The organism is Actinomadura mexicana (assembly GCF_900188105.1).
GTDB lineage: Bacteria > Actinomycetota > Actinomycetes > Streptosporangiales > Streptosporangiaceae > Spirillospora > Spirillospora mexicana.
On sequence record NZ_FZNP01000029.1, the window covers coordinates 1 to 51,982 of the forward strand.

Below are 51,982 nucleotides of genomic sequence, written 5' to 3' on the forward strand. Positions count from 1 at the left end.
AGGACTCTCGACAAGCCCTATCCTCCCAGCTCGGGGGCACTTTTCTTGTCTAAACGGTCACTCTCGACCCGCCGCCCGGTGAAAGCCCGAGGCTAGGGCTGGGAGCGGATTACCTTCGGCAGATGCAGAACCTCCCAGATCCGGTTCCCGCGCTTCTCGACGGCCCAGGCGTCGAGGTGACGGACGCTCGTGAACTCCTCCTCGGGTACTTGGGGTGGTACCGCGAGGCATTGATGCGCAAGCTCTCTGGGCTGTCCAACGACGAGCTCCGCGAGCCGGTCGACCCGTTGGGGTGGTCGCCGCTCGGGTTGGTGCAACATCTCGGTTGGGTTGAACGCCGGTGGATGCGCTGGGGATTCGCCGCCGAAGACGTTCTCGCCTACCCGCCCGGGGGCGACGAGGCCGAATGGGCCGTCCCTTCTGACCGGTCCACCGCACAGGTCATGGCCGCTTACCGTCTGGAGGTCGCCCAGGCACGCACCCTGGTGGAGGGTGCTTCGCTGAACGACAAGGCCCGCCTGGGCGGTCGTTTCCGAACGTCCGATGAAGCCCCCTCACTTGGCAGGATCCTCTTCCACCTGCTCCAGGAGTACGCGCGTCACGTCGGGCACCTCGATGTCGCCCGCGAGTTGCTGGACGGGACGACCGGCGAGTAGCACGGCCACGCGTCAGCACCAGATCGTTGACGAGGGGTGTTTCACGCGCATCGTCTGCGCCGGCCGTGCTCGGGTCAGTCGGTCAGGTGGTCGGCGAGGATCTTCAGGTGGGTGTCGCGGGCCTCGGTGTGGCAGCGGCGGCCCTCATCGGTGATCTCCACGAAGACGCCGCGGCGGTCGGCCTCGCAGAGTCCGCGCTGGACGTAGCCGTGCTTCTCCAGGCGGGCGACCGTCCGGGACAGGGCGCTCTGGCTGAGGTACATGGCCGCGGCGATGTCCTGCATGCGACGCTTCTCACAACCTTGATCCACGAGGCGGTCGAGTGTCTCGTACTCGCTCATGCTCAGGCCGTGGACGTCCTGCATGGCGCGGTCCAACGCGCATGCGACCGTGTTGTAGCAGGTCGCCAGCTTGCGCCAGCGGTCGACCAGGACAGACTCCGCCTCCATGCCGCGCATCTTACCATGCGCACGCATCAGATGCACAAGCATTAAATTCGACCGAAGTTTGTGCGTGGACATTTGATGCATGTGCATGTACTGTCCCTCGACGTGACTATAACCGAGACCTCACTCGACTCCGCTGTCCGCGCGCCGGGCGCCGTGGGCGCGCCGGCCGAACAGGCATGGACCCCCCGGCTCTGGGGAGTCCTCGCCGTCCTTTGCGCCGTGTTGTTCCTCGACGGACTCGACGTCTCGATGGTGGGCGTCGCGCTGCCGTCGATCGGCGCTGAGCTGGGCCTTTCGACCACGTCACTGCAGTGGATCGTCAACGGCTACGTCCTCGGCTACGGCGGGCTCCTCCTGCTCGGCGGTCGCACCGCCGACCTCCTCGGCCGGCGCCGCGTGTTCCTCGCCGCTCTCGCCGTGTTCGCCGTGGCGTCGCTGGTGGGCGGTCTCGTCGACGACGGCACGCTGCTGATCGCCACCCGGTTCGTGAAGGGGCTGGCCGCCGCGTTCACCGCGCCGACCGCGCTGTCCATCCTGACCACCACCTTCCACGAGGGGCCGGCGCGCAACCGGGCGCTGTCGGTGTTCTCCGTTTTCGGGGCGAGCGGCTACTCGTCCGGGTTGATCCTCGGCGGGCTGCTGACGAGCTTCGGGTGGCGCTGGACGTTCCTGACGCCCGTGCCGCTCGCCGTCATCGCCCTTGTGGCCGGCCTCGCGCTGATCCCGCGGGACCGGTCGGCGGCCGAGGGAGGGCACGACCTTATCGGCGCCGTGACGCTCACCGGTGGCATGCTGCTCGCGGTCTACACCGTGGTCTCGGCGCCGGAGCGCGGCTGGCTGGACCCGGTCACACTGGGCTCCGTCGTTGTCGCGGCGGCTCTGCTGATCGCGTTCTTCGTCGCCGAGAACAAGGTGCGCCACCCGCTGATCCGGCTCGGCATCCTGCGCATCGGTTCGATCGTCCGGGCCAACCTCAGCATCGTCGCGCTGTTCGGCTCGTACCTGAGCTTCCAGTTCATGATGACGCTCTACCTGCAGGACGTGCTGCGCTGGTCACCGCTGAAGATGGCCATGGCCCTGCTGCCGGCCGGGCTCCTCGTGGCCTTCGGCTCACCGTTCGTCGGGCGCCTGATCGACCGGTACGGGACGCCTCGCCTGATCATCAGCTCGATGACCTCCCTGAGCCTCGGTTACGCCTGGTTCCTCGCCACGGCCGGGAACGCTCCGCACTACGTGTTCACGATCCTGCCCACGATGCTGCTGCTGGGCGGCGGGTTCGCGTTCGGCTTCAGCTCGATCATGGCGCAGGCCACGGACGGGATCGACGACTCCGAGCAGGGGCTGGCCTCCGGCCTCGTCCAGACCTCGGGCCAGGTCGGCGCCGCCCTGGTCCTGGCCGTGGTGACCGCCCTGGTCGCGGGCGGGACGGCGGCCGGCGGCGACGGCTTCGCCGAGTTCCACGCCGGGGTCAACCTGGTCAGTGGCGTCGCCGTGATCGGACTGGCCCTGAACCTGATCCCGCTGCTTCGGCGCTACCGCCCGAAGCACACCTGACCGCCCCCCGCCAACGTGGGCCGGACCGCGCCTCTCACCGCGCGGCCCGGCCCACGCCTGTACCTAGCGCCTCTCGCCAGCGCCCCCGACCGCAGTCGGACAACGCTTCTTCCTGGCGACTCTCGCCCGAGTGGGGCGGTCCGCGTCTCCTGCCGTGCGGTCGGGCGCACGCCTTTACCTTGCCTTTCTGCAGGAGGCGCCGTCGCCGCCTGTCATGCCACCGGCGCCCGATGCTGCCGCGCCGACGGGCTTTGACTGCTGTGCCGGATGTGCCGTGGCGGGGGCGGCCTTCTTTGAGGGCACCCCCGCCTCTGGGTTAGCTGGGGCGCTTCCAGAAGGGGCGGCGGGGCGGGGATTCGCCGGTGAAGTCGGCGAGGACCTGGAGCGCGTGGGTCCACTGGTCGTTGACGGTGGGCTGGTCGGCGGTGGGGCGCAGGCGGTGCAGGTCGTCGCGAAGGTCGGCGAGGGCTCTGGTGTCCAGGGAGAGGGTCTGCATTCGCTGGACGATCGACTCAAGGATGGGGAGGAGTTCGCTCAGCAGGTGCTGGACGCGCTCTTCCTTCGTGTCGGGGACCTGGCGGAGGCGGCCCAGGACGTTGGCCAGTTCCTGCCGGAACCCGGTGAGGGGCGAGGGCGCCGGACCGGCCGCCCGTCGGGCGCGGCCGGCGGAGCGGCCGGCAGGGCGGCTGAAGCCCGGGGGCGGCGAGCCGTAACCGGGAGGGGCGCTTTGCGCCATGGGGGGCGGGCCGGTAGGAGCGACCGGCATGGGCGCGGGGGGCATGGGGGCGGCGCCTACCGGCGGGGCGGCGGCCTCCATGTCGGCGGAGAAGGCGGCCGGGGCCATCCGCGGGGCGGCCATCGGTGCGGCTCCCGCCCAGCCTCGGGGCATCTCCACTGGTTGGACGGCCTGGTGCGGCGCCCCGCCCTCGGTCGCGACCCGGCTGTCCACCGCCACGAACGCGGTGAAGCGGCACAGGACGCCGAAGCGGAGGGAGGCGGAGATGATGCGCTGTTCCAGGTCGGCGGGGCCGCCGATCGCGTACTGGTCCTCCAGGTCGCGCAGGTGTGCGCGGGCCCAGACGGATCGGGCGGCCGGGTTCTCGGCGACGATGCCGGTGGCCTGCTGCTCCCAGGCGGTGCCGTCGGCTGCCGTCCCCCGCACGGACAGGGTGCCGGAGGGCGCGCCTCGGAACCGGCCTGCGATCTGGAGCGGCACACCGGGGAACAGGGCGCCGAGCCGGGTGGGCGCCACGGTGCCGGGGACGATCTCCAGCCCCTCGGCGTGCAGGTCCAGGCCGCTGGCCAGCGGGGCGGCGATCCGGTGGTGGATGTGCTCCATCGCCTCGTCGAGGCGGTCTTCGGACTCCACCAGTTCGCAGCGGCCCTGGCCGATCGCGGCGAGGCGGTTCAGGAAGCCGGCGTTGACGGCCTGGTCGATGCCGACCGTGTGCACGCGGACGCCGTGCAGCCGCGGTTCGAGGTGGGCGAGGAGCTGGTCCTCGTTGCCGACCTGGCCGTCGGTGATGAGGACGAGGACCCGGTCGCGGGAGGGGTCGGCGAGCAGGCGGCAGCCCTCGTCGAGCGGGGTGAGCATCTCGGTGCCGCCCCGCGCGCCCAGCGCCGCGAGGTGCTCGACGGCGCGGAACCGGTTGCGGTCGGTGCCGTCGACCAGCCCGGAGCCGAGCCCGCCCGGGCGCTCGATGACGGTGTCGAAGGACAGGACGGCGAACCGGTCCTCGGCGCGGAAGGTGTCGACGATGCGCGCGGCGGCGCGGCGGGCGGCGACCATCTTCCAGCCGTGCATGCTGCCGGAACGGTCGAGGACGAGCACCACGTCGCGGGGGCGGGGCCTCGCTTCCCCGGAGGGCAGGACGGTGAGGCTGAACGTCCCTTCCTCGCCGGACTCGTCCGGGACGAGGGAGAGGGCCGCGCTCTCGCGGGGGGCGAAGTCGAGGCGGAGGACGAAGTCGCGGTCGAGCCGCTCGCCCGGTTGCAGGCGCACGGTCGTCCGCTCGCCGTCGCCCTCCTCGGCGACCACGTGCAGCGCAGACCGGATCTGGGTGAGCGGAAGCCCGGACGGATCGACGTCGACCTTGAGGGTCAGGCGAACCGGGTGGGGGAAGCCGGGCAGCAGGACGGGAGGGCTGATCCGGGACGCGTCCGGCACGGCGTCGGTGTCGTCGGCCACCCCGGAGCCTGCGCGCTCGCCGTCGAGCGGGGCACCGGGGATGTAGCGGGGTGCGACGACGAGAGGGAAACGGAACGTCGCGCTGGACTCCGACTCGTGCGGCAGCGGCTGGTCGAGGGAGAGCCTGATCGTGACTCGCTCGCCCGGCAGGATGTTGCCCACCCGCATGGTGAACACGTCCGGGCGGTCTTCTTCCGCGATGGCCGCGCGTTGACCCGCGGCGATGGCGGCGTCGTAGTCCTGCCGCGCCTGCCCGCGCTCTTTCAGCTTCCCTTCGATGACCCTGTCCGCGGCCTCCATGCGCAGTGCGGTGACGGCGGCGCGGTCGGGCAGGGGGAAGATGTAGGTGGCCTCGAGCGGCACGTCGAACGGGTTGCGGAAGCCTTGGACGATCTCGATGCCGGCGGCGAGGCCGGTGATGGACGCCTGCACGTCCACGGAGTCGAGCGGCAGGTTTCCCCTGTCGGTGCTGAGCGCGCCGAGCCCGCGGTCGGGTACCGGTGGCGCGGTCTCGGGTAGCGGCAGGATGCGCACGGTCACTGAATCCTCCGGGGTGGGTCGGCGGGCTGGAAGTCGGGGCTTTCGGCGGGGTTCCGCACCGGGGCGAGCAGGCCGCGACGGCGCAGTTCGTCGAGCAGCGGGCGAGCGGCCGCCTCGATGGCGGCGAGGTCGTCGCCGTTCAGGTCCGGAACCTCAAGGAGCACGGTGAGGCCGGGCGCGAGGCGGACGCCTTGGACGATCGCGGGGCGAAGTTCGCCATAGCCGCTGAGGTCGATGTCCCGGCGGAAGGACACATCGGGTCGCGTACTCCAGAAGTTCCCTCTGTCACCGCCCTCCGCCCCTTCGGCGGCCGTGCCCTGGCTCTGTGGCCCCGCAGGGGAGTCGCCGAGGGGGGCCCGATCAGCTTCCCGAGTGGCGGGGGCGTTCGAGCCGGGGTGCATGGCCGTTCGGCCAAGTGAAGCGCTGGGGGCCGGCGGGTAGGTCGAACGGGTGTCCGGCGGGTGGGGGATGGCGGCGATGCGGGCGAGGTCGGCGTCGGTCGCGGCGGCGAGCTCGACCTGGATCTCGGCGATGGAGCGGCCCGATGCCTGGCGGCGCTTCACCGCGACAAGCTGGAGGAGGTGGCGGGGCCCGTACAGGGCGGTACGGCCGCGGCGGCCGAGGGGCGGGTCGATCAGGCCGATCGTGGTGTACCAGCGGATCAGCCGCTCGTTGGGCAGGTCTCGCACCCGGCCGCTGGCCTGCGCGGACGTGTCCGCCGCGAGAACCGCGGCGGCACGGTCCGCCAGTTCGGCGATCGTCCAGGTGTCGTCGTCCATGGCCCGATGATGACACTGTAACGATGACAGTGTCAACTTCGCTCAGGTGAGGCATGACGCACGACGTGCCTCTTGGCGCTACGTGAGCATGCGGCTCGCGGGCGACTCGGAATCGGCCTCCTGTCCCGGTGTCGACCCCGTTTCCGGACGTGCCGCGTTGGCGCCCAGCGCTGGGCTGTCTGCGGCGACGGCGGTCGTGCCCACGACGAGGCGGGGTTGAGTGGTCGACGGCAGGACGCCGCCGCCGACCTGCCGTTGGCGGTCGCCGACTCCGAGTGCTGTATTGGACGTAGGACCCGCCTGCATGGAGACGAACCCGTCGCCGAATTGCCCTCTGAAGCGTCGTGGTGGCTGATTTTACCGTCCGGGTAACTGTTCGGTTAGGCCTTTATGGCCGTCGCCGGAAGGGTGGCCTGGCCGACCATAAAATGGTCATTCCGGGTTGGAAGACCGAAATGTCCTTCAATCACTACATGTGATCGCATGATCGCTCATCGGGGCAATGTCCTGGTCACGCGAACCCGACGAACCTTGCAGTATCGCGTCGAAGCACTGAAAAGTCTATTAAGTGTGACACGCTCCCATAAAACCTAATTAGGGGGTAAGGATGGTGTTCGGTATCGGAGTGTGATCCCCCGAATATACTGGTAATGAACGCTTGCAGCCTTTACCTTTTCTGGCATGAGCGACCATCTCCTGGTCGAGACGCTGCGCGAGCGCGACCCTGGCGCCCCGCCCGCGGTCTACGACGCCCATGCCGAGGGGCTCTACGCGTACTGCTGGTTTCAGCTGCGGGGACGCGACGCGGCACAGGTCGCCCTGCGGGACACCTTCATCGTGGCCGAGGCGCACATCGGCAAGCTGCGCGAACCCGAGCGGTTCGGGCCATGGCTCTACGCCATCGCCCGGCTGGAGTGCGGCCGGCGCATGCCACCCAGGCACAGGGCGCCGGACATGCCGGTCGCCAGCCACGACCAGGAGGACGTCGACCAGCGCATCACCGCGTGGCAGGCGGTGCTGGCGCTGCCGCCCCTCTCCCGGGAGATGCTGGAGTTGCACGTCAGGCGCCAGTTGTCGGTTTCCGACCTTGCCACTGTGTTCGGGGTGTCGCCAGGGGACGTGCAGGCGGCGCTCGACGGCGCGTACGGCGAACTCGAAGCGGCGTTGACCGCGGAGGTACTCGCGAACGAGGGGCCCTACGGTTGTGCTGAGCGTGCTCTCCTCCTGCGCGAGCGGCGTGGTGATCCCACCGACGACATCAGCAAGCGGCTGATGGAGCACGCGCGGAAGTGTTCCGCCTGTGGAGCTCTCCGTCCCCGAACCGTGTCGGCCGACACGGTCTACGGGCTGCTACCGGATGCGTTACCCGCGCCAGAGATGCGGCTCAGGGTGATGAGTTGCTTCCTGGATCCGGAACTTGTCGGCTACAGGCTCTTCGTGGCCACTCGCGTCACCGAGTTCAGGTCCGATGGATTCCCCGTCCAGACCGCCTTCGGACGTCCCGGGCGGGCGGCCCGCCAAGGCCGGCGCTGGCGGTTCCGACGCACCCGTAAGGCGTCCAAGGACGAGGAGGGGGCGGCCAAGCTCTACGCACAGGTCGGCCGCGCCTCCGCCGTGCTCCTGGTCGTGGCGCTCCTGTTCGCGTCCGGTGTTGCTTCCATGTACGTCGTCGGTACCCAGCGTGAGGACAGGGACGAGCACGCCGGCCCGCGTCCGACGGCAATACCCGGCATCTCCCAGAGACCCTGAGCTGGGCTGCAGCCGCCTGCGCGTCCACATGTGTCCGGCGCCGGTCCGGCGTCCAGCGCGCGCTGACACCCCCGCTTCGTTACGGACCTCCATCGCGTGGCGTTTGTACCTGCCATTTCCCGAGTCCACTACGCTTCGTAGCTGATCATTTGCGCTAGGCAGGATCACGGGCGGGGAGGACGTGATCATGGCACCTGGCGCATCTGAGCTACGTCGCCGTCGCGTGACCCTGCCTCCCGCCAGAGGCAGGGCGCTGCGGTTGGTCGCTCTCACCTCCGGCGTCGCCATCGGCATGAGCGTGCTGGTGCCGGGCGCGTCCGCCCGTCCGTCCGACCCTCCCGGCCCTAACGCGAAGGACGTCGAACGCAGCGAACGCGACGTCAGGGAGCGAGCGGCCGAGGTCGGGCGGACGAAGGCCATGCTCGCCCAGGCGGACGGCGAACTCGACAGGCTCGCCATCGCCGCAGAGGCCGCCGTGGAGCGCTACAACGGCGAACTGGTGCAACTGCGGCACGCGCAAGAGGCGTACAGGGACATCCAGGGGAGGCTTGCCGAAGCGAATCGGAGAGTGGAGGAGGCCAGAGCCGAACTGGCGTCCTTCGCCGCGCAGGTCTACCAGGACAACACCGGTTACGACCCGATGTCCGCGGCCGTCGCGGGTGAAGGCGGGCCTCAGGGCTTCATGGACCGCGCCGGCATGGTCAAGATGCTCGCCGAACGGCGAACCGCCATGTTCCGCCGCGTCGAAGCCTCCCGGACGGTCGCGGACGTGTTCCGCCGCCAGTCGAAGACCGCGCTGGACGAGCAAGGCGCAGCGACGAGGCGCGCCGATGAGGCCAAACGGCTCGCACAGGACGCCGTGGCCACCCAACAGACGGCCGTCCAGCACATTGAGGCAGACAAGCGCCGTCTAGAACGCAAGCTTGGCAAAGCCCAGGCGAGGTCTGCGGAGGTCAAGCGCGCGCGGGAACGTGCGTTGGAGAAGGCGCAGACGCGCAAGTTCCGTGAGGACTTCCCCGTTCCGAAGGAGGTGCCGCCCGAGGCGCGCGGTGCCATCGCGGTCGAGGCGGCGCTCAAGTGGCTCGGCACGCCCTACTCCTGGGGAGGAGGCGACATGGACGGGCCTACGTACGGCATTGCTCAGGGCGCCGGGACCGTCGGCTTCGACTGCTCGGGCCTGACCATGTACGCGTGGAACAAGGCGGGGGTGCAGCTCGACCACTGGACGGGCACCCAGTGGACGTCCGGACCGCACATTCCCATCAGCAAGCTCCGTCCAGGTGACCTTGTCTTCTTCGCGACCAATCGGTCCGATCCCGCCACGATCCACCACGTCGGGCTCTACCTCAGCAACGGCCGCATGGTGGAAGCGCCCTACACCGGCGCACAGGTACGCATCGCGAGCATCCACCGGCACGATCTTGCCGGTGCCACGCGGCCCGCAGGCTGAAGGAAGCCCCCGAAGAATGCGAGAACCCTTCTGTAGAAGTCCTACAGAAGGGTTCTCGCGAGCGTCGCGTGGGCGGGGGAGCGGGTCGGCGCCGTCTGCGACTCCGCACGGCCCGGCCGGCCGCACGGGCCGGGAACGGTTCAGTGGCCGCCCTGGTCGGAGGCGCGCTTGAAGGAACGCTCGATCTCCTGCTCGGCCTCCACGCGTCCCACCCAGCTGGCGCCTTCGACGGACTTGCCGGGCTCCAGGTCTTTGTAGACCTCGAAGAAGTGCTGGATCTCCAGCCGGTCGAACTCGGCGACGTGGTGGATGTCGCGCAGGTGCTCCATGCGGGGGTCCGTGGCGGGGACGCACAGGACCTTGTCGTCGCCGCCGGCCTCGTCGGTCATGCGGAACATGCCCACGGCGCGGCAGCGGATGAGGCAACCGGGGAACGTCGGCTCCTGGAGCAGAACCAGGGCGTCCAGGGGGTCGCCGTCCTCGCCGAGGGTGTCCTCGACGAACCCGTAGTCGGCCGGATACTGCGTGGAGGTGAAGAGCATGCGGTCGAGCCGGATGCGGCCGCTCTCGTGGTCCACCTCGTACTTGTTCCGCTGGCCCTTCGGGATCTCGATCGTGACGTCGAAATTCAAGATGTCCTCCGCTCCCTGCGCGCTCGCAGTGAATAGTCTTTCGGGAGCCTGTGGGCGAGGCCGGCACCACAGGTGAGTGTTCCCCTGTATAAGGATGTCGCACGTTGGTGAGTGCTGAGTGGGAGAGGGGCGGTCGCGTGCCTGGACGGGGCCGGGCCCTCGCAGTCCTGTCGCTGTGCCTCCTTAACGTTTTCGCCGTCGCCGCGGGCCTGGCAGTGGTGAAGCTCACACCCGACCGCCGCCTGTCGCCGCAACCGCCCAGCGTGGCGGCGCGCGACCTGGTGCGGATCGCACCCTCGGCCGCGGCGATCCCCGCCGCCGAGCCCGGGTCCGGCCGTCCGCCCGACCCGTCCGCCCTGGCGGGGCGGCTCTCCGCACTGATCGGCGGACCGCAGGCGAAGATCAACGCGGTGGTCGTCGACGCGGAGACCCGGCGGCCGCTGTACGAGCTGCGTGCCGGGCAGCCCGCCACCCCGGCCTCGACGACGAAGCTGGCGACGTCGGTGGCGGCGCTGGCCTCGGCCGGCCCGGCCCACCGGATCACCACCCGGGTCGTGCGGGGCACAGGCGACGGGATCATTCTGGTCGGAGGCGGGGATCCTACCCTGACGGCGCTTCCGTCGCGTCCGGGGGCCGGCCACCCGCCCTATGCGTCGCTTGCCGACTTGGCCCGCCAGACGGCCGCGGCCTTGAAGGCTTCTGGTGCGAGCCAGGTGCGCGTGGACTACGACGTGTCCGCTTATCAGGGGCCTCGTAAGGCCGCCAGCTGGAAACCCAACTATCTGCCCGACGGCGAGCTGGCGCCAGTCAGCGCCTTGACCGTCGACGAGGGACGTGTGGCGCCATCCGACCCGTCCAGGAAGACACGGGTTTCGGACCCGCCATCTGCCGCGACGAGGCAGTTCGCGCGTCTGCTGTCCAAGAACGGGGTCACGGCCAAGGCCGGGCGTTCGACGGTCGCGCAGAAGGAGGCCGTGCAACTCGGTGCCGTCCAGTCGCCGCCGCTGTCCGCGCTCGTTGAGCATCTGCTGACCGACAGCGACAACGACGTGGCCGAGGCGGTGGCACGCCAGGTCGCCATCAAGCTGGGGCGTCCCGCGACCTTCGCGGACGCCGCGCAGGCCGTCCGGCAGGTTCTCGCTGGGCTGGGCGTGGCCGAGGGTGTCTCGGTCAACGACGGCAGCGGGTTGTCGCCTCTCAACCGCATCTCGCCTATCGCGCTTGCCCGGATCGTCTCGCTCGCCGCAGGCGGGGACCATCCGAACCTCCGCCCGGTCATCAGCGGCCTTCCGATCGCGGGGTTCTCCGGAACCTTGAGCCCGCCCCGCTACACCGTGGCGGCCAGCCAGGCCGGCGCGGGGACGGTGCGCGCCAAGACCGGCACCCTGGCGGGAGTCAGCACCCTGGCCGGACTCGCCTACGACGCGGACGGGCGTCTGCTCGCCTTCGCGTTCATGGCCGGGGACGGCAAGGGGCCGGTCGACCCCGGCAAACTCGACCAGCTCGCCGCAGCCGTGGCCACCTGCGGATGCGGCTGATCTGAGGCCGCACACCCGAGCCGCGGCGCGGGTGTGGGGGCGGCCGTACGGGAGATAACCAGAACGGTTGTTCGTTGAACGACCATCTAGGGCGCTCCGGCGCCGCGTTCCGAACGTACGGTGGTGACATGAGCGCCTCAATGATCGACTGGAACCTGGCGGTCCAGGCCGGCACCCGGCTCGTCAGGCCGGGGCCGCAGGTCACGCATGCCGAGGCCCGTGAGGTCGTGCAGGAGCTGCGCGCCCTGTCGAAGATCGCCCATGGGCACGTGCGGGACTTCACCGGCATGGCGTCCGAGCTCGACCCGGACCCGGCGACGATCGTGGACAGGCCCGGCTGGATCCGTGCCAACGTGGACGGTTTCCGGGTTGTGCTGGAGCCGCTCATGGAGCAGATGTCGGAGAAGGGCAACGGCGGCCCCCTCGGCGGGGCGGGCAACGTCGTCGTCCAGGCGGTCGGTTCCCGCGTCACCGGCATGCAGGTGGGCGCGATCCTGGCGTACATGGCGAGCCGGGTTCTGGGCCAGTACGAGCTGTTCCTGCCGCCTGACCCGTCCGGACGTGCGCCGACGGGGCGGCTGACTCTGGTCGCGCCCAACATCGTCCATGTGGAGCAGGAGCTCGGTGTGGAGTCGCGCGACTTCCGCCTCTGGGTCTGCTTGCACGAGGAGACGCACCGCGCCCAGTTCACCGGCGTCCCATGGCTGCGCGAGTACGTCCAGGACCAGATGACCAAGTTCCTCCTCGCGTCCGACCTCGATCCCGGCATGATGCTGGACCGCATCCGGGACGCGGCCGAGGCCGTCGCCGACGCCGTTCGCGGCGGCGACTCCAACCTCATCGACGCGATCCAGACGCCGGAGCAGCGGGAGATCCTCGACCGCCTCACCGCCGTGATGACGCTGGTCGAAGGGCACGGCGACTACGTCATGGACGCGGTGGGCCCCGAGGTCGTGCCGTCCGTCCAGCAGATCCGGTCGCGTTTCCAGGGGCGGCGCTCGGGCGGTTCCAAGCTCGACAAGACGATCCGGCGCCTGCTCGGCATCGACCTGAAGATGAAGCAGTACGCGGAAGGGTCGCGGTTCGTGCGGAGGGTCGTCACCGAGGTCGGCATGAGCGGCTTCAACCAGGTCTGGCAGTCGCCGGAGACGCTCCCGACCCACGACGAGATCAAGGAGCCCACCTTGTGGATGAGCAGGGTCGTCGGCGCGCGCGCCATTGACGCCCCGCCGGAGGCGAACGAGGCCTGACCCACAGTGCGGCCCCTACAGGGCGCTTGAGGCCGTACCCGCCTTGGGCGTGCGGCGCCGTGTGATGGTAGACGTTTGCCATGGGCCCTGATCCGGCTGTGGCGGCGGTACGTCTTGCGGTGCGCAGGGTGCTCGCCGACCTGCCCGAGGGGGCGATGGCGGTGGCCGCGTGCAGCGGGGGAGCCGATTCGCTGGCGCTCGCCGGGGCGTTGGCTTTCGAAGCGCCCAGGGCCGGCCGTCCGGCCGGAGGCATCACCATCGACCATGGACTGCAGGACGGCTCGGACAAGCGCGCCGAGGCGGTGGTCCGAACCATGGTCGGCCTTGGTCTCGACCCAGCGGGATCTATCGCGGTCACTGTCGACGGACCCGGCGGCCCAGAGAACGCGGCCCGCGACGCCCGATACGCAGCCCTCGACGGTGCCGCCCATCGATCGGGCGCCACAGCCGTCCTGCTTGGTCACACGCAAGACGACCAGGCCGAAACCGTCCTGCTTGGGCTGGCGCGTGGTTCCGGGGCCCGCTCGTTGGCCGGCATGCCCGCCAGATTCAGGCGCTCCAACGTCTTGTACCTGAGGCCGTTGCTTGAGCTTGATCGCGCCACTACGCGCCGCGCCTGCAAGGCCATGGGGCTGGACCCTTGGGACGACCCCCACAACATCGACTCCGCCTACGCGCGCGTACGCGTCCGGCACGAAGCCCTCCCCGCCTTGGAGAAGGCGCTCGGACCCGGGGTGGCCGAAGCGCTGGCACGGACGGCCAGGATGCTGCGCGACGACGCCGACGCCCTCGACGAGATGGCTGCCCGCGCCTACTCGGATCTGGAGACCTCCGAAGACGGCTACAACGCGGCCGTCCGCCTGGAAGGGCTCGAAGGGCTGCCCAGAGCCGTCCGTACGAGGGTCCTGCGGATGGCGGCGGTCAGGGCCGGCAGCCCACCGGGTACGCTCGCGGCGGTCCATATCGATGCAGTGGATCGGCTGGTCACGGCCTGGCACGGCCAGCGGCACGTGGATCTGCCCGGGGGGCTGCGCGCCTTCCGGAGGTCTGGGAAGCTGCTGTTCGGCCCGGTTTGACGTCGCGGCGTGTGCGGATCGTCACGTGTCGCGTCCGCCGCGCACGGCCCGAACGGCGCGCGGCGGTGTCCGTCCGACGTCCGTCCCACCGGACGGGCGAGGTCTGAGCTATGAGGTGGGGTTGTGGACGAGAAGGACCTGGGCAAAGACCTGGCGAAGGTGCTGATCCCCGAGGACGACCTGCAAGCGAAGGTGCGCGAGCTCGCCGGGCAGATCGACGCCGACTACGCGGGCAGGGACCTGCTGCTCGTCGGGGTCCTCAAGGGCGCCGTCATGATCATGGCGGACCTGGCGCGGTCGCTGCACTCGCCCGCCTCCATGGACTGGATGGCCGTGTCGTCCTACGGCTCGGGCACCAAGTCGTCCGGCGTCGTCCGCATTCTGAAGGACCTCGACACCGACATCCTCGACCGGCACGTCCTGATCGTGGAGGACATCGTCGACTCGGGCCTGACGCTGTCGTGGCTGGTGAGCAACCTGCTCTCCCGCAACCCGGCCTCACTGGAGATCTGCGCGCTGCTGCGCAAGCCGGACGCCGTGAAGACCGAGATCGACGTGAAGTACATCGGCTTCGACATCCCCAACGAGTTCGTCATCGGCTACGGGCTCGACTATGCGGAGCGTTACCGGAACCTGCCCTTCGTCGGGACCCTGGCCCCGCACGTGTACGGCGGGGACGGATCCTGAGCCTCCGGGAGGGGGCCGCGGGACGGCGGGGAGTGCCCGATCGCCCCGGACGTGCCCACACTGGTCGGAGGCTCATCAACACCCCCAGGGAACAAGTGACCGTGACGAATCGTTGCAAAGGTCGTTGACGGGTATTAGCAAGGGATGCGGGAGAACAGCGTCGGCTGCGGCTCCTGCGCCTGCGGTGTACCGTCGGTGTCCCGGACCTAGGGTTCGGGAAGCCATATGAGGGAAGCCGCCACGGTGGGACCGGAGCCCCGGGCGACGGGCCTTCCCGTTGGTCGCATTGTTGGTCGCAGTGGCGTCCGTCCCCTGGGACGGGCGAGGATCGCACACAGACGTTGGTCAGGAGGGACGGGCCCCTACGGGGTAACCGGATAAATGGACGTGAAGCGCTATTTTCGCGGGCCGCTGCTGTGGATCCTGCTGTTCGGCCTCTTGGTCGCCCTCGTCATGTGGGGCGTCAACCCCGGCCGTTCGTTCGAGAAGGTTGACACCTCCAAGGTCGTCCAGGAGATCAACGCGGGCCAGGTGAAGTCCGCGAAGATCATTGACAAGGACCAGCGGATCGAGCTGACGCTCACCAACGGCAAGCAGCAGCAGGCCTCCTGGGTCGAGGGCCAGGGACTGCAACTGCAGCAGCAACTGCAGAACCAGGCCAACGCCGGCAAGCTGCCCGGCGGCTACAACGTTGATGTCCCGAAGCAGAGCTTCTTCCTGAATCTGCTGTTCAGCCTGTTGCCCATCGTGGTCATCGTGCTGATCTTCCTGTTCATCATGAACCAGATGCAGGGCGGCGGCTCGCGGGTGATGAACTTCGGCAAGTCCAAGGCCAAGCTCATCACCAAGGACACCCCGAAGACCACCTTCGCCGACGTGGCCGGGGCCGACGAGGCCCTGGAGGAACTGGAAGAGATCAAGGACTTCCTGCAGAACCCGGCGAAGTTCCAGTCCATCGGCGCCAAGATCCCCAAGGGCGTGCTGCTGTACGGCCCGCCCGGCACCGGCAAGACGCTGCTGGCGCGCGCCGTCGCCGGCGAGGCCGGCGTGCCGTTCTACTCGATCTCCGGCTCCGACTTCGTCGAGATGTTCGTCGGCGTGGGTGCGTCCCGGGTCCGCGACCTGTTCGAGCAGGCCAAGACCAACGCCCCCTCGATCATCTTCATCGACGAGATCGACGCCGTCGGCCGGCACCGCGGCGCCGGCCTCGGCGGCGGCCACGACGAGCGCGAGCAGACCCTCAACCAGCTGCTGGTCGAGATGGACGGTTTCGACGTCAAGGGCGGCGTGATCCTGATCGCCGCGACGAACCGTCCCGACATCCTCGACCCGGCGCTGCTGCGTCCCGGCCGCTTCGACCGCCAGGTCACCGTGGACCGTCCCGACCTGGAGGGCCGCAAGGGCATCCTGCGCGTGCACGGGCGCGGCAAGCCGTTCGCGCAGGACGTCGACCTCGACGTGATCGCGCGCCGCACCCCGGGCTTCACCGGCGCCGACCTGGCCAACGTGATCAACGAGGCGGCGCTGCTCACCGCGCGCTTCGATCGCAAGCTGATCGACATGGACACCCTTGAGGAGTCCATCGACCGCGTCATGGCCGGACCGGAGCGCAAGACGCGGGTGATGTCGGAGAAGGAAAAGAAGATCATCGCCTACCATGAGGGCGGGCACGCCCTGGTGGCCCACGCGCTGCCGAACTCCGACCCGGTGCACAAGGTGACGATCCTTCCGCGCGGGCGGGCCCTGGGTTACACCATGACCCTCCCGATGGAGGACAAGTTCCTCACGACCCGTTCGGAGATGACCGACCAGCTCGCCATGCTGCTGGGCGGGCGCACCGCCGAGGAACTGGTCTTCCACGAGCCGACGACCGGCGCGGCCAACGACATCGAGAAGGCCAGCTCCATCGCCCGCAACATGGTGACCGAGTACGGCATGAGCGAGCGCCTCGGCGCGCGCAAGTTCGGCTCCGGGCAGGGCGAGGTCTTCCTCGGCCGCGACATGGGCCACGAGCGCGACTACTCCGAGGACATCGCCTCCGCGATCGACGACGAGGTCCGGCGCTACATCGAGGGCGCGCACGACACCGCGTGGGAGATCCTCGTCGAGTACCGGGACGTCCTGGACGAGCTCGTCGTCAACCTGATGGAGAAGGAGACGCTGTCCAAGAACCAGGTGCTGGAGATCTTCGCGCCGATCCAGAAGCGGCCGCACCAGAACTCCTACACCGGCTATGGCAAGCGCCTCCCGTCCGACCGTCCGCCGGTGCTCTCGCCCAAGGAACTGGCCCTGCTCGGCCCGCAGGACGTCACCGACCTGACCAAGAACAACGGCCAGAGCGGCGTGACCTCTGAGGCCGTCGACCCGGCCCCGGGCGAGAGCTGACGACCTTGGCGATCCCGTACGACGAGGCGCCGATCGAGAACGACCCGCCGGGCGAGACACTGCACGGCGGGCGTTTCGACCACGCGCGCATCGAGAAGGCCGTCCGCGAAATCCTGATCGGCATCGGGGAAGACCCGGAGCGCGACGGGTTGCGCGACACCCCCGCCAGGGTGGCGCGCGCGTACGCCGAGCAGTTCGCGGGCCTGCGCCAGCAGCCCGAGGACGCGCTGACCACGGTGTTCGACGCCGACCATGAGGAAATGGTCCTGGTGAAGGACATCGAGGTGTACTCCGTGTGCGAGCACCACCTGGTGCCCTTCCACGGGGTCGCGCACGTGGGCTACACGCCCAACAAGAAGGGTCAGATCACCGGTCTGTCGAAGCTGGCCCGGCTGGTGGACGTGTACGCCCGGCGGCCGCAGGTGCAGGAGCGCCTCACCAGCCAGGTGGCCGACGCGATGATGAGGGTGCTGGAGCCCCGCGGCGCCATCGTGGTGATCGAGGCCGAGCATCTGTGCATGACGATGCGCGGGGTGCGGAAGCCGGGCGCGAAGACGGTGACGTCGGCGGTGCGCGGCGACTTCAGGGATCATGCCGAGACGCGTTCCGAGGCGATGAGCCTGATTCTCGGCCGCTGACAGCCCCCCGGGGCTCCCCCGACCCGCCCGAACGTCTGAACGGGCCTCAGCGTCAAGCTGAGGCCCGTTCTGCTGCTCCAGAAGAGGATGCGGCGGCCGGATGGGACGGCTGAAGCGCCGCTGCGGTGGGTCGATTCCAAGGCATAGGGTTGGGTGACATGACCAGTGCCGCCGTTCCCGGGCTGCCCGAGCCAGGGCGCTGCCTCGTCATGGGCGTGGTCAACGTGACCCCCGACTCCTTCTCCGACGGCGGTGCCTGGTTCGACCCGGAGAAGGCGATCCGCCACGGGCTCGATCTCGTGGGCGAGGGCGCCGACATCGTGGACGTGGGCGGCGAGTCGACGCGCCCCGGCGCGCAGCGCGTCTCCCAGGAAGAGGAACTGCGCCGCGTGGTTCCCGTCATCGAGGCGCTCGTGGCCGAGCACGTTCCCGTGAGCGTCGACACCATGCGCGCCGAGGTCGCCGAGGCCGCGGTCGGCGCGGGCGCGCGGCTGGTGAACGACGTGAGCGGCGGCCTGGCCGACCCGGACATGCCGCGCGTGGTGGCCGCCGCGGGCGTCCCCTACGTGGTGATGCACTGGCGCGGCCACAGCCATGACATGTACAACCGCGCCATCTACACGGACGTGGTCCGTGAGGTGCGCGACGAACTTCTGCACAGGGTCGACGCCGTGCTGGGGGAGGGCGTCGACCCGTCGATGATCGTGCTCGACCCTGGGCTGGGCTTCGCCAAGAACCCGGAGACGGGGCACAACTGGTCGCTGCTTGCCCATCTGGACGCGTTCACCGGTCTCGGCCACCCTGTCCTGGTGGGAGCGTCCCGCAAAGGGTTTCTGACGCGGCTCCTTGCGGAACCGGACGGTACGCGCCGTCCGTTCGGCGAATGCGATGACGCGACCGTGGCCATCACGTCTCTCGTTGCGGCCGCCGGGGCATGGTGCGTAAGGGTGCACAGGGTCCGGCCCAACGCGGACGCGGTACGAGTGGCGGCCGCGATGCACGCGGCGCGTCCGGTCGACCAGGACGGCATTGCCCAGGACAGCGGCACCAGGAAGCGCAGCACCCAGGACAGCAGCACCCAGGACAGCAGCACCCAGAACAGCAGTACCCAGGACAGCAAAGACGACGGGAGTCCCCGCCTATGAGCCGTGCCGTGAACCGCGCCGACGTGGACGAGGTCCATGCCGAGTTCTATGCCGCGTTCGAGGCCGGCGACTTCGACCGCATGTCGGCGGTGTGGGCGGACGGCCCGTACGCCGAGGGGGTCTCCTGCGTCCACCCCGGCTGGACGATGCTGCGGGGACGTGAGGCGGTCCTGCGCTCGTGGGCGCTCATCATGGCCAACACGTCCTACATCCAGTTCGTGCTCACCGACGTGGAGACGGACGTGTACGGCGACCACGCCGTGGTGACGTGTAAGGAGAACATCCTGACCGCCGATGAGGACACCGAAGCAGGGTTCCTCGCCGGCGGAAGCATCGTGGCGACGAACGTGTTCGTACGGGCGGGCGGGGAGTGGCGGCTTCTGCTTCACCACGGCTCGCCCGTCCTCAACGTCGTGGATGCAGAGGAAGAATGACTCTCGACCGCATCGAGTTGCGCGGGCTTCGGGCGCGGGGCCGCCACGGATGCCTGCCCGCCGAGCGCGACCTGGGCCAGGAGTTCGTCGTGGACGCGGTCCTCGGCCTCGACACGCGCCCCGCCGCGGAAGGCGACGACCTCTCGCGTACCGTCGACTACGGAGCGCTCGCAGGCCGGCTGGTCGACGCCGTGGAGGGGGAGCCCCTGAACCTCATCGAAACGCTGGCCGATCGGCTGGCGAAGATATGTCTGGAAGATCGGACGGTGTCCGAGGTCGAGATCACCGTCCACAAGCCGAGCGCCCCGATCCCGCATCCCTTCGCGGACGTCGCCGTGAAGATCACGAGGAGTCGCCCATGACAGCGTCCGACCGCATGCCCGACCGCACCGCCACCGGGGGGCACATGCTGGTCCAGCATCGTGTCGTGTTCTCGATCGGCAGCAACCTCGGGGACCGCCTGGACAACATCCAGGAGGCGGTCGACGCCCTGTTCGACGCGCCGGGGCTGAGCTTCGTGGCGTTCTCCCCGGTGTACGAGACGACCCCCTACGCGCCGCCCGGGGAGAGCATCCCCGAGCAGGGCGAATTCCTGAACATCGTGCTCATCGCCGACACGCGACTGCCACCGGAGAACCTGCTGGAGCGGGTCCTGAACATCGAGAACTCGATGCGCCGCGAGCGCTTGGTCCGCTGGGGCCCCCGCACCCTCGACATCGACATCGTGACTTTCGGGGACATCACGTCCGACGACCCCGATCTGACGCTCCCGCACCCGCGCGCGCACGAGCGCGCGTTCGTTCTCGTCCCATGGTCCGACATCGAGCCGGACGTGCTGCTGCCCGGGCACGGCCGCGTGGGAGACCTGGCCGAGGCCAAGCAGGCGGAGGGCGGCCCGTCGGCCTGCCGCCGGCGTGACGACCTGGCTCTGCAGCAGCCTGCATGAAGCCCTCCCGCCCGCTGTTCCTCGTCGCCCTCGTGGTCGTCATAGGGGTGATCACCTGGGCGGTGCTGCGTTCCGCCTACCTGTCGTTGCCCCCGCTGCCGTGGACGGCGGTGCCGACGCTGCTCCTGCTCGCCCTCGGTGAGGCGTTCACCGGGCTGAACGTGTTGCGCCGCCTTCGCCGCAAGCCCTCCAAGGACCGCGCGACGGACGCCCGCAAGTCGAGGCAGAAGCCGCTGGATCCCCTGGCGGTGGCGCGCCTGGCGGCCCTGGGGAAGGCCAGCGCGCATTCCGCGGCGGTCATCGCGGGCGTGTTCGGCGGGTTCGCCGTCAGCCTCGCCTCCTCGCTCGACAAGTCGACCCCCCGGCACGACTTCTTCGTGAGCGGCGGCACGTTCCTCGCGGCGGTCGTGCTCGTGGCGGCGGCTTGCTTCCTGGAGTACGCGTGCCGGGTGCCGAAGGGAACGGACGAGGAGCACCGCGACCACCCCGGCGCGTCCCGCGCCTGAGGTGCCGCCGCCGCGGCGGGCCGGGACCGGCGTCGGGCTGCTCGCCGGCTCAGGTTGCTCGCCCCTGTCGCGCTGCTTGTCCTCATTGCATTGCTTGTTGTCGTCGCGCTACTTGTCGATGTCGCCGACGACGAAGAACATTGAGCCGAGGATGGCGATCATGTCGGCGACCAGGTTGCCGGGCAGCAGCTCCGCGAGCACCTGGACGTTGTTGTAGGACGCGGAACGCAGCTTCATCCGCCAGGGGGTCTTCTCGCCGCGCGACACCAGGTAGTAGCCGTTGATGCCCAGCGGGTTCTCCGTCCAGGCGTAGGTGTGCCCCTCGGGGACCTTCAGGACCTTCGGCAGCCGCTGGTTTATCGGGCCTGGCGGAAGCTCGCCGAGGCGGTCCAGGCAGGCGTCCGCGAGGTCGAGGGACGCGTGCACCTGGTCGAGCAGGCACTCGAAGCGGGCCAGGCAGTCGCCCTCCGACCGGGTGACCACGCGGACGTCCAGCTCGCCGTAGGCGAGGTAGGGCTCGTCTCGGCGCAGGTCGAAATCCACGCCGGACGCACGCGCGACGGGCCCGGACACCCCGTACTGCAGGATCTGCTCCCGGGTGAGGACGCCGACCCCCCGGGTGCGGGCCCGGAAGATCTCGTTGCCCATGATGAGGTCGTCGATGTCGCCCATGCGGGCACGGACCTCGGAGACCGCCGCCCGCGCGCGCGCCGTCCAACCGGCGGGAAGCTCGTCCTTCAGCCCGCCGACACGGTTGAACATGTAGTGCATGCGTCCACCGGAGATCTCCTCCATGACCCGCTGCAGGACCTCGCGCTCGCGGAAGGCGTAGAAGATCGGGGTGATGGCGCCCACTTCCAGCGGGTAGGAGCCGAGGAACATCAGGTGGTTGAGGACCCGGTTCAGCTCTGCCAGCAGCGTCCTCATCCAAACCGCGCGTACGGGGACCTCCATGCCGAGCATGCGTTCGACGGCGAGAACGACGCCGAGTTCGCTGGAGAACGCCGACAGCCAGTCGTGCCGGTTCGCCAGAACGATGATCTGCCGGAAGTCACGGACCTCGAACAGCTTCTCCGCTCCCCGGTGCATGTAGCCGACGATGGGCTCGGCGGCCGAGATGCGTTCGCCGTCCAAGGTGAGCTTCAGCCGGAGCACACCGTGCGTGGACGGGTGCTGGGGGCCGATGTTCAGGGTCATGTCCTCGGTGGCGAGCTCCTTGGCGCCCGCACCGATCCCGACGATCCGTTCGGTGGTCATGGTCGCGCCTCCGCCACTCCGATCACCGCTTCATGGTCCCATGGCGAGCGGTAGTCGTTATCCGGTTGACTAGAGGGCAATGAACGCGAGCCACGGCGAACCGCCATTCGATCCCGCCGCGCATCCTGGACAGCAGGGCGCGGTACGTCCGCCCGCGCCGTCCGGTCCGGGCCACGGCGGTCAGCCTCCTGGTCAGGGACAGGTAGGGGCACCCTACCCGCCGCGCCAGGGACCGCCCGTCTACCAGGCGGATCAGGCCTTCGCGCCTGGGGCCGGCCTCCACTGGTCGCCCATTTCCCAACGCCACGCCTGGCACAGGCTTCTCACCGCAGTCCTGTGGGCGCTTCCCGTGGGTGGTGTGGGCGCTTTCATCGTCTGGAGGAACGGCACCGTGGTCGCGGCCTCCCTTTGGGTCGCCGCCGTAGTGCTGGGGGTCGTCCTCACCTGGGTGGTCGCGCAACTGGACCGCAGGGCCTACGGGTATGTCGAGCGTGGCGACGACCTCATCGTGACCCATGGCGTCCTCGTCCGGCGGCTCATCGTGGTTCCGTACGGGCGGATGCAGTTCGTGGACGTCACTGCGGGGCTTCTGGAGCGGTGGATGGGTGTCGCCACCGTCCGGATGCACACCGCCGCCGCGGCGACGGACGCGACGATTCCGGGACTGCCGACTGCGGAGGCCGCGCTTCTGCGCGACCGTCTCGCGCAGAAGGGCGAAGAACGGGGCATGGGCCTATGAGCGGCCCTTACGGCCCGTATGGCCCGCCTGGACGCCCAGGCCCGCCGGGGCCACCCGGGCCGTCCGGACCACCCGGACCACCCGGACCGCTTGGGCAGCCGGGCCCTTACGGTCGCCCTGCGGGACCGTCGTATCCGCCCCGTCCCGGGTATGGCCCGCCCCGTCCGCCGTATGCGTATGGACCGCCGCAGCCGCAACGTCCGCCGATCCGATTTTCGGAGGGCACGCACAGGCTTCACTGGGCGACGGCCCCACTGCGCGCGTTCGTCTTCCTCATCATCTACTTCGTCCTACTCGGCTTCCCACTGCTGCTGACGCAGACGGACAGCGGCATCACCTTGGCGCTCACGCCTGAAGTAATCCTGCGGTTCATCCTCGTGACCATCCCCATGGGACTGGTCGCAGTAGGGACCGGCCTGTGGGCCTGGCTCGCACTGCGTTTCCGTGTCGACAACGACGACCTCGTCGTCGAGACCGGCATCCTGCGTAAGAACGCGCGCCGCATCCCGCTTTCGCGTATCCAGGCGATAGACGTCGTGCGTCCCCTGGTGACGCGGGTGTTCGCGCTTTCTGAAGTACGGGTGGAGTTGGCAGGGGGCGAGCAGAGCGAGATCGCCCTCCGCTACCTGGGACGGCAGTCGGCGCAGCAGTTGCGCGCCGAACTCCTCGCGCGCGCCGCTGGGCTCCCGGGCCAGACCCCGGAAGCGCCCGAACGGCACCTGTGGCGCGTCCCCCTCGGCTCCCTGCTCGGGTCGCTCGTCGTGCGGCTGCCCGTCCTGGGGACGGTGCTGCTCTTCCTCGCGTCCCTCATCTTTCTCGTGATGTACGCCGAGGGCGGCATCCTGGCCGTCACGATCCCGGTCCTGCTCGGCCTCATCCGAGCCGTGATCGCGCCGCTGGTCATGTACGCCAATTTCACGGTCGCGATGTCACCGGACGGGATCCGCCTGCGCTACGGCCTGCTGGAGACCCGGATGCAGACGCTGCCGCCGGGCCGCGTCCAGGCCGTCAGCATCGTCGAACCGTTGATCTGGCGCAGTCTGGGCTGGGCCCGCGTCGACGTCACCGTGGCCGGATATGCGGGCGAGCGCCAAGCGCTCTCGTCGACCCTGCTCCCCGTCGCGCCCCGCCACGTCGCCATGCACCTCGTCTCGCAGGTCTTCCCGGGGACGCAGGTGGACGCCGTCGCCCTGGTCCCCGCGTCCTCCAAGACCGTGTCGATAGAGCACGCGGAAGGCGCCGGCACCGACGACGTGGTCTTCGTGGCCCGGCACGGATGGCCCTGCCGCCGCACGGACGTGATCGCCCACGCGCGCGCGCAGAGCGTCAGGCTGACCGTGAACCCCTTCCAGCGCCTGCTGGGCCTGGCCACCGTGCACGTGGACGCGCCTCCCGGGCCGGTCCAGGTGGCCGCGGCGGACCGCGAGCTGGGCGAGGCCCGAGCGATCGTCGAGTCCACAGCGCGCCGGGCCCTCGCCGCCCGCCGCGCCGGTGGCGGCGACCCCACCCACTGGGCCCGCTGACGAGTTATCCACAGAATCGCGTTCTACTTCCGCGCCCCTCGGCGTCCCCCGACGATGGAACACGTCGGCCCGCCCGAGGGGGGAGGGCGGGCCGACCCGCCGAGGAGGGAGCGTGGTCACGTGGAAGAAGACGCCCGCATCGTCCCGCAGCCGGGGCCGCGAACGGTCACTCGGCGGGGACCTGCTGGACAGGAGCGCATCGCCAAGGCTCACGGCGACGCCAAGGGGCCCGTCGCCCCCTCGACCCCACTCCAAATAACCGCAAAGGGCACATATCGTCGGGACATGAGCGACCTGGCCTACGATCCCTGGTCCACCGCATTCGTGGCGGACCCGTATCCGGTGTTCGAGCGGCTCCGCGCCGAGCGACCGGTGTTCTTCCACGAGCCCACCGGCCAGTGGGTGATCAGCCGGTACGGGGACGTCGACGCGCTGCTGCGCGACCGGCGCCTCGGGCGGTCCTACCTCCACCTCGCGAGCCACGAGGAGTTCGGGCAGGAGCCGGAGCCCGACTTCCTCAGACCCTTCTGGGGCCTGATCCGCGCCGGAATGCTCGACGTGGAACCGCCCACCCACACGCGGTTGCGGCGTCTCGTTTCCAAGGCGTTCACGGCGCGCATGGTGGAGGGCCTGCGTCCGATGATCCGGCGCCTCGCCGAAGAGCTCGCGTCGGGGCTCGCGGACAGGGGCGGCGGCGACCTGCTCGCCGAGATCGCCGAGCCGCTGCCGGTGAACGTGATCGCCGAGATGCTGGGCGTCCCCGTCGAGGACCGGCGCCTCCTGCGCCCCTGGTCGGCCGACATCTGCGGCATGTACGAGCTGAACCCGCCCGAGGACGTCCAGCGGACCGCCGTCCGCGCGGCCGTGGAGTTCTCCGACTACCTGCGGGATCTGGCCCGCGCCCGGCGGGCCGAGCCGGGTGACGACCTCATCACCGCGCTGGCCCATGTCGTGGACGAGGGCGACCGGCTCACCGAGGACGAGCTGATCGGCACCTGCGTCCTGCTCCTCAACGCGGGCCACGAGGCCACGGTGAACGCGACGGGCAACGGCTGGTGGACGCTGTTCCGCAACCCCGGCCAGCTGGAACGTCTCCGCTCCGACCCGTCGCTCGTGCACACCGCGGTCGAAGAGCTGCTGCGCTACGACACCCCGGCGCCCATGTTCGAACGCTGGGTGCTGGAGGACGTCAGGGTCGCCGGGGTCGACATTCCCCGTGGCGCCGAGGTCGCCCTCCAGTTCGCGTCCGCCAACCGTGACCCGGAGGTGTTCGCCGATCCGAACCGGCTCGATCTGGGCCGCGACCCGAACCCCCACATCACCTTCGGCCTCGGCATCCACTACTGCCTGGGCGCGCCCCTGGCCCGCATCGAGCTCACCGAGTCGTTCGGCGCGCTCCTGCGCGCAGCCCCCGCCCTTCACCTCACCGCCGAACCAGAGTGGAAGCCCGGCTACGTCCTACGCGGCCTAACCGCCCTCCAGGTAGAGCGCTGACCGGCCCCCGTCGGCGTGGGTGGACAGCGATGCCGCGCATACGGCCGGCCCCCCACATCGGCGGGCGACTACGAGCAGGGCCACCACCCCGTTCGCGGGATCTACCGGGTGACCTTCGACCGGTCGAAGAACGCGTCGGCCGCCGGCTGGGGAGGGCTGCCTCGCCGAGATCATCGCCGTCCCCGGAGACCCGTCCGAGGACACCACCGTCGCCCAGCACGTGCGTGTCATGAAGGACGGCCGCGTCTACAAGAACCTCTGAACGCAGAACCTCTGAACGCAGAACCTGTGAATGCCCGCGCGACGAAGCGCACGTGCCGGGAGCGTGATGCTCGTCGACTCGCGGCCGGGGCGCGTCAGAACACCGTGCCCACGTCCTTGGCGATCAGATCGTCGGTCGCCCGCTCCGCGACCGCGGCGATCGTCATCGAGGGGTTGCAGGCGGCGGCGGTGCCGGGCAGCAGGGCGCCGTCGAGCACGTAGAGGCCGCGATGGCCCCTGACCCGGCCGGCGAGGTCGCACACGGTGCCCATGGAGGCGCCGCCGAGCGGATGCCAGGTGGAGGGGTAGGCGCCGGTCGTGTCCGTGAGCACCGACCCCGGGCCGGTGATCCTGGTGACGCGCTCGTTGATCCGCTTGTAGAGCGTGTCGTCGGCGCCCTTCGGCCACTGCAGCACGGCGTCGTCCTTGGCGGAGTCATAGGCGAACCGGCCGCGCCCCTTGCTCACCCCGTATCCGACGATCATGGTGGACCGGATGTCGGGGAGGGGCGGGAGGGACGCCTGGATCACCGTGTTCGCCGTCTCGGGGTCCTGCCATTCGAGGCTGCCGTAGACGACCGGGCCGCCCTGGGGAGCGCCGAAGTCGTCCTCGAAATCGGTCCAGATGTAGATGCGGTCGCCGTTGGAGCCCCAGCCGGTGCCGAGGCCGTCGGGCATGTCGGGGATCTGGCCCTTCGCCGAGGCGCGCATGAGGAGCCGGGTGGTGCCGGCGGTCCCGGCCGCCATGACGAGCGCCCCGGCGGTGATGATCTTCTTCTCCAGGACGGTCCCGTCGGTGGCGATCCGGTCGACGCGGACCTGCCAGCGGCCGTCCCTCGCCAGCGCGACGTCGGTGACGTTGTGCTGCGTCGCGACGGTCACGCGCCCGGTGGCCTGGGCGGCGGCGATGTAGGTGACGTCCACCGAGTGCTTGCCGCCGTTGTTCACCCCCAGGGAGCAGTCGCCGTTGGTGTAGGACGGCTTCATCTCGCCCTTCAGCTCGCGCAGCGCGAACGTCCAGTCGATCGGCATCGGGATCTTCGACGCCTTGTAGCCGGCGCGTTCGACGTGGCGGGCGAAGATGCGAGAGGGGTTGTAGGTCCTGCTGCCGATCAGCTCGTCCGGTGCGGTCTCGATCCGCAGCATCCGCGCGACGCGGCGGTAGTGGATCCGGTCCATCCGGGCGTAGTCGAGCTGCTCGGGCAGGGTGGCGTTGAAGACGTTCTCCGCGGGCTGGAGGGTCATGCCCTGGTAGACCAGCGACCCGCCGCCGACGCCGGCGGCCACGATCATGTCCATCCCGTTGCCGGGCACCTGCTCCAGCAGCCCGGTGTAGTGCGGGAACGGGTCCGCCGGGATCCCGAAGATGGTCGGGGTCGATCCGAGCCAGAACATCCGCTTGTCCGGTGACGTGGCGTGCGGGAACGTCTCGGCGTTCGGGCCGGTGGGCCACCAGACGCCGCGCTCCAGCACCAGGCACTCCACGCCCGCCTGCGCAAACCGGAGGGCCGCCACGCCGCCGCCGAAGCCGGAGCCGATGATGACGGCGCGGTGCTCCTCGCGCGTCACCGGCGCGCGGCGAGATACGGTGGCCCGGGCCGAGGGCGCTCCGGCGGCGGCGAGTCCGGCGGTGGCGGCGGCGCCCGCCAGCAGGGCACGACGGCTCATCTCGGGCATGATCACTCCGTTCGGTCGAGCGAAGGGCGGGGGGCGGCCGGCCTCCCGTGGCGTACGCTCCTTCGTCGGCCGGGGAAGGGGGACCGCGTCGGCGGGCGGCATCGTCGCCGTGGGCCGGCTGCTGGGAAACGTGCGGCGCCGCCTTAGCGAAACGCCACCGTTCTCTTAACGGTGTGCCCATGGTAGGAGCGGGGGCGCGCCGTGGTTACTAACGGAACTGAGTGATTCGCCGGAGAGAACGTGAGCTCGGATGCCAACCGCGAGGTGAAGCGGCGCAGCCGTATCTCGCCCGACCGTGCGGCCGGACTGTTCGCGCTCGTGCTCGACCGGTTGCGCGAGGTCGGGTACGAAGCCCTCAGCGTGGAGTCGGTCGCCGCCCAGGCGCGGATGAGCAAGGCCACCATCTACCGGCAGTGGGGCGGCAAGCCCGAGCTGGTCATCGCGGCGGTGCGCTCGCTCGGCCCGCTGGACGTCGACGGCATCGACGCCGGGAACCTGCGCGACGACCTGAAGGCGTACATCGCCCAGTACCACCTCATGACCGCGATGGACCGCGAGATGAACCGGGCGGTGGCCCATGCGATCCACCGCGACGCCCGCCTGATGGAGGCCGTCCGCCAGGCCCTCGTCGAACCCGGCCTCGCCGCACTGGACGCCATCCTGGCGCGGGCCGTCGGCCGCGGTGAGGTCGCCGCCGACTGCCCGGCCCTTCCTTACGTCAAGTACATGCTGATAGGGACGCTGGCGAGCGAGGTGCACCTCGGCGACACCATCGACCTCGACTTCCTGCGCGGCTACGTCGACCATGTGGTCGCGCCCGCTCTCGGCCTGCCGCCCGCGCGCTGAAGGCGGGCCGGTCCGGGCCATCGGGGGCCGAGATGCGGCGCTCGGCCGGTCCTGCGTTTGCGTGGGGCGTTGGTTGGTGTGGGGAGTGAGCGCGGGGCGCGCGGTTCCCGGCCTGCCTTTTCTGCTCCGCCTTGGGGCGCCGAGGCGCCGGGCGGGCTGCCGCCGTAGCCGTTGGTCCTGGTGCGTCTTCTCTGCTCTCTCCGCCAACGCCGCTGGCGGAGAGCTAGTGAAGGTTCAGGTTCCGGTGGTCTTGCAGGAGGGCGGGGATGGGGATGTTGGTGGTTTGGGTGAGCCAGCCGAAGCCGCCCAGGCCGGCGGGGTCGGTCAGTTCGGCGTCCTCGCCTGCGTGGCAGAGGGCGGCTACGTAGGCGCGGGGGTCTTGGTGGGCCAGGTCGAGAGGTGGGCGGGTTCCCGAGAGGCCCAGGGCGCGCAGGGCCTCGCGCTGGGTCGTCAGGAGGCTGGACGTCGCGCCGGCGCGACGTCCGGCGACCAGGCAGGCGTCGAGCGCGACATGGGCGGTGACGTCGCATGATCCGTCCGGGACGGCGGGGACGGTCGCGCCGTCGCGGTAGCCGGTCAGCGACCCGTAGACGGGGCGCGACTCGCGGGAGTGCGAGTAGTCGACGGCGAGCGCGAGGCCGGCGGACAGGCGGCCGATCACGGAGGCCCACGCGGCGCAGCGCGGATGCCCGATCTCGGCGCGGTCGCCCGGTTCGGCCAGCGGCCACCACTCCTCCAGCCAGCCGCGGTCTTCGTCGGACGGCGGCGGCCCCGGTCGCTCGGTGCCGCTGAACGGGTCGACCAGCACGGTCCGGATGCCCTCGGGTGTGCGTTCCACCACGTCCAGCGGCACGTTGTCGAGCCACTCGTTCGCGACGGCGAGGCCGGTGATGCGGCCGGGCAGGTCGGGGCGCCAGACGATCCGGGACGGGACGTCGGCGGGACGCGGCGCGAGTTCCACCGCCGTCGGGACGAGCCGGGCGTCCAGGTCGGGCGGCACGCGGGCCAGGATGTTGCCCAGCAGGCGGCCGGATCCGGCGCCGATGTCGACCACGTCCAGCCGGTCGGGGTGGCCGAGCAGGGCGTCGACCTCGACCAGCAGGCGGCCGATGGCGGCGGCGAACCGCGGCGAGGCGTGCACCGAGGTGCGGAAGTGCTCGGCGGGGCGTTCGCGCCGGTAGAAGCCGTCCTCCCCGTAAAGGGCCCGCTCCATGGCGGTGCGCCACGTCAGCCATCCGGAAACCAGCGACTCCACGAGAGCGACGTTACCGTGAGTGGCGGGTCCGGACGGGCCATCCCTGCGGCGGACGAGGGGTCCGACCTTCGGCTGATCCCGGAGTGACCTGCTGGTACGTACGCTGTCGAGCATGGTGGCGAGCGCATGGGAGTGGCTGCGGGGCAAGAAGCCGCTCGTCGACGCCTTCTTCGCGCTGCCGGTCCTGTTCTTCTCGGTGCCGTCGCTGCTGGTGGGGCCGAGCGGGATCGGCGCCGGGCCCTACGTGCTGCTGACCGTCGCGCTGACCGGACCGCTGGTGCTGCGCCGGACGTTCCCCCGGACGGTCTTCGCCGTCGTCGCGCTGGTCTCCTTCGTCCAGTGCGTCATGGGGCAGATCCCGGTGCCGGCGAACGTGGCGGTCCTGATGGGGCTCTACACGGTCACGGCCGGGTGCGCGTTCCGCTGGGGGCTCGCGGCGGCGCTGATCGGCGAGGTGGGCTCGGTCATGGTGACCTACCGCTACCCGACCGGCGCCGACGACCGGAAGTTCTCGTTCGTGATGATGACGGTGCTGGTGGCGGGCGTGTACGTCCTCGGACTGCACATGCGCACGCGCCGGGCTTACCTGCGTTCGGTGGAGGAGCGGGCCGAGCGGCTGGAGCGCGAGCGCGACAACGAGGTCAAGGTGGCGATGGCGGCCGAGCGCGCCCGCATCGCCCGCGAGCTGCACGACGTGGTGGCCCACAACGTCAGCGTGATCATCGTGCAGGCGGACGGCGCGTCCTACGCCATCGACACCGACGTGGGACGGGCCCGGCAGGCGCTCGACACGATCTCCTCGACGGGGCGGCTGGCGCTGGCGGAGATGCGGCGGCTCCTCGGCGTGCTGCGCGAGAACGACGACGCCGGCGAGTACGCGCCGCAGCCGGGGGTGGCGCAACTGGACGAGCTGGTCGAACAGGTCCGCGCGGCCGGGCTGGCGGTGGAGTTCGAGGTGGACGGGACCCCCGCGGCCATGTCGGAGGGGCGCCAGCTCACGGTCTACCGCATCATCCAGGAGGCGCTGACCAACGCGCTCAAGCATGGTGGCCCGCGGGTGAGCGTGTCGGTACGGATGTGCTACTCCGGCGACGCGCTGGAGATCCGGGTGGTCGACGACGGCCGCGGTGCGGCCGCGCTCGACGACGGCCGCGGCCACGGGCTGGCGGGGATGCGCGAACGCGTCGCCGTGTACGGCGGCACGGTCGCCGTCGGCCCGCGCACCGGCGGCGGTTTCGAGGTGGCCGCGATCCTCCCGGTTCGCGAGGAGGTCGCCGCGTGACCGGTCGCGGCGGGCGGGATCAGGGCGTGCGGCGCCCGTCGCCGGACGTGCGGGGAGCCGCGGACTGGGAGGTGGCATGACGGACGTGGCGGCGCCCATCCGGGTGGTGCTCGTGGACGATCAGGAGCTGGTGCGGGCCGGGTTCAGGATGGTGCTGGACGCGCAGCCCGACATCGAGGTCGCCGGCGAGGCCGGGGACGGGCTGCAGGCGCTGGAGCTTCTGCGGAACACGCGGGCGGACGTGGTGCTGATGGACGTCCGGATGCCGCGGATGGACGGGATCGAGGCGACGCGGCAGGTGGTGGCGCGGTCCGGGCCGAAGGTCGTCATCCTGACCACGTTCGACCTGGACGAGTACGCGTTCGCCGCGATCAGAGCGGGCGCGGGCGGGTTCATGCTGAAGGACGCGGGGCCGGCGCAGCTCATCGAGGCGATCAAGGCGGTGCACTCGGGGGACGCGGTGGTGGCGCCGAGCACGACCAGGCGGCTGCTGGACCGGTTCGCGGTGCATCTGCCGGACGCCGAGGAGAAGGCGGTGGGGGCGCTGGAGAGCCTGACCGACCGGGAGAACGAGGTGCTGCTGCTCGTCGCGCGCGGAATGTCGAACGCGGAGATCGCCGGACGGCTCTACGTCTCGGAGGCCACGGTGAAGACCCACATGGGGCGGATCCTGATGAAACTCGGCCTGCGCGACCGGGTGCAGGCGGTCGTGTTCGCCTACGAGACGGGTCTGGTGAAAAGCGGTCAAACCGGCCCATCCGCGTAACGCCTTGAGCCTTCCGTGATCATCATTTGGCGCCATCCTGGGACGCCCGTTCGACCTTCCTTGAAGTGACCGGGTAGCTACCGTACGCGACGCCGTCTTAGCGGGCGACGTCGGCAATGTCACCTCGGGCACTGCTAAGCCCACGTACGGGAGGACTCTCGTGATCAAGAAGCTCGCCGCCACCGGCATCCTCGGCTTCGCCATGGCCGGCTCCGCCCTCGCAGTGGCGCCCGCATACGCCGCTACCTACGGTGGCGGGTGGGACGACCACGGCAAGGGCCACCACGGCAAGGGCCACCATGACAAGGACCACCACGGCAAGGGTCACCATGGCAAGGGCCACGACGAGAACTGGTTCAGCCACAACAAGACCAGCGACAACTTCGGGATCCTGAACGGGACCCAGGTGATCGCGCCGATCTCGGTCCCCGTGGACGTCTGCGGCAACGCCATCGCCGTCCTCGGCGGTGCGAGCGCCCACTGCAAGGGCGGCTCGTCCGTCAACTACGGGCACTGACACGGCACCGGACGGGTCTGCGGCCCGTCCGCCGAGGCGCCGGAGACCGACGCTGTCTCCGGCGCCTTCGCGTGCCCGCGCCCCGACCGGGCGGGGGCGGCGGGTGGGGGGACGGCCGTCTACGACTCAGGTCGTACGCGGGCTGGCCGGATAGCCGAGAGAGTGAGGCGGAGCGTGGCCGCCGGGTCGATGGCAGGGACGGCGCGGATTCCTAGCGTGGAGCGCGTCCATCCACGACCCGAAGGAGTCACCGTGACCAGCACGTTCGCCGAGCCGCCCGGGGGATCCCCCGCCGCCGGGGCACCGCCGGCCGTCACCGCCGAGGGCGTGTCCAAGGTGTACGGGTCCGGTGACGCGGCCGTCCACGCGCTCCGCGGGGTCGACGTCGGGTTCGCCAGGGGCGCGTTCACCGCGATCATGGGGCCGTCCGGATCGGGGAAGTCGACGCTGATGCACTGCCTGGCCGGGCTCGACACCGTCACCGGCGGGCGGATCGTCCTCGGCGACGCCGAGATCACCGGGATGGGCGACCGGCAGTTGACGATGCTGCGCCGCGACCGCGTCGGGTTCGTGTTCCAGGCGTTCAACCTGCTGCCGACGCTCACCGCCGAGCAGAACGTCCTGCTGCCCATGGAGCTGGCCGGGCGCAGGCCCGATCGGGCCTGGTTCGCGCGGGTCGTCGACACCCTGGGCCTGCGGGACCGGCTCGGGCACCGGCCGAGCGAGCTGTCGGGCGGCCAGCAGCAGCGGGTGGCGTGCGCCCGCGCGATCGTCGCCCGGCCCGAGGTGATCTTCGCGGACGAGCCGACCGGCAACCTCGACTCCCGCGCGGGCGCCGAGGTCCTGGGGTTCCTGCGCTCCTCGGTCCGCGAGATGGGGCAGACGATCGTGATGGTCACCCACGACCCGGTGGCCGCCTCGTACGCCGACCGGGTGGTGTTCCTGCGGGACGGGGAGATCGTGTCGGAGATCTTCCAGCCGACCCCGGACGCCGTCCTGGACCGGTTGAAGGGCCTGGGGGCGTGATGCTGCGGACGACTCTCGCGGGCCTGCGCGCCCACAAGCTGCGGCTGCTGCTCACGGCGGTGGCCATCACCCTCGGCGTCGGGTTCATCTCGGGGACGTTCGTCCTGACGGACACGCTGGACAAGGGCGTCTCCAGGACGTTCGCCAAGTCGGCCGACAAGGTCGACTACGCGGTGCTGCCCAAGAGCGACGACTCCGGCAAGGGCGTCCCCCCGGCACTGCTCAGCAGGGTCAAGGCGCTCCCCGGCGTCACGGACGTCCAGGGCGCCGTGAAGGGTGACGCCGCCCTGGTGGGCAAGGACGGCAAGGCGGTCGGTGACTTCCCGACGGTCGGGATGTCCGTGCCGTCCGGACGCCTGCTGCGCTACGACGTCGACAAGGGCCGTCCCCCGTCGGGCGCGGGGGAGACCGTCCTCGACACGCAGCTCGCCGAGCGGGAGGGCTACTCCGTCGGGAACGCGGTGACGGTCCTCGACCACGGGAGCCGGCCGCACCGGTTCACGGTCGTCGGACTGGTCGACTTCGGCATCGACCAGGAGGCGAGCTTCCGGGGCGCCGTGGGCTTCGACCCGGCGACCGCGATGCGGATGACCGGCGAGAAGACCTACCGCGAGCTCGACATAGCGGGCGGCTCCGGGGACGCGGTCAAGGCCGCCGCGCGCGGCGCCTACCGCGTGTACACGGGCGAGGAGCTCGGCGCGCGGCTGGCCAGGGCGGCGGGTGCCGACACCAAGATCATTCGGACCGGTCTGCTGATCTTCGGGCTGGTCGCCCTGCTGGTGTCCGCCCTGGTCATCTACAACACGTTCTCGATCCTGATCGCTCAGCGGATGCGGGAGATGGCGCTGCTGCGCTGCGTCGGCGCGACGCGCCGGCAGGTGTTCGGAGGCGTGGTGGTGGAGTCCGCCGTCGTCGGCCTGGTCGGCTCCCTGCTCGGCCTCGTCGCCGGGGTCGGCCTCGGCGAGGGCGCGCTGGTCGTGGTCAGCAGGCTGAACGAGCGCGTGGCCGTCGCCGGGCCGTCCCTGGCGGTGCGGACGGTCGTGGCCGGCCTGGCGGTCGGCATCATGGTGACGGTCCTGTCCGCGCTGCTGCCCGCCCGCGCGGCCACCCGGGTCTCGCCGGTCGCCGCGCTGCGCGCCGACCTGGAGCCGGGCACCGGACGGTTCAGGCTCGGCCTGGTGCGCACCGTCCTCGCCGTCCTGCTGGGCGCCGCGGGCCTGGCCATCGGCGGTCTCGGCTCGCTCGGCATGGAGAAGGGCGAGGCCGCGATGTACGCGGTCGCGTTCGCAGGCGGCGTGTTCTTCCTCGGCGTGATCGCGGCGATGCCGGCGCTCGTCCGTCCGCTCGGACGGGTCGCGGGCGCGCTCCCGGCACGGCTCGGCGGCGTCCCGGGGCGGCTGGCCGTGGCGAACGCGCAGCGCGCGCCCCGCCGCACCGCGACCACGACGATCGCGCTGACCGTCGGCGTCGGGCTGATGAGCCTGTTCGCGGTGGTCGCGGCGAGCGGCAAGGCGACGGCCGCGCACCAGCTGGAGGAGCAGTTCCCCGTCCAGTTCCAGATCCGGCCGCAGAGCTTCGACGGGACCCTCCCGCACGCGCTCACCGAGACGCTGCGCACCCGGCCCGAGGTCGCCGTCGTGGTCGAGACCCGGCGCAGGGAGACCCGGGTCGGCGGCGACGACGCCGACATCTCGACGATCACCACCTCGGCGCTCGGAAAGATCCTCAAGCCGGAGGTCAGGCGCGGGTCGCTGGACGCCGCACTGAAGCCGGGCACCGCGATGGTGGACGAGGAGACGGCCCAGTCGTCGGGCCGGGCCCTCGGGGACACCCTGCGGGTCCGGACGGCGAACGGCGCCGTCCCGGTGAAGATCACCGCCGTCTACGCGGTGGGCGCGGGCCTCGACGGGATCATCGTCCCGGAGCCGGACTTCACCCGGTACTTCGGTGTCCTGGACCCGGCGGGGATCTACGTCAAGACCCGCGACGGCGTCCCCGCCTCCCAGGCACGCCGGGCCGTCGACGACGCCGCGCGCCCCTACCCGGCCGCGAAGGTCGCCTCGTCCGCCGAGTTCGAGGAGACGCTGACCAAGGCCATCGACATGGTTCTGATGATCTTCGGCGGGCTGCTCGGGCTGGCGATCGTCATCGCGCTGTTCGGCATCGCCAACACGCTGACCCTGTCGGTCGTGGAGCGCACCCGCGAGTCCGCGCTGCTGCGCGCCCTCGGCCTCACCAAGCGCCAGCTGCGCCGGATGCTGTCGGTGGAAGCGCTGGTCATGGCCGTCATAGGCGCGGCCACCGGGGTCGTGCTCGGGGTGGGCTTCGGCTGGGCCGCGACGAACGCGATGGCGAGCGACTCGATCTTCTCGCTGCCCTACCTGCAGGTCATCGGGTTCGTGGTCCTCGCGGGCGCGGCCGGGATGGCCGCCGCCGTGCTGCCCGCGCGGCGCGCCGCGAGGACGTCCATCGTGGAGTCCCTCGCGCATGACTGAATGGGGGGCGGGGTGACGATCGTCACCCACCGGACCGCGCGGCGGGGTCCCGCGGGTACGCTGGTGCGCGCACGTCCGGTACCTACCTGAGGACTGGAACGAAACCGATGGACCCACAGGTCACGCCCCCTTCCGGCACGCCCGGAAACGGGCCGGGCTACGGTGGGGGGGCGACCCCCCACACCCCCCGTAAGAACGAGATGGGCTCCAGTGGGGGGGCGACCCCCCATACCCCCCGTAAGAACGAGATGGAGAACCCGGAGGACCGGCCCGCGCGGCTCGCGGTCGGCGTCGTCGGCGCCGGCCGCGTCGGTACGGCGCTCGGCGCCGCGCTGTCGCGCGCGGGCCACCGGGTCGTCGCCGCCACCGCCGTGTCGGAGCGGTCGCGGGCGCGCGTCGAGGAACGCCTCCCCGGGGCCGGCGTGGCCGCCCCGCAGGAGGTGGTGGCCGCCGCCGACCTGGTGCTGCTGACCGTCCCGGACGACGAGCTGCCCGAGCTCGCCACCGGGCTCGTCTCCGCGGGCGTCCCGGTCACCGGCAAGCTCGTCCTGCACACCAGCGGCCGCTTCGGCACCGCCGTCCTGGACCCGCTCACCCGCGCGGGCGCGCTGCCGCTGGCCCTGCACCCCGTGATGACCTTCACCGGACGCCCGGACGACGTGAACCGGCTCACCGGCATCTCGTTCGGCGTCACCTCGCCCGAGCCGCTGCGCCCGGTCGCCGAGGCCCTCGTCCTGGAGATGGGCGGCGAGCCCGTATGGATCACCGAGGAGGCGCGCCCGCTCTACCACGCGGCGCTCGCCGGAGGCGCGAACCACCTGGTCACCCTGGTCGTGGAGGCCATGGACCTGCTGCGCGCCGCGGGCGTGGCCGAACCCGGCCGGATGCTCGGCCCGCTCCTCGGCGCCGCCCTCGACAACGGGCTGCGGCTCGGCATCGACGGGCTCACCGGGCCCGTCGCGCGCGGGGACGCCGGAACGGTGGCCGGCCACCTCGCGGAGCTGGGCAAGGTGTCGGCGGAGAGCCGCCGCGCCTACATCGCGCTGGCCCGCCTCACCGCCGACCGCGCGCTCGGCGCCGGACTGCTCAAAGCCGAGGACGCCGAACGGCTCCTCGAAGCGCTGGCCGACTGACAGCCCCGACCTAAAGCCTCGACCGACACTGCCGACCGACAGCCCCGACCGACAGCACCGGCCGATCGAACAGGAAGGGAACGGCATTGGCTACTGGCGTTTCCGGCGAGCACGGCCCCGGCCGGCGCCCGCCGTCGCGTGAGGGGACGGACGCGTCGTGACACCGATCGTCGCGCGCACGCGCGAGGAACTGGCGCAGGCCCGGTCGAAGGCCGGGGGCACGCTGGCGCTCGTCCCGACCATGGGCGCCCTGCACGAGGGCCACCTGTCACTGATGCGACAGGCCCGCCGCAACGCGGACGCGGTCGCGGTCAGCGTCTTCGTCAACCCGCTCCAGTTCGGGCCGGGCGAGGACTTCGACCGCTACCCCCGCACGTTCGCCGCCGACCTGGAAGCCTGCGCCTCCGAGGGCGTGGACTTCGTGTTCGCGCCGGCGCGCGAGGTCATGTACCCGGACGAGCCGCAGGTCACGGTCAGGTCGGGGCCCATGGGCGAGGTCGTCGAGGGGGCCGCGCGACCCGGCCACTTCGACGGGATGCTCACCGTCGTGCTGAAGCTGCTCAACCTCGTCCGCCCCGATGTGGCGGTCTTCGGGGAGAAGGACGCGCAGCAGCTCGCGATGATCCGGCGGATGGTCGCCGACCTGAACGTCCCCGTGGAGGTGGTCGGGGCGCCGACCGTCCGCGAGCCGGACGGGCTGGCGCTGTCGAGCCGCAACCGCTACCTGTCCGGGCCCGAGCGCCTGACCGCGCTCGCCCTGTCGCGCGCCCTGCGGGCCGGAGCCGACGCCTCCGCCTCCGGCCCGGACGCCGTGCTGGCGGCCGCGCGCACCGTCCTCTCCGACGCCGAAGCCGCCGACCCGCCCCTCGTCCTGGACTACCTGGTCCTCGTCGACCCGGCGACCTTCGACGAGATCACCGGACCGCACGCCGGCCGGGCCGTCCTCGCCGTCGCGGGCCGCGTCGGCGCCACCCACCTCATCGACAACGTTCCCCTCCAGCTCGGCAAGGAGCACTGATGTTCCGGACGATGTTCAAGTCGAAGATCCACCGCGCCACGGTGACCCAGGCGGACCTGCACTACGTCGGCTCGCTGACCATCGACCAGGACCTGATGGACGCCGCCGACCTGCTGCCCGGCGAGCAGGTCTCGATCGTGGACATCGACAACGGCGCCCGCCTGGAGACCTACCTGATCGCCGGCGAGCGCGGCTCCGGCGTCATCGGGATCAACGGCGCGGCGGCCCGGCTCGTGCAGCCCGGCGACCTGGTCATCATCATCAGCTACGCGCAGATGACCGACGCCGAGGCCCGCGAGTTCGTCCCCGCCGTCGTGCACGTCGACCGCTCCAACAAGATCATTTCGCTGGGCTCCGACCCCGCCGAGCCCGTGCCCGGCACCAGCACCACCCGGGGCGACCTGATCCGCAACTGACCTCCTCGGGGCCGGTCGGCCGGGGGGCGGGTATCCAGGCGGTCCGGGGTTAGGGTCATAATGACGAGAACCGACCCCGGAGGAGGGCTCGTGATCCCTTCCGTTCTGCACGCCCCCGCGCCCGGCTGGACCAGCGACGCCGACATCGTCGTCATCGGGTCCGGCATCGCCGGCCTGGTCGCCGCGCTGCGCTGCCGGCCCCACGGCCGGGTGCTGCTCGTCACCAAGGCCCTCCTGGACGCCGGGTCGACCCGGTGGGCGCAGGGCGGCATCGCCGCCGCGCTCGCGCCCGACGACACGCCCGAGGAGCACCTGGCCGACACCCTCACCGCGGGCGTCGGCATCTGCGACGAGGACGCCGTCCGCGCGCTCGTCACCGAGGGACCGGACGCCGTCCGGGGCCTGATCGACCTCGGCACAGCCTTCGACCGCTCCGGCGGCGGCGACATCGCCCTCACCCGCGAGGGCGGCCACCACCGGCGCCGCATCGCGCACGCGGGCGGGGACGCCACCGGCGCCGAGATCAGTCGTGCCCTCCTCGCCGAGCTCAAGGACTCGGGCGTCGAGGTGATCGAGCACGCGCTGGTCCTCGACCTGCTGAAGGACGCCGCGGGACGCGCCGCGGGCGTCACCCTGCACGTCATGGGCGAGGGGCAGCCGGGCGGCGTCGGCGCGGTCCGCGCCCGCGCCGTCGTGCTCGCCACCGGCGGGCTCGGCCAGGTGTTCTCCGCCACGACCAACCCCGAGGTCTCCACGGGCGACGGCGTCGCGCTCGCGCTGCGCGCCGGGGCCGAGGTCACCGACCTGGAGTTCGTCCAGTTCCACCCGACCGTGCTGTGGCTCGGCGAGGGCGCGACGGGGCAGCAGCCGCTGATCTCCGAGGCCGTCCGCGGCGAGGGCGCGCACCTGATCGACCACGCCGGCGTGCGCTTCATGACCGGACGCCACGAACTCGCCGAGCTGGCCCCCCGCGACGTCGTCGCCAAGGGGATCATGAACCGGATGCGCGAGACGGGCGCGTCCCACATGCTGCTCGACGGCCGCCACCTGGGCGCGGCGACCTGGGAGACCCGGTTCCCGACCATCCTGGCCGCATGCCGCCACCACGGCATCGACCCGGTGACCGAGCCGATCCCGGTCGTGCCCGCCGCGCACTACGCCAGCGGAGGCGTCCGCACGGACCTGTACGGCCGCACGTCCGTCCCCGGCCTCTACGCCTGCGGCGAGGTCGCCTGCACAGGCGTCCACGGCGCGAACCGCCTCGCCTCCAACTCCCTCCTGGAAGGCCTGGTCTTCGCCGCCAGAATCGCCGCAGCCCTTTCCGAGGAGCTCCCCGCCCCCCTGGCGAACACCGCCGCCCCACCCGGACCCGAACAGGGCGGGTTGCTGGAGCCGGGACTGCGGGGGGAGGTTCAGCGGATCATGACCTCCTATGTGGGGGTGTTGCGGCAGGCCGGGGGGCTGGAGGCCGCGGCGCGGGAACTGGAGGGACTCGGGCGCGGGAGCGTGGAGCCCGGGGTGGAGGCATGGGAGGTCACCAACCTGTACACCGTCGCGTCCGCGATCGTGGCGGCGGCGCGGCGGCGGGAGGAGACGCGCGGGAGCCACTGGCGGGAGGACTACCCCGAGCGCGCGGACGGGACGTGGCGCGGCCACCTCGTCACCCGCCTGGCGGGGAACGTCCTGACGACCACCTACGAATCTCTGGAAGGGAAGCGCTCATGACACCGGAACTCTCGCAGAGGCTGACAGCCGCCGGGCTGGATCCACAGGCTGTGGAAAACCTCGTCCGGACGGCGCTGGCCGAGGACGGCGAGGTCGACGTCACCAGCACCCCGATCTTCGCGCCGCAGGACACCGCGAGCGGGGTGTTGAAGGCGCGCGAGGAGGGCGTCGTCGCGGGCGTCGCGGTGGCGTGCGCCGTCTTCGAGCTGCTGGACGTCGCCTACGAGGCGAAGGTCGAGGACGGCGACCGGGTCGCGCCGGGGCAGGTCCTCATCGCGGTCGGCGGCTCCACCAGGGCGATCCTCAGGGCGGAGAGGACGGCACTGAACCTCCTCACGCACCTGTCCGGAATCGCGACCGCGACCCGCCGGTGGATGGACGCCATGGAGGGCACCAAGGCGAAGGTCCGCGACACCCGCAAGACCCTCCCCGGCCTGCGGGCCTTGCAGAAGTACGCCGTGCACTGCGGAGGCGGCGTCAACCACCGGATGGGCCTGCACGACGCCGCGCTCATCAAGGACAACCACATAGCGGCGGCCGGCGGGGTCACCAAGGCGTACGAGGCGATCCGCGCCGTGTACCCGTCCCTGCACGTCCAGGTGGAGTGCGACACCCTCGCGCAGGTCGAGGAGGCCCTGACGGTGGGAGCCACGAGCATCCTGCTCGACAACATGACCGACGCCGAGATGACCGAGGCGGTCCGGCTGGTGGCAGGACGGGCGGAGCTCGAGGCCAGCGGTGGCCTTACCCTGGAGCGGGCCCGAGACGTCGCCGTGACCGGGGTGGACTACCTTGCGGTCGGCGCGCTGACGCACTCGGCGCACGTGTTCGACATCGGCCTTGACTTCACCTGAACAGCGGGGACCTGATGCTGCTGACCATCGACGTCGGTAACACCCAGACCGTTCTCGGTCTCTTCGAGGGCGACGAGGTGATCGAGCACTGGAGGATCAACACCGACCCGCGGCGCACCGCCGACGAGATCGCGGTGGTCCTGCAGGGACTCGTCCAGCAGAGCCCGCTGCTGGCCGAGACCGACATCAGCGGCATCGCGCTGTGCTCCACGGTCCCCTCCGTCCTGCACGAGATGCGGGAGATGTGCCGCCGCTACTACGGCGACGTGACCGCGGTGATCGTGGAGCCGGGCGTCAAGACCGGCGTCCCCGTCCGGATGGACAACCCGAAGGAGGTCGGCGCCGACCGCATCGTGAACGCGCTCGCCGCCGTCCACACCCACGGCGGACCCGCGATCGTGGTCGACTTCGGCACCGCCACCACCTTCGACGCGGTCTCCGCCAAGGGCGAGTACGTGGGCGGCGCGATCGCCCCCGGCATCGAGATCTCGATCGACGCGCTGTCCTCCCGCGGCGCGCAGCTCCACAAGATCGAGCTGGTCCGGCCGCGCAACGTGATCGCCAAGAACACGGTCGAGGCGCTGCAGTCCGGGATCATCTTCGGCTTCGCCGGCCAGGTGGACGGCATCGTCGAGCGCATGTCGGAGGAGCTCGCCGAGGACCCGGGGGAGGTCACGGTCATCGCCACCGGCGGCCTCGCCCCGCTCGTCCTGGAGGAGTCCCGCAGCATCGACGAGTTCGAGCCGTGGCTCACCCTCATCGGCCTCCGCCTCATCTACGAGCGCAACACGCCGTGACGGGCCGGTGATCGCGCCGAAGTGGTTCGCCCCGCACCGGACGGGCTGGATAGCCTTGCGATGTGAGTGACGAGACCTTCGACGAGCTCCCCGAGCAGATGCGCGTGCGCCGGGAGAAGCTCGACCGGCTCCGCGAGAGCGGGATCGACCCCTACCCGGTGACCTTCCCGCGTACGGCGACGACCGCCGGGATCCGCGCGAAACACACCGGCCTGGAGCCGGGCACCGAGACGGGCGAGAAAGCCGGCGTCACCGGTCGCGTCATGCTGATCCGCAACACCGGGAAGCTGTGCTTCGCCACCATACGGGACGCCGACGGCGACATCCAGATCATGCTGTCGCTGGCCAAGGTCGGGCAGGAGCAGCTCGACTTCTGGAAGCGCGAGGTCGACCTCGGCGACCATGTCGGCGTCGAGGGCGAGATCATCACCTCCCGCCGCGGCGAACTGTCGATCATGGCGGACCGGTTCGCGATCACGTCCAAGTGCCTGCGGCCGCTGCCGGAGAAGCACGCCGGCCTGACCGATCCGGAGGCGCGGGTCCGGCAGCGCTACGTCGACCTGATCGTCAACGACGAGGCGCGGCGGATGGCGCGGCTGCGCAGCGCGACCGTCCGCGCGGTCCGCGACTTCTGGCACGAGGAGGGCTACCTCGAGGTCGAGACGCCCATGCTCCAGCCGATCCACGGCGGGGCCGCGGCGCGCCCGTTCCGGACGCACATCAACGCCTACGACATGGACCTCTACCTGCGCATCGCGATCGAGCTGTACCTCAAGCGGCTCGTCGTCGGCGGCATCGAGAAGGTTTTCGAGATCAACCGCAACTTCCGCAACGAGGGCGCGGACTCCACGCACAACCCCGAGTTCACGATGATCGAGGCCTACGGGACCTACCTCGACTACAACGACATGGCCGACCTGACCCAGCGGATGTACCAGAAGGCGGTCGTCGCGGCCCTCGACACCACCGTGGTCGTCCACGACGGCGTCGAGATCGACCTCGGCCTCCCGGAATGGCCGCGGATCACCCTGTACGGGGCGGTGTCGGAGGCGCTCGGCGAGAAGATCACGCCGCACACGCCGATCGAGTCCGTGCGCAAGCTCGCGGACGCCCGCGACATCTCGTGGGACCCCGGGTGGGGGCAGGGCAAGCTCGTCCAGGAGCTCTTCGAGGAGCTGGTCGAGCACACCCTCGTCCAGCCCACGTTCGTCATGGACTACCCGGTCGAGACGTCCCCGCTGACCCGCCAGCACCGCGAGGAGCCGCTGCTCACCGAGAAGTGGGACCTCATCGGGTTCGGCACGGAGCTCGGCACCGCCTACTCCGAGCTGGTCGACCCGATCGAGCAGCGCCGCCGCCTCACCGAGCAGTCGCTGCTCGCCGCGGGCGGCGACCCCGAGGCCATGCAGCTGGACGAGGACTTCCTGCGCGCCCTGGAGTACGCGATGCCCCCCACGGGCGGGATGGGCGCCGGCATCGACCGAATGATCATGGCGTTCACCGGCAAGGGGATCCGCGACACGATCCTGTTCCCGCTGGTCAAGCCCGAATGACGACCGGAAGCCCGCGCAGCCCGCGCAGCACGAGGTTGTCGCGGTAGACGAGGTCGTCTGCGGCGAGGGCCACGTCGCGCTCGAACAGCCTGCCGAGCGCGACGCGGCCCTCCAGCCGGGCCAGCGGCGCGCCGAGGCAGAAGTGGACGCCGTGCCCGAACGACAGGTGCCTCGGCGTGTCGCGTCCCTCGGCGTAGCGGAGCAGGTCCAGCCGGTCGGGCTCGTCGAAGACCGCCGGGTCGCGGTTGGCGGCGCCGGTCAGCAGGAGGACGAGCTTCCCGCGCTCGATGAGCGTGCCGTCCAGGTCGACGTCCTCCAACGCCGACCGCAGGGTCAGCTGCACCGGCGGGTCGAAGCGCAGCAGCTCCTCCACCGCCGCCTGGACGTTCCCCTGCCGCTCCCGGAAGAGCCGCAACTGCGCGGGATCGCGGAGCAGTGCCAGCGCGCCGTTCCCGATGAGGTTCACGGTCGTCTCATGGCCCGCGACGAGCAGCAGGATGCACGTCGCCAGCAGTTCCTCCTCCGACAGGACGTCTCCGCCGTCGGAGACGCCCACGAGGGCGCTCAGCAGGTCGTCGCGCGGCTCGGCCCGGCGCTTGGCGGCCAGCACCCGGAAGTACTCCGCGAACTCCTCGCGCGCCGCGTCCCGCTGGGCGATCTCGGCCTCCGGCAGCAGGAAGTCGGGGTCCAGGCCGCGCGCGAGACTGTCCGACCAGCCCTTGAACAGGTCGCGGTCCTCGGCGGGAACGCCGAGCATCTCGCTGATCAGGATGACGGGCAGCGGGTAGGCCAGCGTCGCCATCAGGTCGACCTCGCCGGAGACGGGCTCCAGCAGCGCGTCGACGAGCTCCTCGACCCGGGGCCGCAGCCGCTCCACGAGGCGGGGCGTGAACGCCTTGCTGACGAGCCGGCGCAGCCGCGTGTGGTCGGGCGGGTCCATGGTCAGGAACGACCGGTGCCGCGCCCGCACCTCGCGCCACACGCCGCCGCCCGAGGGGCGGTGCCCGAACCGGGGGTCGCGCAGCACCCGCTCGCACAGCTCGTAGGACGCGGTGACGCGCAGGCCGACGTCCGTCCGGTGCAGGCTCCGCCCGCCGGCTCCGAGCGTCCGGTAATGGGCGTAGGGGTCGGCGCGGAACGCCGGGTCGCCCGGGTCGAAGCCGAGCACCGCCGTCGCACCGGCCCGTACCGTCTGGCCCGTCCTGTCCTCCATGCCTCCAAGCGGACCCGAACCTGAGACGAGATGTCAACAGCGCCGTCCGCGGGGGCTAGGCGCTTTCCCGTATCACCAGGTCGGGCCGCTGGACGACCTGGCGGTGCTGGTGGGACTTGCCTTCGCCGATCTCGGCCATCGCCAGTTCGGCGGCCTCCCAGCCGAGCTCGCGGCGCGGCTGCCGGACGGTGGTGAGCGGTACGGCGGCGCTCGCCGCGAGCTCGATGTCGTCGTAGCCGATCACGGCGACGTCCTCGGGGACGCGGACGCCGAGCCGGATCAGCTCGTTGACCAGGCCGATCGCGAGCAGGTCGTTGGCGCAGAACACGCCGTCGGGCACCGGCGACATGGCCATGAGCTGGTGCGCCGCGGCCTGCCCCTCCGTGGGGCTCAGGGCCTCCTTGACCAGGACCGGCGGCTTGCCGAGGCCCGCCTCGACGATCGTGCGGGCGGCCCCGTCGCGGCGTTCCACGCACGGCTGCGGCTCGGGGGTCCCGGTCACGAACGCGATGCGGTCCCGTCCGATGCCGAGCAGGTACGCGGCGGCGGCCTCGCCGCCCGCCACATGGTCGACCCGGGCGGAGCACACGTCGGAGGCGTCCCGGTCGATCAGCACCACGCTCATGCCCGCGGCGCGCAGCCGGGAGATGTCGCGGGGGCCGATCCCGACCGGGATGACCAGGACCCCGGCGGCCCGCTGGTCGGCGAGCAGTTCCAGCAGGCGGATCTCCTTGTCGGGGGAGTGGTCGCTGGACAGCCAGAGGGCGTCGTGGCCCGCCGCGTTGAGCGCGGCCTCCGCGCCCCGCGCGACATCGGTCGCGTACGGGTTGGCGAGGTCCTCGACGAGGACGCCGAACGCCCGGCGCGGCTGGTCGCCGAACTCGCCCGCGGTCCGTTCGGGGCCCGTGCGGAGCCGGCGCGCGGACTCGTTGCGGACGAATCCGAGCTCCTCGATCGCCGCGCGGACGCGGTCACGGGTAGCTTCGGCCACGAGGTCTGGCCGGTTTAGGACATTCGAAACGGTCCCAACTGAGACTCCAGCACGCCTCGCGACCTCACGAATACTGGTCTGTGGCAACTCGCTCCTCGTCCCGCTCCATGGGCGTTTTCCCAGGTAGTGGAGTTTGGCATGGCGGGGCACCGAATGCACGGTCACACATGGTGAGCGAACGGGCACGCAGCGCTCTTGACCGGCGCTTGACGGGCCGGATCCGGCCGCCTAGCGTTCCGAGCCGAAGCGTAGCTTGAAACGATTCACGATCTTCGTTCACCGCGGAGAACCGGTGGTTCGGCGAGAAGGGGGCGGGCGGATGGCTGGCGATCACATCCCGTCTCCCTCGGCAGGCCAACGAGTGAATCGTCACCCGGAGTTCCCCCGTACACCCCCGCAATCGGCCATGCGGCCACCTCCGGCCAAGCGCGCGAGACAGAAAAGGAATCCGATGATCTAAGTCCGGAAAGGTCCGGACCCGGCAACCCAACGCGCGTACAGATCGAGGCCCAACCCGTGCCTGTGCAGCGGACGGCTGCATCCCCGCGGTCATCACCACGGACGAGGGAGGACGGAGTGGAAACAGCCACACTCGCACGTCGTGGCACCGACGATTTCGGGCTGAGCGAAGAAGAGATCCGGCTGCTCGCCCAGATCGCCAGCGGTGTCACCGCCGATGTGGCGGCACGCAAGCTGGAACTGAGCGCTCGGACCTTGCGACGCCGGCTGCGGACGATCTGCGACCGGCTGGAGGTCAACACCCCTATCGAGGCCGTGGTGTGGGCGGCCCGGAGGCAGCTCATCTAGCGATGCACCCCCGACGCTCGCCAGGGGACGGCGAGCGTCATCCGGAGAAACGGCGGCTCATCCGAATTCCGTCCGACCCCGCAGCGGCGGCGCCCGCGCCCTGGCAGGTAGGTCCCTGCAGAAGGCGTCGCCGCGGACGGCGTTCGGGCCTGACAGGCCCACCCGGCCCGCACCGGCCTCCGGCAAGCCCGACCCCGCGACGGCCCTGGCCGACGTACCCCTGCCCGTTCAGCGCAGGATGACGTACGGCACGGCGGACTCGATCGGCGGACGGGGCGGCCCCGGCACTGCTGACCGGCCCGTGGGACGGGGGCGACCGACGCGCCTCGGCCGACCAGGGCGGCGCGGTCGGCGCCAGGCCGGTCGATCTGCTCGACGAGGTGGACGCTCGGTGCGGTGGCGGGATCCTAGGCGACCCGGACGCCGCCCGCGAAGGGGCGTCCGCCCATGGAGGCGATCTTCACGACGTCTCCGGTGTGCGGGGCGTGCAGCATCTTGTCGCCGCCGACGTAGATCCCCATGTGGTGCAGGTCGGAGTAGAAGAAGACGAGGTCGCCCGGCTGCAGCTCGCTGCGCGACACGTGCGTTCCGGCGTTCCACTGGCTGCCGGTGTAGTGCGGCAGGTTGATCCCGACCTGCCTGTAGGCCCACATCGTGAGGCCGGAGCAGTCGAAGGTGGTCGGGCCGGCGGCGCCCCACACGTACGGACGGCCGATCTTGCCCATCGCGTACCGGAGCGCCTGCGCGGCCTTGCCGGTGCCGATGACGGGGAGCTTGGCGAGCTGGCTGGGGTCCTTGTCGACGAGCTTGCCGCGGATCTTCTCGTAGGCGTCGGTGACCTTCGTGCGCTGCGAGTCGAGCTGCGTCTTCAGGGCCTTCACCTGCTTGGCGCGGGCCTCGGCCGATTTGCGGGCCCGCTGGGCGGACTGCATGGCCTGCATCAGCCCGAGCACCTGGGTGCTGTCCTGCTTGGCGAAGTAGTGGAGGGTCGCGGCCTGGTCGAGGACGGACTGCGGGTCCTGGGAGGCGACGAACGAGACCGCGGGGTCGGAGCCGCCCTGCATGTAGCTCGTCGCCGCGAGGGATCCGACCTTCTGGCGGAGCGCCTCCAGCGTCTTCTCCTGGCGCTTGGCGTTCTCCGTGGCGACCTTGGCGGCGCGCTGCGACTGCGCGAGCCTGACCTTCAGCCCGTTGTACTGCTCGGTGAGCTGCTCCAGCTGGTCGGCGAGCTTGAGCGCCTTCGTCCTCAGCTCCTTGGCGGAGGGCTCGGGGTCGGCGTGCGCGACGGCGATCGCATGTGGGGCGATCGCGTGCGGAGCGGCCGAAACGACGGCGAGCGCGCCGACCACGATGGCCGCGCGCCCACGGAAGTGTGAAAGGGAAGCATGCCGCGATCGCTTCACGAATACTCCTCTCCTCAGCCGCCTACCGGGTTAGCTGACGGGTTGGGGCCGGAGCAGCCCGTCCGCGTCCGCGAGCGAACCGATCGCCCGCGACTGCGGATTCACCCCTCACGGTCGTCGCTCAGGGCGATTCCCCGAAACGCTCCGAAAGTGGGTCCCCGGCTCCTCGGGCAGCTGGTTGCGACCCGTGGGACTCGGCGGTTCGGCCCCCGTCCTGCGGTGGGCCGACGTCAGCGAAGGACACTAACGGACCCCGCATTGGATGCCAACCAGAACATGCGAATTCGCAGGTCGCGCGGCGCGGTGAACGGGGAGAACGCCGGATGGGCCGCGTTCGGCGCGCTGTGTTCCGCCCCACTTCTCGGACACCCCCGGCGATGCCTAGTCTCTTTTATCTAGTTACTGGCGTGCGGTGCTCGGCGCGAGAGGGCGGAGGGCGTTACCTGGTGAGCTGCGGCGTTCGATAACCTCGCCTGTTTGTGGAAGTCGTGATCCGGCGTGCGCGTACCGCCGACGTCCAGGAGATCCGCAGGCTCGTCGACCTGCATGCCGGATCGGGGCGTCGCCTCCTGAAGAAGACGACGGTCAAGCTGTACGAGGACGTCCAGGAGTTCTGGGTCGCCGAGGACGTCCAGCACGGGACGCCGGGGCCGCTCGTCGGCTGCGGCGCCCTCCACGTCATGTGGGAGGACCTCGCGGAGGTCCGGTCGGTCGCCGTGGACAAGGGATGCGGGGGACGGGGGATCGGGCACCGGATCGTGACCCGCCTCTTGGAGAACGCGCGTGAACTCGGCGTGCGAAGGGTTTTCTGCCTTACCTTCGAGGTGGAGTTCTTCGCCCGCCACGGCTTCCAGCAGATCCTGGGGACTCCGGTGGCGCCAGAGGTGTACGAGGAACTTCTCCGCTCCTACGACGAAGGCGTGGCAGAGTTCTTGGACCTCGACCGGGTCAAGCCCAATACGTTGGGCAACACCCGGATGTTGCTTCGCCTGGAGGACTGACTCAATGAGCGATTCCCCCCGCCGCGGGCGGCCTTACCAGCCCCCGCAGGGGCAGGGTTCCTACGGCCCGCCGCCTCCTTACGACGGTTCTCAGTGGCAGCAACCGCAGCAGCGGCCGTCCCAGCAGCAGTGGGAACAGCAGCCCCAGCAGCAATGGCAGCCGCAACAGGATCAGTGGAACCAGCAGCCCGCCTACGACGACTACGGCTCCTACGACGGCGGCGGCGACCCGGAGCTGGCGCCGATCTACCGTAGGGCGGGCGCGCGAATCATCGACAACGCGCTCGTCGCGGTCTTCGGGTTCGCCCTCGTCCTGCCGGTGACGATCGGCGCGTTCGGTCTGGGCAAGCCCGGCAGCAAGACGGAGGATGAGGGGGGTGTGTGGAACTGGCCCATTATCTTCACCCTCTTCTGCGTCCTGTCCGTGCTGCCGTTCATCTACGAGGCCGTGCAGTTGTCGATGTGGGGCCGGACGCTGGGGAAGCGCGTCCTGGGCTTGGGCGTCGTTCAGGCGCGGCCTGCGGGCGCCCCCATCACCACGACACAGGCCGTCTGGCGTGCCGGGATCACCCACGTCGGTTACCAGCTCGGCGTTTTCTTCTTCCTCGTCTTGGCGGTGATGGTGTGGGACTACGCCGCGTACGGGATGGTGCTGGTCTGGGCGGGTGCGCTGATGGCCTACCTGTGGGCGATCTGGGACCAGCCCCTGCATCAGTCGCTGCACGATCGCTTCGCCGGCACGCTCGTCATTGACGAGCGCGCCGGATATGACGATTCCGAGTACTCCGAGTACGCGGACTAAGGCCACGATGGCGGCACCGCTCGCCGAGCCGGGGCAGAGGCTCCTGGCGCGCGTGGTAGACACACTCGTCGTCGGCGTCCCCGTCGTTCTGGTCGTCCGCGAACTGGTGTCCGGGCATACGGCGGACGTCATCGCTCCGTCCGCCGTGGCGGGATGCATGTTGCTGTACGAGGCGATCCAGCTCGCCCTGTGGGGCCGGACGCTCGGCAAGCGCGTCGCGGGCATAGAGGTGGTCGCGGCGACGGCTCAGGAGGCGCCTGAAGCGGCGCCGGAGGGGGCCGGGGGAGCGGGCGGCCACGCCGGGCTCGGCGAGGTGTCGGCCCTCCCCGTGTCCGTGCCGGGATTCGTGCCCGTGGCGGCTCCCGAGCCCGCGGAGACCGCGGCTCCGCCGGGGGCGGAGGTCGGAGGAGCGTCCACGCGTCCGGACGTTCTGCGCTGCGTTCTGCGGGCAGCCGTCTATTCGCTGCCGATCGGGCTGCGTCCGATTCCCGTTCTCGGTCTGCTCGCGAGCATCGTCTGGGTCGCGAACGCGGGGGCGGTGTTCGAGGGCGTTCGCCGCCAGGCTGTTCACGACAGGCTCGCCGGGACTCTCGTGGTAAAACGCCCGCGGCCCGAATCCTCGGCCTTCTGAGGCCCTCTCCGCCGCACCGGGACGTGCTCGCGGGGTCCGATAACACCCGTCCGATACCGCGCGCTAGCGTGCGCGGCCGGCCGTGCGCCCTGGCCGCGCACTGGTCCACTCGCGTGCGCCATACATGTTTTCGTCGAGATGGTCGTTGTTTCCGGACGCCCGAGGTGCCGACGGCATATGCCCGCTCGTTCCGGTTACGGTCCCGAAACCGGTGGGATGTGTCTCGTCCCGGACGTCGCCTCCGCTTTGACAGTTCCCTCCGATGCTGTTGCGGTGACCGGAACGGGACCGCTTGTCGGCGGCCGTGGACTTACTTCGGATGGCACGCTCTCGCCCTTGGAACGGACCTTTCGTGCGGTATGCCGGTGGCTGCGGGCGTAGCCGGAGGCGCGCCCTGCTCCGGCCTCCGGCGCCGGGTCGAAGAACGGGGACGGGCGGTGGGATTGTGTCCAAATCTCCCGATTTCGCGGCGACGGCGGTCGTTGCGGAGCATCCGCGTCCTGAGCAGGGCGCAAGCTTCTCGCGTCCGGTGGCGGCAACAGATTTCGGCGCTGGACCGTCCACCGTTATTCGTCCACATCGCCCGCCGGGCGTTGATCCGGCGCCGCGGTCGGCTGCGTATTACGACGCGGGCGCGCGGTTAGTGGCGATACGGCAGGTTAATCGCCGTGCCGCCGGCGTCGTCCGCAAACCCGGACCAATGCGCGCACGCCGGCGCAGGTCAGCACAGTACGCCGTGACACCGGTCACGCCTGAAAACCCGGGCGCGGCGCCGGGGCTTGGAAATTCATGGACGCCGGGCCGGATCCGGGCGTCGCCCGAGGGGCACGCGCACCCGAAACGATGAGGCCGATTACAGCCGGTCACGAGCGGGATGGCGACTTCGTGCGAGTGTCGGTTCACGGCGGATGCTGGAATTGTCATCTGCGAAGTTCTAGGTATATCTTTGGCACTCGATTGGAGTTTGCTCAAGCTGAAAGGTCTGTCCCCATGGCACAGAAGGTTCAAGTGCTTCTCGTCGACGACCTCGACGGTGGCGAGGCGGACGAGACCGTAGCGTTCTCGATCGACGGCGCCTCCTACGAGATCGACCTCAGTGGCGCCAACGCGACGAAGTTGCGGGAATCGCTGCAGCCGTTCGTCGAGAAGTCCCGCAAGGCGGGGACGGTCAACCGCCGCCGTCGGCAGCGCGGCGCGTCCAGCCGCGAGCGCAGTGCCGAGATCCGCGCCTGGGCCAAGAACAACGGCATCAAGGTCAATGAGCGCGGCCGCATCCCGGCTCACGTGATCGAGCAGTACGAGGCGGCCAACTGATCCGCCCGGACCGCCGGCGGCCCGTCTCCGTTCGCGAGGCGGGCCGTTCGCCGTTCGCGGCGTGAGCCGCTCACCGTTCGCGAGGCGAGTCGTTCGCGAGGCGAGCCGTTCGCCGGGTTCGTCGCCCGACGCGGCCCCCGCCGATTCACGGGCCGGCCGGACCGATGCGAAGAGTCGTTCGCTTGTGGCGTAGCGCCTGTGCGGTTCGGCGTGTCCGCCGTGAGGTACACAAGGCGCGCGGGTGGAAACTCCACCCTCATTCGGCACACTCGGCCCGCGCCTTGACCGACCTGCGGAAAGCCCCTCGTTCGCTTGGGGCGTAGCGGGAACATGACGCACCGATGCGGTAGTTGGATGAGACTGAACAGCGCATAGCTGGGGAACGTCTCCTGGTGGGAGTGCACCGGGCGGCCTCCTCGGGGCGGGCTAGCATGCGGAAGGACAGTTCCGGACGTTCCGGACTCTGCCCAACCGCTCTGTGAGGAGCGACGAGATGTTCGAGAGGTTCACCGACCGCGCGCGGCGGGTTGTTGTTCTGGCTCAGGAAGAGGCCAGGATGCTCAACCACAACTACATCGGTACCGA

The 51,982-nt window shown here is 70.6% G+C and carries 46 protein-coding genes and 1 riboswitch; of the genes, 36 read left to right on the top strand and 10 right to left on the bottom strand.

What is annotated here, in order from left to right; translation table 11 throughout:
- Positions 1 to 122 precede the first annotated feature (122 nt).
- On the top strand, positions 123 to 656 hold the full coding sequence (locus CHC11_RS38620) for a DinB family protein (protein WP_089316867.1): 534 nt from the start codon (positions 123 to 125) through the stop codon (positions 654 to 656).
- A gap of 74 nt (positions 657 to 730) precedes the next feature.
- Here CHC11_RS38620 and CHC11_RS38625 read toward each other — a convergent pair whose 3' ends face one another.
- Positions 731 to 1,105, bottom strand: coding sequence for a MarR family winged helix-turn-helix transcriptional regulator (locus tag CHC11_RS38625; RefSeq protein WP_089316905.1), 375 nt, complete (start codon positions 1,103 to 1,105; stop codon positions 731 to 733).
- A gap of 75 nt (positions 1,106 to 1,180) precedes the next feature.
- Here CHC11_RS38625 and CHC11_RS38630 point away from each other — a divergent pair, with 75 nt between their 5' ends.
- Positions 1,181 to 2,659, top strand: coding sequence for an MFS transporter (locus CHC11_RS38630; protein WP_089316868.1), 1,479 nt, complete (start codon positions 1,181 to 1,183; stop codon positions 2,657 to 2,659).
- 316 nt (positions 2,660 to 2,975) lie between these two features.
- Here CHC11_RS38630 and CHC11_RS38635 read toward each other — a convergent pair whose 3' ends face one another.
- Both CHC11_RS38635 and CHC11_RS43125 read right to left on the bottom strand, forming a co-directional pair.
- Positions 2,976 to 5,387, bottom strand: coding sequence for a VIT domain-containing protein (locus tag CHC11_RS38635; protein WP_089316869.1), 2,412 nt, complete (start codon positions 5,385 to 5,387; stop codon positions 2,976 to 2,978).
- A complete protein-coding gene (locus CHC11_RS43125) occupies positions 5,384 to 6,166 on the bottom strand; it encodes a MerR family transcriptional regulator (RefSeq protein ID WP_089316870.1) in 783 nt (260 codons plus the stop codon). The genes CHC11_RS38635 and CHC11_RS43125 overlap by 4 nt, the downstream gene beginning before the upstream one ends.
- Positions 6,167 to 6,847: 681 nt before the next feature.
- On the opposite strand from CHC11_RS43125, the gene CHC11_RS38645 reads away from it, so the two are divergent.
- Together CHC11_RS38645 and CHC11_RS38650 are read left to right on the top strand one after the other, a co-directional pair.
- Positions 6,848 to 7,915, top strand: coding sequence for an RNA polymerase sigma factor (locus tag CHC11_RS38645; RefSeq protein ID WP_089316871.1), 1,068 nt, complete (start codon positions 6,848 to 6,850; stop codon positions 7,913 to 7,915).
- A gap of 259 nt (positions 7,916 to 8,174) precedes the next feature.
- Complete coding sequence (locus CHC11_RS38650; RefSeq protein WP_245920282.1) at positions 8,175 to 9,365, top strand: C40 family peptidase; 1,191 nt, start codon at positions 8,175 to 8,177, stop codon at positions 9,363 to 9,365.
- Between the two features lie 140 nt (positions 9,366 to 9,505).
- Here the strand turns inward: CHC11_RS38650 and CHC11_RS38655 are convergent, their stop codons facing one another.
- Entirely contained in the window at positions 9,506 to 9,997 is a 492-nt protein-coding gene (locus CHC11_RS38655; protein WP_089316872.1) for an inorganic diphosphatase, read from the bottom strand.
- 218 nt (positions 9,998 to 10,215) lie between these two features.
- On the opposite strand from CHC11_RS38655, the gene dacB reads away from it, so the two are divergent.
- From dacB to CHC11_RS38710, 11 genes are all read left to right on the top strand, one after another.
- Positions 10,216 to 11,535 (top strand): D-alanyl-D-alanine carboxypeptidase/D-alanyl-D-alanine endopeptidase, encoded by a 1,320-nt coding sequence (gene dacB / locus CHC11_RS38660; protein WP_245920283.1) that lies wholly within the window; start codon positions 10,216 to 10,218, stop codon positions 11,533 to 11,535.
- A 140-nt stretch (positions 11,536 to 11,675) separates the two neighbouring features.
- Positions 11,676 to 12,785 carry a zinc-dependent metalloprotease gene (locus tag CHC11_RS38665; RefSeq protein ID WP_089316874.1) on the top strand — a complete coding sequence of 370 codons (1,110 nt, stop codon included), beginning with the start codon at positions 11,676 to 11,678 and terminating at the stop codon, positions 12,783 to 12,785.
- An 80-nt stretch (positions 12,786 to 12,865) separates the two neighbouring features.
- The gene (gene tilS / locus CHC11_RS38670) at positions 12,866 to 13,861 is read left to right on the top strand and encodes a tRNA lysidine(34) synthetase TilS (protein WP_089316875.1); all 996 of its coding nucleotides are present in this window, start codon (positions 12,866 to 12,868) and stop codon (positions 13,859 to 13,861) included.
- A 123-nt stretch (positions 13,862 to 13,984) separates the two neighbouring features.
- On the top strand, positions 13,985 to 14,548 hold the full coding sequence (gene hpt / locus CHC11_RS38675; protein ID WP_089316876.1) for a hypoxanthine phosphoribosyltransferase: 564 nt from the start codon (positions 13,985 to 13,987) through the stop codon (positions 14,546 to 14,548).
- 381 nt (positions 14,549 to 14,929) lie between these two features.
- Positions 14,930 to 16,933 carry an ATP-dependent zinc metalloprotease FtsH gene (gene ftsH, locus CHC11_RS38680; RefSeq protein WP_089316877.1) on the top strand — a complete coding sequence of 668 codons (2,004 nt, stop codon included), beginning with the start codon at positions 14,930 to 14,932 and terminating at the stop codon, positions 16,931 to 16,933.
- 32 nt (positions 16,934 to 16,965) lie between these two features.
- Positions 16,966 to 17,571, top strand: coding sequence for a GTP cyclohydrolase I FolE (folE, locus tag CHC11_RS38685; RefSeq protein ID WP_089316907.1), 606 nt, complete (start codon positions 16,966 to 16,968; stop codon positions 17,569 to 17,571).
- 158 nt (positions 17,572 to 17,729) lie between these two features.
- Positions 17,730 to 18,716, top strand: a complete 987-nt coding sequence (gene folP / locus CHC11_RS38690; protein WP_245920284.1) for a dihydropteroate synthase — start codon at positions 17,730 to 17,732, stop codon at positions 18,714 to 18,716.
- A complete protein-coding gene (locus CHC11_RS38695; RefSeq protein WP_089316878.1) occupies positions 18,713 to 19,150 on the top strand; it encodes a nuclear transport factor 2 family protein in 438 nt (145 codons plus the stop codon). Before folP ends, CHC11_RS38695 begins: the two co-directional genes overlap by 4 nt.
- The gene (gene folB / locus CHC11_RS38700) at positions 19,147 to 19,512 is read left to right on the top strand and encodes a dihydroneopterin aldolase (protein ID WP_089316879.1); all 366 of its coding nucleotides are present in this window, start codon (positions 19,147 to 19,149) and stop codon (positions 19,510 to 19,512) included. Before CHC11_RS38695 ends, folB begins: the two co-directional genes overlap by 4 nt.
- Positions 19,509 to 20,096 carry a 2-amino-4-hydroxy-6-hydroxymethyldihydropteridine diphosphokinase gene (gene folK, locus CHC11_RS38705; protein ID WP_089316880.1) on the top strand — a complete coding sequence of 196 codons (588 nt, stop codon included), beginning with the start codon at positions 19,509 to 19,511 and terminating at the stop codon, positions 20,094 to 20,096. The genes folB and folK overlap by 4 nt, the downstream gene beginning before the upstream one ends.
- Positions 20,093 to 20,602 (top strand): DUF3180 domain-containing protein, encoded by a 510-nt coding sequence (locus CHC11_RS38710; RefSeq protein ID WP_089316881.1) that lies wholly within the window; start codon positions 20,093 to 20,095, stop codon positions 20,600 to 20,602. The genes folK and CHC11_RS38710 overlap by 4 nt, the downstream gene beginning before the upstream one ends.
- 108 nt (positions 20,603 to 20,710) lie before the next feature.
- On the opposite strand, the gene CHC11_RS38715 is transcribed toward CHC11_RS38710, so the two are convergent.
- Positions 20,711 to 21,859 (bottom strand): NADH-quinone oxidoreductase subunit D, encoded by a 1,149-nt coding sequence (locus CHC11_RS38715; RefSeq protein ID WP_089316882.1) that lies wholly within the window; start codon positions 21,857 to 21,859, stop codon positions 20,711 to 20,713.
- A gap of 358 nt (positions 21,860 to 22,217) precedes the next feature.
- Here CHC11_RS38715 and CHC11_RS43130 point away from each other — a divergent pair, with 358 nt between their 5' ends.
- The 3 genes from CHC11_RS43130 (at position 22,218) to CHC11_RS38730 (ending at position 25,615) form a co-directional block, all read left to right on the top strand.
- A complete protein-coding gene (locus CHC11_RS43130; protein ID WP_245920285.1) occupies positions 22,218 to 22,598 on the top strand; it encodes a PH domain-containing protein in 381 nt (126 codons plus the stop codon).
- A 377-nt stretch (positions 22,599 to 22,975) separates the two neighbouring features.
- The gene (locus CHC11_RS38725; protein ID WP_245920290.1) at positions 22,976 to 24,121 is read left to right on the top strand and encodes a PH domain-containing protein; all 1,146 of its coding nucleotides are present in this window, start codon (positions 22,976 to 22,978) and stop codon (positions 24,119 to 24,121) included.
- Between the two features lie 285 nt (positions 24,122 to 24,406).
- Positions 24,407 to 25,615: a cytochrome P450 gene (locus tag CHC11_RS38730; RefSeq protein WP_089316885.1), complete on the top strand. Its 1,209-nt coding sequence runs from the start codon at positions 24,407 to 24,409 to the stop codon at positions 25,613 to 25,615.
- 356 nt (positions 25,616 to 25,971) lie between these two features.
- Here CHC11_RS38730 and CHC11_RS43140 read toward each other — a convergent pair whose 3' ends face one another.
- Positions 25,972 to 27,543, bottom strand: a complete 1,572-nt coding sequence (locus CHC11_RS43140) for a GMC oxidoreductase (RefSeq protein ID WP_245920286.1) — start codon at positions 27,541 to 27,543, stop codon at positions 25,972 to 25,974.
- A gap of 249 nt (positions 27,544 to 27,792) precedes the next feature.
- Here CHC11_RS43140 and CHC11_RS38740 point away from each other — a divergent pair, with 249 nt between their 5' ends.
- Complete coding sequence (locus CHC11_RS38740) at positions 27,793 to 28,398, top strand: TetR/AcrR family transcriptional regulator (RefSeq protein ID WP_089316886.1); 606 nt, start codon at positions 27,793 to 27,795, stop codon at positions 28,396 to 28,398.
- 223 nt (positions 28,399 to 28,621) lie between these two features.
- Here the strand turns inward: CHC11_RS38740 and CHC11_RS38745 are convergent, their stop codons facing one another.
- Complete coding sequence (locus CHC11_RS38745; RefSeq protein ID WP_342750036.1) at positions 28,622 to 29,653, bottom strand: SAM-dependent methyltransferase; 1,032 nt, start codon at positions 29,651 to 29,653, stop codon at positions 28,622 to 28,624.
- Between the two features lie 112 nt (positions 29,654 to 29,765).
- Between CHC11_RS38745 and CHC11_RS38750 the strand changes: the two genes are divergently transcribed.
- The 12 genes from CHC11_RS38750 to lysX all read left to right on the top strand — a co-directional run bounded on the left by CHC11_RS38750 (position 29,766) and on the right by lysX (position 43,235).
- On the top strand, positions 29,766 to 30,935 hold the full coding sequence (locus CHC11_RS38750; RefSeq protein ID WP_089316888.1) for a sensor histidine kinase: 1,170 nt from the start codon (positions 29,766 to 29,768) through the stop codon (positions 30,933 to 30,935).
- A gap of 76 nt (positions 30,936 to 31,011) precedes the next feature.
- Positions 31,012 to 31,701, top strand: coding sequence for a response regulator transcription factor (locus CHC11_RS38755; RefSeq protein ID WP_089316889.1), 690 nt, complete (start codon positions 31,012 to 31,014; stop codon positions 31,699 to 31,701).
- A gap of 160 nt (positions 31,702 to 31,861) precedes the next feature.
- Positions 31,862 to 32,218 (top strand): chaplin family protein, encoded by a 357-nt coding sequence (locus CHC11_RS38760; protein WP_089316890.1) that lies wholly within the window; start codon positions 31,862 to 31,864, stop codon positions 32,216 to 32,218.
- A gap of 252 nt (positions 32,219 to 32,470) precedes the next feature.
- Positions 32,471 to 33,244: an ABC transporter ATP-binding protein gene (locus CHC11_RS38765; RefSeq protein ID WP_245920287.1), complete on the top strand. Its 774-nt coding sequence runs from the start codon at positions 32,471 to 32,473 to the stop codon at positions 33,242 to 33,244.
- Positions 33,244 to 35,739: an ABC transporter permease gene (locus tag CHC11_RS38770; RefSeq protein WP_089316891.1), complete on the top strand. Its 2,496-nt coding sequence runs from the start codon at positions 33,244 to 33,246 to the stop codon at positions 35,737 to 35,739. Before CHC11_RS38765 ends, CHC11_RS38770 begins: the two co-directional genes overlap by 1 nt.
- Positions 35,740 to 35,987: 248 nt before the next feature.
- Entirely contained in the window at positions 35,988 to 36,872 is an 885-nt protein-coding gene (locus tag CHC11_RS38775) for a Rossmann-like and DUF2520 domain-containing protein (protein WP_089316892.1), read from the top strand.
- Between the two features lie 157 nt (positions 36,873 to 37,029).
- A complete protein-coding gene (gene panC / locus CHC11_RS38780; protein WP_089316893.1) occupies positions 37,030 to 37,890 on the top strand; it encodes a pantoate--beta-alanine ligase in 861 nt (286 codons plus the stop codon).
- Positions 37,890 to 38,306, top strand: a complete 417-nt coding sequence (panD, locus tag CHC11_RS38785) for an aspartate 1-decarboxylase (RefSeq protein ID WP_089316894.1) — start codon at positions 37,890 to 37,892, stop codon at positions 38,304 to 38,306. The genes panC and panD overlap by 1 nt, the downstream gene beginning before the upstream one ends.
- Before the next feature lie 90 nt (positions 38,307 to 38,396).
- The gene (locus tag CHC11_RS38790) at positions 38,397 to 40,031 is read left to right on the top strand and encodes an L-aspartate oxidase (protein WP_245920288.1); all 1,635 of its coding nucleotides are present in this window, start codon (positions 38,397 to 38,399) and stop codon (positions 40,029 to 40,031) included.
- Positions 40,028 to 40,885, top strand: coding sequence for a carboxylating nicotinate-nucleotide diphosphorylase (nadC, locus tag CHC11_RS38795; RefSeq protein ID WP_089316896.1), 858 nt, complete (start codon positions 40,028 to 40,030; stop codon positions 40,883 to 40,885). Before CHC11_RS38790 ends, nadC begins: the two co-directional genes overlap by 4 nt.
- Before the next feature lie 14 nt (positions 40,886 to 40,899).
- A complete protein-coding gene (locus CHC11_RS38800; RefSeq protein ID WP_089316897.1) occupies positions 40,900 to 41,682 on the top strand; it encodes a type III pantothenate kinase in 783 nt (260 codons plus the stop codon).
- Positions 41,683 to 41,780: 98 nt separating this feature from the next.
- On the top strand, positions 41,781 to 43,235 hold the full coding sequence (gene lysX, locus CHC11_RS38805) for a bifunctional lysylphosphatidylglycerol synthetase/lysine--tRNA ligase LysX (protein ID WP_245920291.1): 1,455 nt from the start codon (positions 41,781 to 41,783) through the stop codon (positions 43,233 to 43,235).
- Here lysX and CHC11_RS38810 read toward each other — a convergent pair.
- Both CHC11_RS38810 and CHC11_RS38815 read right to left on the bottom strand, forming a co-directional pair.
- Positions 43,222 to 44,448: a cytochrome P450 gene (locus CHC11_RS38810; protein WP_089316899.1), complete on the bottom strand. Its 1,227-nt coding sequence runs from the start codon at positions 44,446 to 44,448 to the stop codon at positions 43,222 to 43,224. The two genes, lysX and CHC11_RS38810, sit on opposite strands and share 14 nt — an antisense overlap.
- Positions 44,449 to 44,503: 55 nt before the next feature.
- On the bottom strand, positions 44,504 to 45,526 hold the full coding sequence (locus CHC11_RS38815; RefSeq protein WP_089316900.1) for a LacI family DNA-binding transcriptional regulator: 1,023 nt from the start codon (positions 45,524 to 45,526) through the stop codon (positions 44,504 to 44,506).
- A 489-nt stretch (positions 45,527 to 46,015) separates the two neighbouring features.
- Here CHC11_RS38815 and CHC11_RS38820 point away from each other — a divergent pair, with 489 nt between their 5' ends.
- Entirely contained in the window at positions 46,016 to 46,246 is a 231-nt protein-coding gene (locus tag CHC11_RS38820) for a transcriptional regulator (protein ID WP_021591725.1), read from the top strand.
- A 407-nt stretch (positions 46,247 to 46,653) separates the two neighbouring features.
- Here CHC11_RS38820 and CHC11_RS38825 read toward each other — a convergent pair whose 3' ends face one another.
- Positions 46,654 to 47,649: a C40 family peptidase gene (locus CHC11_RS38825; RefSeq protein WP_089316901.1), complete on the bottom strand. Its 996-nt coding sequence runs from the start codon at positions 47,647 to 47,649 to the stop codon at positions 46,654 to 46,656.
- A 3-nt stretch (positions 47,650 to 47,652) separates the two neighbouring features.
- A riboswitch (cyclic di-AMP (ydaO/yuaA leader) is annotated at positions 47,653 to 47,859 on the bottom strand.
- Between the two features lie 269 nt (positions 47,860 to 48,128).
- On the opposite strand from CHC11_RS38825, the gene CHC11_RS38830 reads away from it, so the two are divergent.
- The 4 genes from CHC11_RS38830 (at position 48,129) to CHC11_RS38845 (ending at position 51,397) form a co-directional block, all read left to right on the top strand.
- On the top strand, positions 48,129 to 48,650 hold the full coding sequence (locus CHC11_RS38830) for an amino-acid N-acetyltransferase (RefSeq protein WP_425427383.1): 522 nt from the start codon (positions 48,129 to 48,131) through the stop codon (positions 48,648 to 48,650).
- Between the two features lie 4 nt (positions 48,651 to 48,654).
- Positions 48,655 to 49,452 carry an RDD family protein gene (locus CHC11_RS38835; protein ID WP_089316903.1) on the top strand — a complete coding sequence of 266 codons (798 nt, stop codon included), beginning with the start codon at positions 48,655 to 48,657 and terminating at the stop codon, positions 49,450 to 49,452.
- A gap of 7 nt (positions 49,453 to 49,459) precedes the next feature.
- Positions 49,460 to 50,083 carry an RDD family protein gene (locus tag CHC11_RS43145; RefSeq protein WP_281258443.1) on the top strand — a complete coding sequence of 208 codons (624 nt, stop codon included), beginning with the start codon at positions 49,460 to 49,462 and terminating at the stop codon, positions 50,081 to 50,083.
- A 990-nt stretch (positions 50,084 to 51,073) separates the two neighbouring features.
- A complete protein-coding gene (locus CHC11_RS38845) occupies positions 51,074 to 51,397 on the top strand; it encodes a histone-like nucleoid-structuring protein Lsr2 (RefSeq protein ID WP_089316904.1) in 324 nt (107 codons plus the stop codon).
- Positions 51,398 to 51,982: the final 585 nt, after the last annotated feature.

Coding starts and splice junctions, on each gene's coding strand:
- CHC11_RS38835 (WP_089316903.1), top strand. CDS start 48,655: ATGAGCGATTCCCCCCGCCGCGGGCGGCCTTACCAGCCCCCGCAGGGG.
- CHC11_RS38770 (WP_089316891.1), top strand. CDS start 33,244: ATGCTGCGGACGACTCTCGCGGGCCTGCGCGCCCACAAGCTGCGGCTG.
- CHC11_RS38800 (WP_089316897.1), top strand. CDS start 40,900: ATGCTGCTGACCATCGACGTCGGTAACACCCAGACCGTTCTCGGTCTC.
- CHC11_RS38750 (WP_089316888.1), top strand. CDS start 29,766: ATGGTGGCGAGCGCATGGGAGTGGCTGCGGGGCAAGAAGCCGCTCGTC.
- CHC11_RS38645 (WP_089316871.1), top strand. CDS start 6,848: ATGAGCGACCATCTCCTGGTCGAGACGCTGCGCGAGCGCGACCCTGGC.
- CHC11_RS38775 (WP_089316892.1), top strand. CDS start 35,988: ATGGAGAACCCGGAGGACCGGCCCGCGCGGCTCGCGGTCGGCGTCGTC.
- CHC11_RS38620 (WP_089316867.1), top strand. CDS start 123: ATGCAGAACCTCCCAGATCCGGTTCCCGCGCTTCTCGACGGCCCAGGC.
- tilS (WP_089316875.1), top strand. CDS start 12,866: ATGGGCCCTGATCCGGCTGTGGCGGCGGTACGTCTTGCGGTGCGCAGG.
- CHC11_RS38755 (WP_089316889.1), top strand. CDS start 31,012: ATGACGGACGTGGCGGCGCCCATCCGGGTGGTGCTCGTGGACGATCAG.
- CHC11_RS38630 (WP_089316868.1), top strand. CDS start 1,181: ATGCATGTGCATGTACTGTCCCTCGACGTGACTATAACCGAGACCTCA.
- lysX (WP_245920291.1), top strand. CDS start 41,781: ATGCGCGTGCGCCGGGAGAAGCTCGACCGGCTCCGCGAGAGCGGGATC.
- CHC11_RS43140 (WP_245920286.1), bottom strand. CDS start 27,543: ATGAGCCGTCGTGCCCTGCTGGCGGGCGCCGCCGCCACCGCCGGACTC.
- CHC11_RS38625 (WP_089316905.1), bottom strand. CDS start 1,105: ATGGAGGCGGAGTCTGTCCTGGTCGACCGCTGGCGCAAGCTGGCGACC.
- folB (WP_089316879.1), top strand. CDS start 19,147: ATGACTCTCGACCGCATCGAGTTGCGCGGGCTTCGGGCGCGGGGCCGC.
- panD (WP_089316894.1), top strand. CDS start 37,890: ATGTTCCGGACGATGTTCAAGTCGAAGATCCACCGCGCCACGGTGACC.
- folP (WP_245920284.1), top strand. CDS start 17,730: ATGACCAGTGCCGCCGTTCCCGGGCTGCCCGAGCCAGGGCGCTGCCTC.
- CHC11_RS43145 (WP_281258443.1), top strand. CDS start 49,460: ATGGCGGCACCGCTCGCCGAGCCGGGGCAGAGGCTCCTGGCGCGCGTG.
- CHC11_RS38665 (WP_089316874.1), top strand. CDS start 11,676: ATGATCGACTGGAACCTGGCGGTCCAGGCCGGCACCCGGCTCGTCAGG.
- folK (WP_089316880.1), top strand. CDS start 19,509: ATGACAGCGTCCGACCGCATGCCCGACCGCACCGCCACCGGGGGGCAC.
- CHC11_RS38715 (WP_089316882.1), bottom strand. CDS start 21,859: ATGACCACCGAACGGATCGTCGGGATCGGTGCGGGCGCCAAGGAGCTC.
- ftsH (WP_089316877.1), top strand. CDS start 14,930: ATGGACGTGAAGCGCTATTTTCGCGGGCCGCTGCTGTGGATCCTGCTG.
- CHC11_RS43125 (WP_089316870.1), bottom strand. CDS start 6,166: ATGGACGACGACACCTGGACGATCGCCGAACTGGCGGACCGTGCCGCC.
- nadC (WP_089316896.1), top strand. CDS start 40,028: ATGACACCGGAACTCTCGCAGAGGCTGACAGCCGCCGGGCTGGATCCA.
- CHC11_RS38710 (WP_089316881.1), top strand. CDS start 20,093: ATGAAGCCCTCCCGCCCGCTGTTCCTCGTCGCCCTCGTGGTCGTCATA.
- CHC11_RS38730 (WP_089316885.1), top strand. CDS start 24,407: ATGAGCGACCTGGCCTACGATCCCTGGTCCACCGCATTCGTGGCGGAC.
- CHC11_RS38845 (WP_089316904.1), top strand. CDS start 51,074: ATGGCACAGAAGGTTCAAGTGCTTCTCGTCGACGACCTCGACGGTGGC.
- CHC11_RS38695 (WP_089316878.1), top strand. CDS start 18,713: ATGAGCCGTGCCGTGAACCGCGCCGACGTGGACGAGGTCCATGCCGAG.
- CHC11_RS38810 (WP_089316899.1), bottom strand. CDS start 44,448: ATGGAGGACAGGACGGGCCAGACGGTACGGGCCGGTGCGACGGCGGTG.